This is a genomic window from Micromonospora musae, assembly GCF_003626545.1.
GTDB classification, from domain to species: domain Bacteria; phylum Actinomycetota; class Actinomycetes; order Mycobacteriales; family Micromonosporaceae; genus Micromonospora; species Micromonospora musae.
In genome coordinates this window covers 1-57,288 of record NZ_RAZS01000005.1, presented here as the reverse complement: position 1 = coordinate 57,288, position 57,288 = coordinate 1, and the positions used below count along the sequence as shown (strand labels likewise).

Genomic DNA, 57,288 nt, shown 5'->3' with positions numbered 1-57,288 from the left:
GGGTCTGTCGGATTGTCGACGTCGTCCCGGCATCGAAAGCAGCGCAGCTCAGTGCCGTGTCGCCGGGGATTCGGCCGGTCGTTACACCAATGCCAGGCGGTGGGGTAGGGGAGGTTGAGGCCGCGAGCCACCTCCGCCACCGTTCGGCCGGCCAGGTGCTGCTCGCGTGCTCGAGCGCGGATCTCGCGGGGATGCACGCGAGCATTCTCGAACAGCCGTACGACAGATGTGCCGGGAGCGGGACTTGAACCCGCACGCCCTTTCGGGCAGATGCTTTTGAGGCATCCGAGTCTGCCGATTCCTCCATCCCGGCGTCACCCCTGCGCGGGGTGTGGCCCACTGTACCCGACTAGGCTTCTGCGAGAGCATGGGTGGGTGACCGTGCAGAAGCTCGACTGGTGGGGGTAGGGGTGGCCGAGACGCAGACGGATGCCGAGCGCAGGCGGGTACTGATCGCCGAGGACGAGGCGCTCATCCGGCTGGACCTCGCCGAGATGCTGGTCGAGGAGGGCTACGAGGTGGTGGGCGAGGCCGGCGACGGCGAGACCGCCGTCCGGCTCGCCGAGGAGCTCAAGCCCGACCTGGTGATCCTCGACATCAAGATGCCGATCATGGACGGGTTGGCGGCGGCCGAGCGGATCGCCGGCGCCCGGATCGCCCCGGTGATCATCCTGACCGCCTTCAGCCAGCGGGACCTGGTCGAGCGGGCTCGCGCGGCCGGCGCGATGGCGTACCTCGTGAAGCCCTTCCAGAAGAGTGACCTGGTCCCGGCGGTGGAGATCGCGCTCTCCCGCTACTCCGAGGTCGCCGCCCTGGAGGCGGAGGTGGCCGGGCTGACCGATCGCCTGGAGGTCCGCAAGGCGGTGGAGCGCGCCAAGGGCGCCCTGATGACCACCTACGGGATGACCGAGCCGCAGGCGTTCAAGTGGATCCAGCGCACCGCGATGGACCACCGGATGACCATGAAGGAGGTCGCCGAGCGGATCCTCGTGGAGACCGCCGGCGGCGAGGCGCCGCGTCCTGCACCCTGATCGAGGTACGCCCCGGCCGTCCGGGCGGGAAGGGCCGCGCGGGGAGCGCGCCGACGACCATCGATCGATAGCATCGGATCCGTGTCGGTCCGGCAGGTGATGGTGGTGCTCGGCCTGCTCGCCGTGCTCCTCACCGGCTGCGAGCGGGTGACGCCGTCCGGCGGCGACCATCCGCGTGCGGTCCAGCCGGTGTGGCGACCGCTTACGTTGCCGGTGCCGCCGGGCGCTCCGGGCCGTCCGCTGCTGCGGGACGCGGCGGCGTGCGCCGGCCGGTGGTACGTGGTGGGCGGGGTGGCGGAGCCGGCGGGGGCGACCCGGCCGGCGGTCTGGTCGAGTGTCGACGGTGCGATCTGGTCGGTGTCGCGGCTGGTGCCGTCGAGTTTCTACGGTCGACAGCACCTGCTCTACGCCGCCGCGTGCCGCGACGGCCGGCTTGCCGCGCTCGGGACCGCGAGTGGTGGGGTGCACGGCAATCCGCGGATCGGCAGTTGGGTCGAGGGCGCCGACGGGGCGGTCCGGGAGGTGGCGGCGCCGTTCGAGCGGTTCGGCGGTCCCCGTGCGGTGAGCGCGGCCCGGTTGGTGGCCGGCCCGTCCGGCTGGTTGATCGTCGGGTCGCGGGTCGACGGGGCGGCGGTGTGGGCCTCCACCGACGGCCGGGAGTTCACGTTGCGTGCGGGGTTGCCCGAGCTGGCCGGTGACGGGCGGGGTCGGACAGCGGCGTACGACGGGTTGGCGACCGGTTCGGGTTGGCTCGTGGTGGGGGCGGTGTTGCCGGCCGGCGGGACGGGGTTGGCGCCGTTGGCGTGGACCTCCCGGGACGGGCTGGGGTGGCGGCGGGCGGAGCTGCCGGCGGCGAGCGGCCGGGGGCAGGCGCAGCGGGTGGTGTCGGTGGGCGGCGCGGTGGTGGCGGTGGGTCCGGCGGGGGACCGGTTCGCGGCGTGGCGTGGGGTCGCCGATCCGGTGGCGGACGGGGCGGCGACGCGGTGGCGGGAGGCCGGGGGGTTCCCGGCGGCCGGGCCGGGGGTGGCCACGGTGTCCGGGTTGGTGGCCGTCGGTTCGGGTCTGCTGGCGGTGGCCCGGGCCGGTGCGGGTCATGTGCTCTGGTACTCGGATGACCTTGGTGGTTCGTGGCGGTCGGTGCGGATGCCGGTGGTGGTCGCGGACACCGGCGAGACCGCGGTGGCGGTGGCCGCCCAGGGGGAGCGACTGCTGTTGATCGCCGACGACGGTCGGGGTCCGCGCGTCTGGTGGACGCCGGTCTCGGGGTTCGCCGCCGACGAGGGGGATAAATCCCTTCCCAGCACGTGGAATTGAACTTCTGGGGCGTCTGATGAGGATGTTCTTACAGCGATCGTTTCCAATCCGCCACGCCGTGTAACGGTTCGGTCAACCCAGTCGCTCGGGACTTACGTCACTGCTCTGCGGTGGGATAACGTCCGGCCCCAGACCGGAGACGACGGTCGGGTTCGTACGCTCCGCAAGGGCCAATGGCCGGCGGGTGGTTCGAACCATGGGACGGAGGAGGGTTCGGGCCTTGAGGCAGAAGCTCACGCGTGTGATCGGTGGAGTGGCCATGCTGGCGCTCGTCGCCGGCGGCGCCGCTTGCTCCAGTGGCGGTGAAGAGACCGCGTCCGGCGACAAGTGCGGTAACAAGATCGCGTTCTTCGGCGCGCTGACGGGTAGCTCGGCGGCGCTCGGCATCAACGAGAACAACGGCGTCAAGCTGGCGGTCGACAAGTACAACAAGGAGAACGCCGACTGCAAGGTCGAGCTCGTCGAGCTGGACTCGCAGGGCAGCCCCGACCAGGCCCCGGGTCTGGCGCAGAAGGCCATCGACGACACGAAGATCCTCGGCATCGTCGGCCCGGCGTACTCGGGTGAGTCGGAGGCTGCCGGTCCGCTCTTCAACGAGGCGGGCCTGCCGACCATCACCGCGTCCGCGACCAACCCGACCCTGGCCCAGCAGGGCTGGAAGACCTTCTTCCGCGCGGTCGGCAACGACCTCAGCCAGGGCCCGGCGGCCGGTAACTACATCAAGAACGTGATCAAGGCCGACCGGGTCTTCGTCATCGACGACCAGTCCGCCTACGGCGCCGGCCTCTCCCAGGAGGTCCAGAAGGTGCTCGGCTCGGCGGTCGTCGGCACGGACAAGGTCCAGGGCGAGGGCAAGCAGACCGAGTTCTCCGCGGTCGTCACCAAGGTCAAGGCCGCGAACGTGAAGGCGGTCTTCTACGGCGGCTACTACCAGGAGGCCGGCCTGATCCGTAAGCAGCTCACCGCTGCCGGGGTCACCGCTCCGCTGGTCGCCGGTGACGGCGTCAACGACGGCGCGTACATCACCTCCGCGGGCGCGGCGGCGGCCGAGGGCACCATCCTCACCTGCCCGTGCCAGCCGGCCACCGAGGCGCGTGGCACGTTCATTGAGGAGTTCAAGGCGCTCAACGGCGTCGACCCGGGCACCTACAGCGACACCGCCTACGACGCGGCCAACATCCTGCTCGCCGGCATCAAGGACGGTAAGACCACCCGTGAGGGGCTGCTGGAGTTCGTGAAGGGCTACAGCGGTGAGGGTGTCGCGGCCAGCTACAAGTTCGTCGAGGGCGGCGAGCTGGACCCGGCGCAGGTCAAGGTCTGGGCCTTCAAGGTGACGGGCGGCAAGGTCGTCCCGGACCAGGAGATCCCGAAGTCCTGACATCGGTCGCTGCTACAGCGATTGATTCGTGATCGCGGGTGCGGCCGGGAGCTCGCTCCCGGCCGCACCCCTTTGTCTCTCCAGACCTGATGGAGCGTCCCTTCATTGAACTTCGACGATCTATTCTCCAATTTCGCGCAGTACACCACGACCGGCCTGACGCAGGGCGCCATCTACGCTCTCGTCGCGCTCGGCTACACGCTGGTCTACGGTGTGCTGCGACTCATCAACTTCGCCCACTCCGAGGTCTTCATCGCGGGCGCGTTCGCCGCGATCTGGACCTGGAACGGATTCGGTCTCGACCAGAACTCGCAGGTCAGCGGCGTCGGGTCGATCCTCTTCTACCTGCTGGTGGCGATGATCGTCGCGGCGATCGCCTCCGCCGGCACGGCGACCGTGATCGAGCGGGTGGCGTACCGGCCGTTGCGTAAGCGCAACGCGCCGCCGCTGGCCTTCCTGATCACGGCGATCGGCGCGTCGATCGCCATCTCGGAGGCGTTCGGCGTCTACACCCGCCGACTGCCGGAGGGCGCTCCCATCCTGGTCAGCACGAAGCCGCTGTTCCACGTCTTCGGTGCGCCGATCGACGCGGTGCAGCTGCTCACCGTCGGCGCCGCGCTGGCGATGATGGTGGCGCTGGACATGTTCGTCAACCGCAGCCGGGTCGGCCGCGGCATCCGGGCGGTCGCCCAGGACGCCAACACCGCCGCGCTGATGGGTGTGAACAAGGACCGGATCATCCTGATCGTCTTCATCGCCGGCGGCACGATGGCCGGCGTCGCCGGGCTGCTCTACGACGTCCGGATCCAGACGCTGACCTACAGCGTCGGCTTCCTGCTCGGCCTCAAGGCCTTCACGGCCGCGGTGCTCGGTGGCATCGGTAACCTGCGCGGGGCGCTGGTGGGCGGTTTGCTGCTGGGCGTGATCGAGAACTACGCGTCGGGTCTCTTCGGCTCGCAGTGGAAGGACTTCGCCGCCTTCGCCGTGCTGGTGGTGCTGCTGATGTTCCGGCCCACCGGTCTGCTGGGCGAATCCCTGGGGAGGGCACGGGCATGACGACGACCGTTAATCCGCCGAGCCCGGAGCAACGCGAAGGGTTGCGGGATCGGCTGCGCCACGGTCGCGAGGCGGTCGCGCAGCGTTGGCACCACGCCCCGCGCTGGGTGCGCTGGGTGCTGCTGGCGGCGGTGATCGTGTTCTTCTACGCGCTGCCGAACAAGGAGTTCTACCAGTATCTGGGGCCGATCCCGACCCCGGGCGCGAACTTCACGCAGGTGCTCTTCACCGTCTCCATCTACGTGCTGATGGCGGTCGGCCTCAACATTGTGGTCGGCTTCGCCGGCCTGCTCGACCTGGGCTACTTCGGCTTCTTCGCCGTCGGCGCGTACACCGTGGCGGTGCTGACCTCGCCGAGCAGTGACATCAAGACGCTCTGGCCGTGGTTGCTGGTGGTGCCGATCGCGATCGCGCTGACCATGGTCTCCGGCGTCATGCTCGGTACGCCGACGCTGCGGTTGCGCGGTGACTACCTCGCGCTGGTGACCCTCGGCTTCGCCGAGATGATCCGGATCGCGGCGGTCAGCTCGCCCTTCCTGAAGGGCCAGCGGGGCTTCAACCAGATCCCGCACCCGCCGGGCCAGTACACCGACGGCAAGCCAATCTTCGGTGTGCTCGACGCCCGTCCGTACTACTGGCTGGTGCTCACGCTGATCATCGTGGTCGTGATCGGGGTGCGGAACCTGACGCACAGCCGGGTCGGCCGGGCCTGGATCTCGATCCGGGAGGACGAGGACGCCGCGCAGCTGATGGGCGTGCCGACCTTCAAGTTCAAGCTCTGGGCGTTCGCCGCGGGCGCCGCGATCGCCGGCCTGGCCGGTGCGCTCTTCGCCGGCAAGCAGAACTTCGTGAACTCGCAGAACTTCGAGCTGCTCAACTCGATCATCATCCTGGCCGCGGTCATCTTCGGTGGTTCGGGCAACATCGTCGGCGCGATCGTCGGCGGTGGGCTGGTCGCGTACATGATCGAGCGGTTCCGCGGCATCGAGCTGTTCGGCGTCGAACTGTACGAATACCGGTTCCTCTTCTTCGGTCTGGTCCTCGTGGTGATGATGATCTTCCGGCCGCAGGGCCTTATCCCGAACCGGCGACGGGCGGCGGAGTTCAAGGACCGCCGCAAGGAGGTGACCGTCGGTGAGTGAGACGGAGCAGAAGCCGGCAGTTCCGGCGCAGGCGACCGCCCCGGCGGTCGAGGCGGTGCCCGATCGGGAGCCGCTGCTGGAGGTGGACCGCGTCACGCTGCGCTTCGGCGGCGTGGTCGCGCTCAACGAGGTGGACTTCACCCTGTACAAGGGCGAGATCCTCGGTCTGATCGGCCCCAACGGCGCCGGCAAGACCACCTGCTTCAACGCGATGACCGGCATCTACCAGCCCACCGAGGGTGAGATCCGGTTCCGGGGCGAGAAGATCGCCGGCAAGAAGCGGCACCAGATCACCCGGTCGGGCATGGCGCGGACGTTCCAGAACATCCGCCTCTTCCCGGAGATGACCGCGCAGGAGAACGTGCTGGTGGGCGCGGACGCGCACCACAAGACCAGCGTGATCTCCGCGCTGCTGCGCCTGCCGCGGTACTGGAAGGAGGAGCGCGCGGGCCGGGAGAAGGCCGAGCGCCTGCTGGAGTTCGTCGGCATCCGGCATCGGATGCACGAGTTCGCCCGCAACCTCTCCTACGGTGAGCAGCGGCGGCTGGAGATCGCCCGGGCGCTCGCCACCGACCCGGTGCTGCTCTGCCTGGACGAGCCGGCTGCCGGCTTCAACCCGGCGGAGAAGGAGGAGCTGCTCCAGCTCATCCGGCAGATCCGGGACACCGGCGTGACCGTGCTGCTGATCGAGCACGACATGCGACTGGTCATGGGCGTCACGGACCGGATCGTGGTGCTGGAGTTCGGAAAGAAGATCGCCGAGGGGCTCCCCGCCGAGGTGCGGGACGACCCGAAGGTGATCGCGGCGTACCTGGGGGTGCCGGACGATGCTGCTTGAGATCGACGATGTGAGCCTGCTGTACGGGCGGATCCAGGCGCTGCACGGCATCAGCCTGACCGTGGAAGAGGGCGAGATCGTGGCGTTGATCGGTGCCAACGGCGCCGGCAAGTCGACCACGATGCGCGCGATCTCCGGGATCCGGCCGGTCGCCAGCGGCCGGATCCGGTTCGACGGTGAGGACATCACCAAGCTCCGGGCGGATCTTCGGGTGCGCCGGGGGCTCTGCCAGGCGCCCGAGGGCCGGGGCATCTTCCCGGGCATGACGGTGCTGGAGAATCTGGACATGGGTGCCTACACCCGGCGGGACCGGGCGGGCATCGCCCAGGACCTCGACCGGGTGCTGGGTCTCTTCCCACGCCTGGCGGAACGGCGTAAGCAGCAGGGCGGTACGCTCTCCGGCGGTGAGCAGCAGATGTTGGCCGTCGGAAGGGCGCTGATGAGCCGGCCGAAGCTGCTGCTGCTCGATGAGCCATCGATGGGGCTGGCTCCGATGCTCATCCAGCAGATCTTCACGATCATCACCGAGATCAACGAGCAGGGCACCACCATCCTGCTGGTGGAGCAGAACGCGCAGCAGGCGCTGGCCCGGGCGCACCGGGCGTACGTGCTGGAGACCGGCCGGATCGTCAAGAGCGGAACCGGTGAGGAGCTGCTGCACGACCCGTCGGTCAAGGACGCCTACCTCGGCGTCGCCTGACCGGCCGCCACCCCTCATCCCAAGGAGTGCACGTCATGTTCAACATCACTGGTGGACGCCGGGCTCTGCTCGGCGCCGCCGGGGCGGCCGCGCTGCTGCTCTCCCTCGCCGCCTGTGGGGAGGAGGAGCCCGCCGACTCGGCCGGCTCCGGCCCCTCGGTCAGCGCCTCGGCCGACGCCTCGCTGTCGGACAAGGTGCCGGCCGCGATCAAGGCGGACGGCAAGATCGTGGTGGGTACCGACTCGACGTACGCCCCCGCGGAGTACCTCGACACCGACGGCAAGACCGTGATCGGCTTCGACGTGGAGCTGTTCCGCGCGGTGGCCCAGAAGCTCGGCCTGCAGGCCGAGTTCGTCTCGGCGCCCTTCGGCGACATCATCACCGGTGTCAACACGGGCAAGTACGAGGTCGGCGTCTCCTCGTTCACGGTGAACGACGAGCGGAAGGCGCAGGCCAACATGGTCAGCTACTTCCAGGTCGGCACCCAGTGGGTGACCAAGGCCGGTAACCCGGCCGGCGTCGCGCTGGACAACGCCTGCGGCAAGAAGATCGCCGTGCAGAAGGACACCGTCCAGGTCGAGGACGTCCAGAAGCGCTCGCAGGCGTGCACCGCCGCCGGTAAGCCGGCCATCACCGTCGAGCAGTTCCCGGGCCAGGACGCCGCGACGGCCGCCGTGGTCTCGGGCAAGGACGACGCGATGCTCGCCGACTACCCGGTGGGTGTGTACGCGGTGACCCAGTCCAACGGGGCCCTCGAGCTGCTCGACAAGCAGTACGAGGCGGCGCCGTACGGCTACGTCGTGGCGAAGGACCAGGCGGCGTTCGCCGAGGCGGTCCGTGACGCCACGAAGGCGCTGATCGCCGACGGGTCGTACAAGACGGTGCTCGACAAGTGGAAGGTGGGCGACGGCGCGATCACGGACCCCGCGATCAACCCGTAACGCGACATGGCATCCGAGGAAGTGACAACCGTACGGGCGCGGCCGGAACCGATCAAGGCCGTGCCCGTACGGCACCCCGGCCGCTGGATCCTGGTGGCCGTGCTGGCCGTGCTGGCCGCGATGTTCGTCCACGTGCTGGTCACGAACAAGGCCTTCAACTGGTCCTTCATGGTGGACAAGATGTTCCGTCCACCGATCATCGAGGGGCTGCTGCGCGGCACCGTGCTGATGACGGTGCTGGCCATGCTGATCGGCGTAGTGCTGGGCGTGCTGGTCGCGATCATGCGGCTCTCCGACAACCCGATCCTGCGCGGGGTGGGCTGGCTCTACACCTGGTTCTTCCGGGCGGTCCCCCGGCTCGTCCTGCTGGCGGTCTTCGGCAACATCGGCATCCTGTGGAGCCGGATCGAGTTCGGGGTGCCCTTCGACACCCAGCTGGGGCAGCTGTTCGGCATCGACAACCTGCAGCTGCGGCTCTTCGGGTTCTCCTCGCGCGACATCATCACCGGCTTCATGGCCGGCCTGCTGGGGCTCGCGCTCTCCGAGGCCGCGTACATGGCGGAGATCGTCCGGGCGGGCATCCAGTCGGTGGACGGCGGGCAGACCGAGGCGGCCCAGGCGCTGGGCATGAGCCGCGGGCAGCTGCTGCGCCGGGTGGTGCTGCCGCAGGCGATGCGGGTGATCATCCCGCCGACGGGCAACGAGACCATCGCCATGCTCAAGGACACGTCGCTGCTGCTCTACGTGCCGGTCACCGTCGAGCTCTTCTTCCAGCTCGACGCGGTCGGCAAGCGGACCTTCCAGATCTTCCCGATGTACGTGGCCGCCTGCCTCTGGTACCTCTTCCTGACCAGCATCCTGCTGGTCGGGCAGCATTATCTGGAGCGGCACTTCGGCAAGGGTTACGGCCCGACGGCGCAGGCCCGTGACCGGCTGCGCACCATGGCGGCCCAGCAGGGTGGGGGCGGAGCGCAATGAGTGAGTTGACCGTTCCCGCGCAGGCCGGCGCGCCGGCCGCGGAGTCGGGCCTGATGGTCCAGGCCGAGCAGGTGCACAAGTCCTTCGGCCACCTCGAGGTGCTCAAGGGCATCGACCTGGAGGTGCGTAGCGGCGAGGTGTGCTGTCTGCTCGGGCCCTCCGGCTCCGGCAAGTCGACCTTCCTGCGCTGCATCAACCACCTGGAGAAGATCAACGCCGGTTCGATCCGGGTGGACGGCGAGCTGATCGGCTACCGGGAGCACGGTGGCAAGCTGCACGAGCTGCGCCAGAAGGAGGTCGCCGCGCAGCGCCGCTCGATCGGCATGGTGTTCCAGCGGTTCAACCTCTTCCCGCACATGACCGCCCTGGAGAACGTGATCGAGGCGCCGGTGCGGGTCAAGCGGGAGGCGAAGGTCGCGGCCCGGGAACGGGCCGAGTCGCTGCTGGCCCGGGTCGGTCTAGGCGACAAGATGGGCAACTACCCGGGGCAGCTCTCCGGTGGTCAGCAGCAGCGGGTGGCGATCGCCCGGGCGCTCGCCATGCAGCCGAAGCTGATGCTCTTCGACGAGCCGACCAGCGCGCTCGACCCGGAGCTGGTCGGCGAGGTGCTGGACGTCATGAAGGACCTGGCCCGCGACGGCATGACGATGATCGTGGTCACCCACGAGATCGGCTTCGCCCGCGAGGTCGGCGACAGGCTGGTCTTCATGGACGGCGGCGTGGTGGTCGAGCAGGGCAACCCGCGCGAGGTGATCGCGAACCCGGTGCACGACCGCACGAAGGCGTTCCTGGCCAAGGTGCTGTGACGGACGGGACGCCCGTCGTGGGCGTCCCGTCCGCCCGGTTCGTCCCTCCCGCGTCCGCCGCCCTCGGCGGGCGGAATGAGGCGAGGCCGCGGCGGTGACGGGTGCGCGGCCCGCTGCGCGCCGTCCCCCGCCATGTCGCTGCGGGTTTGGTCGTACGTCCGGGCTAGAGTCGCTGCCGTGACAGCTACCACGCCGCGCCTACTCCTCGTCGACGGACATTCCCTGGCATACCGGGCCTTCTTCGCCCTGCCGGTGGAAAACTTCTCCACCACGACAGGGCAGCCGACCAACGCGGTCTACGGCTTCACCTCCATGCTGATCAACGTGCTGCGCGACGAGCAGCCGACCCACATCGTCGTCGCCTTCGACGTCTCCCGCCGCTCGTTCCGCACCGAGAAGTACGCGGAGTACAAGGCCGGCCGCAGCGAGACCCCGACCGACTTCAAGGGGCAGGTCAGCCTCGTGAAGGAGGTGCTCGCGGCGCTGCGCATCCCGGTGGTGGAGATGGAGGGCTACGAGGCCGACGACGTCATCGCCACCCTCGCCTGCCAGGCCCGCGACCAGGGCATGTCGGTGCTGATCACCAGCGGTGACCGGGACGCCTTCCAGCTCGTCGGCGAGAACGTCACCGTGCTCTACCCGCGTAAGGGTGTCTCCGACCTGGCCCGGATGGATCCGGCGGCCGTCGAGGCGAAGTACGGTGTCCCGCCGGAGCGCTACCGCGACCTGGCCGCCCTGGTCGGCGAGACGAGCGACAACCTGCCCGGCGTCCCGGGTGTCGGCCCGAAGACCGCCGCCAAGTGGATCACCGCGTACGGCGGGGTGGAAGGGGTCGTCGCCCGGGCCGACGAGATCAAGGGCAAGGCCGGTGACAGCCTGCGCGAGCGGCTCGCCGACGTGATCCGCAACTACGACCTCAACTGCCTGGTCTCCGACCTGGAGCTGCCGCTGCGCCCCGAGGACGCCCGCTGGCCCGGCTGGGACCGGGAGGCCGTGCACCAGGTCTTCGACACCCTCGAGTTCCGCATCCTGCGGGATCGGCTCTACCAGTATCTGGAGTCGGTGGAGCCGGAGGCGGAGGCCGGCTTCGAGCTGGCCGGCGAGGTGCTCACCGAGCCCGGCGCGCTCGGCGCGTGGCTCGGCACGCACGCCCCGGCCGGCGCACCGGTCGGCATGGCGGTGAAGCTCGACACCGGCCCCAACCGGCGGCACACCGCCTCCGTCTCGGGCGTGGCGCTGGCCACCGAGGCCGGCGCCGCCGTCTGGTTCGACCCGAGCGGGCTCGACGCGGCCGACGAGTCGGCGCTGGCCGGCTGGCTCGCCGACGGCGAGCGGCCGAAGGTGCTGCACGACAGCAAGCCGGCGGTGCTCGCGTTCGCCGCGCACGGCTGGTCGCTGGAGGGCATCGCCCGCGACACCCAGATCGCCGCCTACCTGGCCCGCCCCGACCAGCGCTCCTACGACCTGACCGATCTGGCGCTGCGCTACCTGCACCGGGAGCTGCGCGTCGACGCCCCGGAGACCGGCCAGCTGACCCTGGAGGGCCTGGGCGACGACGGCGAGGCCGAGCAGAACCTGATGCTCCAGGCGCGGGCCACCCTCGACCTGGCCGACGCGATCGACGCCGAGCTGTCCCGCGACGGTGAGCAGTCCGCCCGGTTGATGGCCGGGGTGGAGCTGCCGCTCATGCGGGTGCTCGCCGGCATGGAGCGCACCGGCATCGCCGCCGACACCGACTACCTCTCCGAGCTGGAGGCGCACTTCGCCGCCGAGGTGAAGGCCGCCGCGCAGGGCGCTTATGAGGCGGTCGGGCGGGAGTTCAACCTCGGCTCGCCCAAGCAGTTGCAGGAGATCCTCTTCGGCGAGCTGGGGCTGCCGAAGACCAAGAAGATCAAGACCGGCTACACCACCGACGCCGACGCGTTGCAGTGGCTCTACGCGCAGAACCCGCACCCGGTCCTCGCTCACCTGCTGCGTCACCGGGACGTGGCCAAGCTGAAGTCCACCGTCGACGGACTGCTCAAGTCGGTCTCCGACGACGGCCGGATCCACACGACCTTCAACCAGACCGTCGCGGCGACCGGGCGGCTCTCCTCGACGGAACCGAACCTGCAGAACATCCCGATCCGCACCGAGGAGGGGCGGCGGATCCGCCGGGCGTTCGTGGTGGGGGCGGGGTACGAGTGCCTGCTCACCGCCGACTACAGCCAGATCGAGATGCGGATCATGGCGCACCTGTCGTCGGACGACGCCCTGATCGACGCGTTCAACTCCGGCGCCGACTTCCACGCCGCCACGGCGTCCTCGGTCTTCACGGTGCCGCTCGGCGAGGTGACGCCCGACCAGCGCCGCAAGATCAAGGCGATGAACTACGGCCTGGCGTACGGCCTGAGCGCGTTCGGCCTCTCGCAGCAGCTCGGGATCAGCACCGAGGAGGCGCGTGGCCTCATGGAGGACTACTTCGGCGGGTTCGGCGGGGTCCGCGACTACCTCCAGGAGGTGGTGGCCCGCGCCCGGCACGACGGCTACACCTCGACGATCCTCGGCCGTCGCCGTTACCTGCCCGACCTGGGCAGCGACAACCGGCAGCGGCGGGAGATCGCCGAGCGGATGGCGCTCAACGCCCCGATCCAGGGCTCCGCGGCCGACATCATCAAGGTGGCCATGTTGCGGGTCGACGGGGCGCTGCGGGAAGCCGGGCTCGGCTCCCGGATGCTGCTGCAGGTGCACGACGAGCTGGTCTTCGAGGTGGCCCCGGGTGAGCGGCCCGCGCTGGAGGAGCTGGTCCGCCGGGAGATGGGGGCGGCGCACCCGCTGGCGGTGCCGCTGGAGGTCTCCGTGGGTGAGGGGCGGGACTGGAACAGCGCCGACCACTGACGGTCCGCGCAACAGCACCACGGCGAGCCGGCACGGCGACCAACGCCGGCCGGCTCGCGCTGGTTCCGGCGCCGGCGTCTGGGCGCTCGCCACCGGAGCACCGATCACGAGCGCGGGTCGCGGTGACGGTGGCCTCCGCCGCCCTTGGGTCGGCCGCGGTGCAGGTTGCCGTCGGTGACCCGGAGCATCACGCCGGGCCAGTACGGGAACGGACGGTGTGCCCGGCGCGATCCGGGGCCGACCAGGTGCGACCGTTGGTCAGCTCGCCCGGCGGGACGAGCGCCGCTCGGCGGGTTGCCGTCCCACTCCCCGGCGAGACTTCGGTGGGGAGCCCCGGCGTTCGAGAGCCCGACGGGACGGGCCGCCGGGCGGCGGCAGCGGCCCCTTGAGCGGGTCGTGCCCCCAGTTCATGAGCGAGAAGCGCCACTTGGTGTTCCGCACGTCTCCCGACGGGCGTTGGGCCATGTGCCGGCGTACGTAGCCGACGACCTTGCGCATGTGCCGGAAGTCGGCCTCGGAGAGCTCGGCGCGCTTGCGGCGCAGCAGGTCGAGGATCCGGCGGCCGGACTCGTGGCCCACCGACTCGCCGGCCTTGGTGCCCTTCTTCCGCCAGCCGACATGCTTCGACTCGTCGGTCTCCAGCCACTTCGACAGCTCGCCGGGCTTCATGTTCACCGCGTCGGTGAACTCCCGGTAGGTGTCGCGGCCCTCGTCAGCGCGGCTCACGGCGCAGCACCTCCGGACGGTGGGCGACGTCCCGGCCCGAGTCGTCGTTGCGGATCCGGTACTGCGGCTCCTCCTCGGAGGCGTTCACGGCGTGCCCGCGTACGTGTGTCCGGTCGACCAGCTTCTCCTTGACCACGCCGTACGCCCGACCGCTGTGACTGGCCCAGGAGACGTGGTCACCCTCGCGGAACTCGCTCTTCTCGGCCATGCCGTCCGGTTACCCGGGGTCGGCGGGCGGAAACGACGCCGGTCAGGGAGTGATCTCGGCGATCGACAGTTTGACCTCGAACGGCTCGGTGAGCTCGATCAGCTCGGCGCTCTCGGCGACCAGCTCGTACTGCCGCTCGCCGCCCGGGCCGATCCGGTCACCCCGGCGGTACGCGCACAGGTGCACCGGATCCTGCTCGATGCGCCAGTAGTAGGGGATGCCGGCGGCGGCGTACTCGCCGGGTTTGGCGAACCTGTCGATCCGTCGGGTACCCGGGGAGACGATCTCCACCGCGAGCACGACGTCCTCGGCTCGCAGCAGGGACTGACCCGGAGGGAGGTCGGCACGGCGTACCACGACGTCCGGCTGACGGCTGGTGTTGGAGCTGAGGGCGATGCCGACCGCCTGGGACACGCGCAGTTCGGTGGGCGCGTGCTGGAGTAGCCAGCGGGCCAGCAGGAGCGAGATGTCCTGGTGGCCGAGGGTGGGGGAGGGGGTCACCTGGATTACTCCGTCGACGAGTTCGACGCGGGGGGCATCGTCCGGCAGGTGGAGCACGTCCTCCAGCGTGTAGTCGGCACGCTGCTGCCGGATCGGATCCGGACACCAGGGGTCAGGTGGTGTCGCGATCGGCTCGGCGCTCACCGGCACAGCGTAACCCCGTCGATGTTCCGGAGGCCGGACTCCGAGTGCGGCGGCCTGCTCACCCGGGCTTCTCGGTCACGAAGATGGCGGTGCCGGGGAAGAGCCGGCCGCGCAGTGGGCTCCACTGCCCCCAGATCCCCTCGTGCCCCGGCGGCCACTCGGGCTCCACCAGGTCGACCAGTCGGAATCCCGCGGCGACCAGCTCCCGGACCCGGTCGCCGAGGGTGCGGTGCTGCTCGACGTAGGTGGCCACGCCCGAGTCGTCCTGCTCCACGTACGGGCGGCGGTCGAAGTACGAGTGCACCGCCCGCAGGCCGCCCTCGCCGGGGTCGTCGAGGAAGATCCACCGCATCGGGTGGGTGACCGAGAAGACCCAGCGGGCGCCGGGGCGCAGCACCCGGAACACCTCCCGCATCAGCGCGGCCGAGTCGGCCACGAACGGGACGGCGCCGAACGCCGTGCACGCGGTGTCGAACGCGGCGTCGACGAAGGGCAGCGCGAGCGCGTCGGCCTGCGCCAGCGGCACACGTACGCCGGAGCGCTCGGCCGCCTGCCGGGCGTGGCGCAGCATGCCCGCGGAGAGGTCCATGGCGACCGGGTGGGCGCCCTGGGTGGCCAGCCACCGGGAGGCGGCGGCCGCGCCGCAGCCGACCTCCAGGATCCGCCGCCCGGCCAGGTCGCCGAGGAGGTGTACGTCGGCCTCGCGCACCCCCTCCGGGCACCAGACGAAGTCCACGTCACCGAGGAACGCCCCGTGTTCGGCCTGGTAGTCGTCGGCGTCGGTGTCCCACCAGCGGCGGCTCGCCACACGGGCCTCGGCGTCGCCGACCCGGCGTCGGGTCACCCGGCTGTCGTCGTCCATCCGCTCACGCTAGGGCCTCGCCCCGCCGGGATGCCGGCGGGCCCTGCGGTGGCCGCCGTCGGCGCGTCGGTGTGACGGGTGTGACCCACGAGACAACGGCGACTGTTTCGGGGCGATTTCTCGGCTTTCGCAGGTCATGACGCGATGAGCAGGGCGGGAGGCCTTGCACGCTGTGGTAATGCGCAAGGTAGGCTTGACGATGCGCTCGCGGATCGTGCACCTCGGCAGGGAGCAGGTGCGCGGTCGACGAAGCCACTGACGGCGCCACATCATCACATCTGGCAATCGTTCGGTGTGCCAAGCGACGGGTCCGCTGGCGCGACCGGGTCACCGCGCACCACGCCTGCTGTGACATCCCATCCGACCGGAGCAACCGCCCACATGACGAGCAGCATCGAGGCTCCCTCGAGCGCCACCAAGGTCACCGTCGACGACCTCGGCTCTGAGGAGGCTTTCCTCGCCGCGATCGACGAGACCATCAAGTACTTCAACGACGGCGACATTGTCGAAGGCACCGTCGTCAAGGTCGATCGGGACGAGGTCCTGCTCGACATCGGCTACAAGACCGAGGGAGTCATCCCCTCTCGGGAGCTGTCGATCAAGCACGACGTGGACCCGGCCGAGGTCGTGTCGGTCGGTGACCACATCGAGGCCCTTGTCCTTCAGAAGGAGGACAAGGAGGGTCGCCTGATCCTCTCGAAGAAGCGGGCGCAGTACGAGCGGGCCTGGGGCACGATCGAGAAGATCAAGGACGAGGACGGCGTCGTCCGCGGTTCGGTCATCGAGGTGGTCAAGGGTGGCCTCATCCTCGACATCGGCCTGCGCGGCTTCCTCCCCGCCTCCCTGGTCGAGATGCGGCGCGTGCGCGACCTGCAGCCGTACGTCGGCCGCGAGCTCGAGGCCAAGATCATCGAGCTGGACAAGAACCGCAACAACGTGGTCCTGTCCCGCCGGGCCTGGCTCGAGCAGACCCAGTCCGAGGTGCGCACCGAGTTCCTCAACAAGCTCCAGAAGGGCCAGGTCCGCAAGGGCGTCGTGTCCTCGATCGTCAACTTCGGCGCGTTCGTCGACCTCGGCGGCGTGGACGGTCTGGTGCACGTCTCCGAGCTCTCCTGGAAGCACATCGACCACCCGTCCGAGGTCGTCGAGGTGGGCCAGGAGGTCGAGGTCGAGGTCCTGGACGTCGACCTGGACCGCGAGCGGGTCTCGCTGTCGCTGAAGGCGACCCAGGAGGACCCGTGGCGTCAGTTCGCCCGCACCCACGCGATCCAGCAGATCGTGCCGGGTAAGGTCACCAAGCTGGTGCCGTTCGGTGCGTTCGTCCGCGTCGACGACGGCATCGAGGGTCTGGTCCACATCTCCGAGCTGGCCGAGCGTCACGTGGAGATCCCGGAGCAGGTCGTCCAGGTCGGCTCCGAGGTCATGGTCAAGGTCATCGACATCGACCTCGAGCGTCGCCGGATCTCCCTCTCGCTCAAGCAGGCCAACGAGGGCTTCGTCGAGGGCGAGGAGCACTTCGACCCGACCCTCTACGGCATGGCGGCGACGTACGACGCCGAGGGCAACTACATCTACCCGGAGGGCTTCGACCCGGAGACGGGCGAGTGGCTCGAGGGGTACGACAAGCAGCGCGAGACCTGGGAGAACCAGTACGCCGAGGCGCGTCAGCGCTGGGAGGCGCACCAGAAGCAGGTGCAGAACTCCCGCGCAGCCGAGGCCGAGGCCGCTGCCAACCCGGCTCCGGCGGTCACCGGTGCCACCTCCACCAGCGCGGCCCCGAGCCGTCAGGAGGAGCCGGCCGGCACCCTCGCCACCGACGAGGCGCTCGCCGCTCTGCGGGAGAAGCTCGCCGGCGGCAAGTGACGCCTGCGGCTGCTCCGACTCGGCGCGTCTGACGCCGACGAGCACAGGCCCCGTCCCCGGTGATCCACGGATCGCCGAGGGCGGGGCCTTCGTCATGTCGGCGCCCCTCGCCTGAGGGCGGGGCTGGGCCGCACCTCGCCGGTTCGGTCCACCCGACATCCCTGAGATCGGGGTGTCCGCCGCAGCCGGACACCCGGACCTCCACGACCCCGAGCGGATCCTCCGGCCCGGCTGCGACGCGCTCCGCTGCCGCCGCGGTGGCGGGGGCTCGTTTGGTACGGCGGGCGCGATCAGGTTGACTTGACCGCGTGCTGATGGTCGGGCTGACCGGGGGAATCGGATCGGGTAAGAGCGCCGTGGCGCGGCGACTCGCGGAGCGGGGCGCCGTGCTCATCGACGCGGATCGGATAGCCCGGGAGGTGGTCGCCCCGGACACCCCGGGGCTGGCCGAGATCGTCGAGAGCTTCTCGTCGCGGGTGCTCGCCGCCGACGGCACCCTCGACCGGGCCGCGCTCGGCGCGATCGTCTTCGCCGACGAGGCGGCCCGACGTCGGCTGGAGGAGATCACGCATCCTCGGGTGCGCTCCCGCACCGCCGAGCTGGCCGCCGCGGCGGCACCCGACGCGATAGTCGTCAACGACGTGCCGCTTCTGGTCGAGGTCGGACTCGTGCCCACGTACCACCTGGTGGTCGTGGTGGAGACGGCCGTGCCGATCCGGTTGGAGCGGCTGGCCCGCGATCGGGGGATGGATCGCGCGGAGGCCGAGCGGCGGATCGCCGCGCAGGCCGACGACGCCCGCCGGCGCGCGGCGGCCGACGCGCTGCTGAGCAACGACGGAAGCCTCACCGACCTGCACGCGGCGGTCGACGCGCTCTGGTCCGGCCGGCTGCTGCCCTACGAACGCAACGTGCGCGAGCGGCGAGTGGCCCCGCAGCAGGCGCAGCTGGTCGACTACGACCCGACCTGGCCGCGGCAGTACGCCCGCCTGGCCGCCCGGATCCGCCACGCGCTCGCGCCGGCCGACCTGCGGATCGACCACATAGGTTCCACGGCGGTGCCCGGGCTCGCGGCGAAGGACGTGATCGACGTCCAGCTCACCGTGGCCACCCTCGACGAGGCGGACGCGACGATCGCGCAGCGGCTGGCCGACGCCGGCTTCCCCCGCATGTCGGGCGAGTGGTGGGACGACCCCCGCCCGGCCGGCCGCGGCCGGTGGGAGAAGCGGTTGCACGGCAGCGCCGATCCGGGCCGTCCGGTCCGCCTGCACGTTCGCGTGGCCGACTCGCCCGGCTGGCGGTATGCGCTGCTGATGCGCGACCACCTGCGCGCCGACCCGGGGCAGCGCTCCGCGTACCTGCTCTTCAAGCAGGAGTTGGCGGACTCCGCCCCGGAGAGCGCCGGCTCCCCGACGGCCGGCGATCCGTGGTTCGACGAGGAGTACCTGCGCGCCGAGGAGTGGGCGGCGCAGACCGGCTGGCGGCCCTGACCGACGTCCTGGGCGGCCGCCCAGGACCCCGCCTCGGCGGCCGGCCGGTCCGGTGTCGGGCCGGAGCGATCCGGGTGTGGCGCCGCCCGGCTCTCCACGGGAGTCAGCGGGACGAGGCCGGGGCCGGCCGCCCGTTCTTCCCGGCGGCGGGCTTCGGCGCGGGCAGCGCCGGCACCCGGCCGGGCTGAAGGTCGAGCTGAGCCCAGGTGGCCGCCCCGGTACGCAGCTCGACCCGGCGGAGCAGGCCGTCGCGGTCGATCCAGTAGCGCACCGGAGCGCGCCCGCCACGCAGCTCGACGACGTCCACCACCCGGTCGGCCAGGGTGTCCTCCCGCAGCCGTACGGCCGTGCCGCGCGGTGCCGTACGACCGGCGCCGAGCGCCGCGTCCAGCAGCACGGCGACCTCGTCCGCGCCGGCCCGCTCGGACTTCCAGACGGTCTTCGCCGGCGGCGGCAGGGGTGGTCTCCCGGGCTTCTCCGGGTCGTCGGTCGCGGGGACCTGCGTCCGGGAGACGCCGGTGGGGCCGCGCCACAGCAGCGTCCGGCGCTGCGGCACCCCGAGGTCGGCCACCCCCAGGTAGCCGGTCCTCCCGGCCCAGCTGAGCCACCCCGCGCCCCGTAGGTTCGTCTCCCGCCCGACGGAGGCGGAGAGGGTCACGGTGGCCCCCTGCTGGGCGCGCAGCCGCTGCGGGAGGCGCTCCACGCGGGTGCGTTCGGCGGCGGTCAACGCCCGGGGCAGGCCGGGCCGGCCGCCCAGGGCGTCGACGGGACGCAGGGTAGGCCGGTCGATCCGCTTGAGGTCCACGTTCACCGCCCCCGCGCCGGGGAGCCGGACGGCGATCCGGTGCAGCCGGGCGTCGTCGTCCACCCAGTACCGCGGTCGGTCCTCCAGGTCGTCCGGGGCGGTCGCGGCCCCCGGCAGGCGGCCCTGCAGGACGTCGGCCGGCCCGGCGGTGAGCGTCTCGCGGGCCAGCCAGCGGGCGTCGGCGGTCGGGATCGGGTCCGTGCGGTCGGCGGCGAGGTCGAAGAGCAGCTTCAGTACTGGGGTCAGGGCGTGCCCGTCGGGCAGGTCGTGCAGTCGCCACCGGTCGGTGGGAGGCACCAGCGGGGGCGTCGCGGCGGTGGGCACGGCCCACGGGTCGGGCCGGATCACCAGGACGGTGGGGGTGGCCTGGAGGAGTCCGCGTTCGGCGCCGGCCCCGGGACCGCCGACGTCGAGGTAGAGCAGCGGCCGGGACCAGTCGACCCAGCCCACCAGCTCGGTGCGGGACTCCTCGGCGCCGAACGTCACGTGCACCCCGGCGCGCAGGTCGCGGTAGTTGGTCACCCGCACCGCGGCCAGCCGCTCGGCCTCGCCGACGGTCAGCGCCCGGGCCGGCTCGGGTGGTTCGGGCGCCCAGCTGAGCAGCCCGAGCACCAGCCCCACGGCGGAGAGGACGGCGACCAGGCCGAGCATGGCGAGCAGGTGACGACGACGGCGGGCGGTGACCTTCGGCAGCAGCCCGGTGTCGTCGGGCCCGGCGCCTGCTGGGCCGGGCGGTGGCACCGCGACGGTGGGCAGGGCCCGGCTCGGGCCGCTGCGGGCGGTCGGCGGCGTCGCCGTGGGATCCGGACGCGGGGAGGTTTCCACGCGTTGTTGAACGGCCGGAGGGGAGTGGAGTGACGTGCGGGGCGCTCGCGGCGGCCGGTGCGCCTCTGGCGCGACCACGTCGGGTGCGCACGCCGGGTGACCGGGTGCTGCGACCATCGTGCCGGGGGCGACCGCCGGCCGGATGTCGGCCGGGCCGCCGGGCCCGGTCGGCCGCCGCGAGCGGCCTACACGCAGAGCGTAGTCCGGTGGCATGTGCCACACAATGGGAATATCGAAGGTGGTCACCCGGTCTCGAGCCGCCCGGACATGTCGGACCGTCGGCGTACCGTTGAGGTCATGGCGCTCGACATTCCCCGGCTCGACGGCCGCTTTGAGGTCGTCAGTGAGTTCCAACCCGCCGGTGACCAGCCGGCGGCCATCGACGACCTGGAGCGGCGGGTTCGCCGCGGTGACCGCAACACGGTGCTGCTCGGCGCGACCGGCACCGGCAAGAGCGCGACCACCGCCTGGCTCGTCGAGCGGCTGCAGCGGCCGACGTTGGTGCTCGCGCCGAACAAGACGCTCTGCGCGCAGCTGGCCAAGGAGTTCAGCGAGCTGCTGCCGAACAACGCTGTCGAATACTTCGTCTCCTACTACGACTACTACCAGCCCGAGGCCTACATCCCGCAGACCGACACCTACATCGAGAAGGACTCCTCGATCAACGAGGAGGTCGAGCGGCTGCGGCACTCGGCGACGATGTCGCTGCTCACCCGCCGCGACGTGGTCGTGGTCGCCACCGTGTCGGCGATCTACGGCCTGGGCACGCCGGAGGAGTACCTCGACCGGGCGGTCCGGGTGGCCGTCGGCCAGGAGGTCGACCGTGACCAGCTGCTGCGCCGCCTGGTCGACATCCAGTACACCCGTAACGACATGGCCTTCAACCGGGGCACGTTCCGGGTCCGCGGCGACACGCTGGAGATCATCCCGGCCTACGAGGAGCTGGCCGTCCGGATCGAGCTCTTCGGCGACGAGGTGGAGAAGCTCTACTACCTCAACCCGCTCACCGGCGACGTGGTCCGCGAGGTCGACCACCTGCTGATCTTCCCGGCGACCCACTACGCGGCGGGCCCGGAGCGGATGGAGCGGGCGGTCCGTGACATCGAGGCCGAGCTGGCCGAGCGGCTGGCGGAGCTGGAGCGGCAGGGCAAGCTGCTGGAGGCCCAGCGCCTGCGGATGCGCACCACCTACGACCTCGAGATGATGCGCCAGGTCGGTTTCTGCTCCGGCATCGAGAACTACTCGATGCACATCGACGGCCGGCTGCCGGGCAGCCCGCCGCACTGCCTGCTCGACTACTTCCCCGACGACTTCCTCACCGTCATCGACGAGTCGCACGTGACGATCCCGCAGATCGGCGGCATGTACGAGGGCGACGCCTCCCGCAAGCGGATGCTCATCGACCACGGCTTCCGGCTGCCCAGCGCGGCCGACAACCGGCCGCTGCGCTTCGACGAGTTCCTGGAGCGGGTCGGGCAGATGGTCTTCCTCTCCGCGACTCCCGGCTCCTGGGAGCTGGAGCAGGCGCAGGGCGAGTTCGTCGAGCAGGTGATCCGCCCGACCGGCCTGATCGACCCGGAGGTCGTGGTGAAGCCCACCAAGGGCCAGATCGACGACCTGATGCACGAGATCAAGCTGCGCACCGAGCGCGACGAGCGGGTGCTGGTCACCACGCTCACCAAGAAGATGGCCGAGGACCTCTCCGACTACCTGCTGGAGAACGGCATCCGGGTGCGTTACCTGCACTCCGAGGTCGACACGCTGCGCCGGGTGGAGCTGCTGCGGGAGCTGCGTAAGGGCGACTACGACGTGCTGGTCGGCATCAACCTGCTGCGGGAGGGCCTCGACCTGCCCGAGGTGTCGCTGGTGGCGATCCTCGACGCCGACAAGGAGGGCTTCCTGCGTAGCGGCCGGTCGCTGATCCAGACCATCGGCCGGGCGGCCCGTAACGTCTCCGGCCAGGTCCACATGTACGCCGACAAGATCACTCCGTCGATGGCGGACGCGATCGAGGAGACCAACCGGCGGCGGGCCAAGCAGATCGTGCACAACGAGGCGCACGGCATCAGCCCCGAGCCGCTGCGGAAGAAGATCCACGACATCCTCGACGACATCTACCGCGAGGCGGAGGACACCGCGCACAACACCGTCGGCGGTGCGGTACGCCAGCTGTCCCGAGGCAAGGCCCCGGTCAAGGAGACCCGCAGTCGTGGCAGGGCCACCGCCGCCACCCCGTCGCGCGAGGGGATGGCCCGGGCGGACCTGGCCCAGCTCATCCAGGAGCTCAACGACCAGATGCTCGGCGCGGCCCGCGAGCTGCAGTTCGAGCTGGCCGCCCGGATCCGTGACGAGATCTCCGACCTCAAGAAGGAGCTACGCGGCATGGACGCGGCCGGCGTGAAGTGAGCGGCGGCTCCGGTCGATGACGACGGGCGGGCCGGCCGACGGGGTGGTCCTCGGGCTGCCCCAGGGCCGGCTGCGCCCGTACGTCGACAGGTACATCGGCTATCGGGAGCGGGCGGACCTGCCGTTGGTGCGCCGCGAGGCGGCCGGCGCCTTCGTGGTGCTCATCCTCGGCTGGGGCGCCCCGCTCGACGTGATCGACCCGCGCAGCGGGGAGCGCAGCGCGTACGGGGTGGACACCTTCGTGGCCGGCACGTTCGACAGGTGGTGCCGCACCGAGACGGTCGGGGTGGGGGAGGGCGTCCAGGTGCTGCTGGCGCCGTTGACCGCCCGCCGGATCCTCGGCCTGCCCATGGTCGAGCTGGCGAACCGGGCGGTGGACGTGACGCGGCTGCCCGGTGGCTGGCTGGAGCGGCTCCGGCAGCGGCTCGCGGAGACGTCGGTCTGGACGCAGCGGTTCGCGCTGCTGGACGCGGCCTTCGCCGCCCGGCTGGCCGCCTCGGTGCCGGCCGACCCGAGGATCGCCTGGGCCTGGCAGCAGCTCACCGGTAGCGACGGTCGGGTCGGGATCGGACTGCTCGCCGACGAGCTGGGGTGGAGCCGGCGGCACCTCGCCGCACGGTTCCGGCACGAGGTCGGTCTGCCCCCGAAGACCACGGCGCGGCTGCTGCGTTTCCAGCGGGCGTATGCGGCGCTGGCCGGCCCGCTGCTGTCCGTCGCGCCGGACCCCGGGCGCGGGCCGGTCGGGGGTGGTGCCGACGTCGCCGCCCGGTACGGGTACTACGACCAGTCGCACCTGATTCGTGATTTCCGGGAGTTCGCCGGTGACACACCGGCGGCGCTGCTGGCCGGGCAGTCGACCACGGCGACCGGCTGAGGTCACATTCGTCCAATCCCCGCGACTGCCCGGTCGGCAGACTCGGCGACATGCGTACCGTGTATCCCGTTCTCCGCTACCCCGACCCCCGCGCCGCCATCGACTGGCTCTGCGCCGCCTTCGGCTTCGGCGTGCACGCCGTGCACGAGGCGCCGGACGGCAGCGTGGCCCACGCGGAACTCACCCTGGACACCGGCATGATCATGATCGGTGGTCGGGCCGAGTCCCGGCCTCGGCCGGCCGAGGACGACTGGGCGGTGTACGTCGCGATCGACGACGTCGACGCGCACTGCGTACGGGCCCGGGCGGCGGGGGCCGAGATTGTCCGGGAACCGTTCGACACCGACTACGGATCACGGGACTACGCGGCCCGCGATCTCGTCGGCAACATGTGGAGCTTCGGCACCTACCGCGCCTGAGGACGACGGGCGGGCCTGCCGCCGTGGCGGGTACGCCTGCCCACGGGCCGGCGTCGCCCGCTGTCGCCGCGTGTCCGGTGGGACGTCGCACCGTCCCTCCTCCTGCTCACGTGCACAATGGTGGTTGCGTTCCGCGAGCAAGGTATTGCGCTGCGTGATCGTCCTGCGTACTCTCCCTCGGTGGGGAGGGCCGGGAATGCCGCTGCCAACGAGTCCTGTCATTCGCCGTGTGCGGCTCGGTGCCGAGCTGCGTCAACTACGTCGCCGTGAGGCGCTGACCCTGGAGCAGGTCTGTGACCGGCTGGGGTGGGCCTCGACGTCGAAGCTGTCCCGTATCGAGCTGGGCCAGAGCCGTCCGGACCTGGCCGACGTGCTCGACCTGCTCGACGTCTACGAGGTGCCGGGGCCGCTGCGGGACCAGCTCATCGTCATCGCCCGCGACGCGGCCACCGGCCGGGGCTGGTGGAAGACGCTGGCCGAGATGGGGGAGCGGCAGCGCACCTACGCCGAGCTGGAGGCGGGCGCGGCGCGCATCGTCGAGTACCAGCCGGCCGTCGTGCCGGGGCTGCTGCAGACCCCGGCGTACGCCCGGCTGCGGCTCGCCCCGGCCGTCGCGCTCGATCCGGGGCACGACGTGGAGGCCGAGGTACGCGCCCGGGCGGTCCGGCAGGAGGTGCTGCGCCGGGCGGACCCGCCCCGGTACACGGCGCTCCTGGCCGAGGCCGCCTGCGACCCGGAGGAGATCCCGGTCGAGGTCTGGCGCGAGCAGCTGCGCCATCTGGTCACGCTCGCCGATCTGCCGAACGTCACCCTGCGGCTGCTGCCCCGGGGGGCGACGGCGCTGAGCGGCCTGCATCCGCTGACGCCGTACTCCTGCTACGCGTTCCCCGACCCGGCCGACCCACGCACCGTGATGCTGGAGACGTTGACCACCGACGTCCGGCTGGCCACGGTCGCCGACGTCGACCGGTACGAGCGGATCACCGAGGCGCTGCTCGGCGTCGCGCTTCCGGCGGAGGAGACGGTGGCGGTGCTGGCGCGCGGCGTCGACGGCTGAGGTCGGGGCGACTCGCCCTCGGAGACCGGGCGGCGGAGGACGCGCGAGCACCGGGCCCGGCGCCCCCGAGCCCGTCGGGACCGGTGACCCGCGCGTGCGTCCGCACCATAGGACAGGGGTACGACAGCGCGACTCGGGCCGGTCGCGCCGTCAGACCGTGACGTCGGTGTAGTGCTCGACCACGGGCGGGCCGGCGAAGTGCGGCCCGATCAGCGCCCGCCACTGGGTGAACCGCTCGGTGCCGCGGAAGTTCTCGTCGTGCGCCTCGACCGTGTCCCACTCGACGAGCAGCACGAAGCGGGACGGGGACTCGATTCCCCGGGTCATCCGCACCGACCGGCAGCCGGGTGTGCTGGCCAGCACCGGACGCCCCTGGGCGTACGCGGCGGTGAACTCTTCCTCGTGTCCGGGCAGTACGTCGATCAGCGCGACCTCGAGCACCATGCCGACAGCCTGCCACGCCGCCGTCGGCGGCCGGAACGGGGTCTGTCCACAGGGCGGAGTCGGCCATAGGGTGGCCGACGGGAGGAACACGAATGATCGACTGGCTCACCGGCGCGGCGTTCTCCGTGGCCGGCACCGCCACCACCTGGGCCGAGCTGCTGGGCTTCGCCACCGGCGTGGTCAACGTCTGGCTGGTGGCCCGCCAGCGCATCGCGAACTGGCCGGTGGGCCTCGCGAACGTGCTGCTGCTCATGCTGCTGTTCTGGACGGCCGGCCTGTACGCGGACGCCGGGCTCCAGATCGTCTACGTAGGACTCGGCCTCTACGGCTGGTGGCACTGGCTCTTCGGCGGCGAGCAGCGCAGCCGGCTCGCGGTCAGCCGCACCGGGCGGTCGGAGTGGCTGGCCCTGGCCGCCGCGGGTCTGCTGCTCACCGGCGGACTCTGGCTCCTGCTGGACCGGGCCACCGACTCCACCGTGCCGCTGCCCGACGCGCTGACCACGGCCCTGTCGTTGCTGGCCACCTACGGGCAGACCCGCAAGCGGGTGGAGAGCTGGTGGCTCTGGATCGCCGCCGATCTGATCTACATCCCGTTGTACGCCTACAAGGGGCTCTACCTGACCTCCGCGCTCTACCTGGTCTTCCTCGCCCTCTGCGTGGTCGGGCTGCGGGCGTGGCGCGCGGACCTGCGCGGGGACGCGGCGACACCGTCGCAGGCGCCGGACGCCGCCGAGCGGGTGACCGGCGGCGCGGCCCGCCTCGGCCGGTGACCGGCACGGCGACCGCTCACGGGCCGGGGGCGGAGTTCCGCCACGGCATGGTGGTGGGCAAGTTCTATCCGCCGCACGCGGGCCATCACGCGCTGATCGGGGCGGCGGCGGCTCGCTGCGCGGCGGTCACCGTGGTGGTCGCGCCGTCCCGGCGGGAGTCGATCCCGCTCGCCGATCGGCTGGACTGGTTGCGGGAGGTGCACGCCGGTACGCCCTGGGTCCGGTTCGTCGGGCGGTACGACGACCATCCGGTGGACTACGCCGATCCGGCGGCGTGGGAGGCGCACTGCGCGGTCTTCCGCGAGGCCGTCGGCGACCGTCCGGTGGACGCGGTCTTCTCGTCCGAGGCGTACGGCGTCGAGTTGGCGCGGCGTTTCGACGCGGTGCCGGTGACCGTGGATCCGGGCCGGCGCGACCTGCCGGTGTCCGGGACCGCCGTGCGGGCGGACCCGGTGGCGAACTGGCGGTGGCTGGCCCCGCCGGTGCGGGCCTGGTTCGTGCGGCGGGTGGTGGTGGTCGGCGCGGAGTCGACCGGCACCACCACCATGGCCGCCGCTCTCGGGGCCCACTACGGCACGGCCTGGGTGCCGGAGTACGGCCGGGAGTTGACCGCCCGCAAGCTGGCGCGGCTGCGCGAACGGCGGCCGGAGGCGACCGTCTTCGACGTCACCTGGGACCGGGACGACTTCCTGGAGGTGGTGCGGGCGCAGCAGGCGGCTGAGGACGCGGCGGCCCGGTCCGGCGGCCCGCTGCTGATCTGCGACACCGACGCCCGGGCCACCGCGGTCTGGGAGGAGCGTTACCTGGGCTCGGCCTCGGCGGCGGTCCGGGCGGCCGCCCGGCGACCCGCGCTGTACCTGCTCACCGATCACCGGGACGTGCCGTTCACCGACGACGGCCTGCGCGACGGTGAGCACCTGCGGGCCTGGATGACCGACCGGTTCCGAGCCGAGCTGGCCGGCTGCGGTGTGCCGGTGGTGGAGTTGACCGGCTCGCACGAGGAGCGGTTGGCGCGAGCGGTGGCCGCCTGCGACGCGCTGCTCTCCGCCGGTTGGGGCCTGGCCGATCCGCTGGTGCCACAGGCATGACCCAGCCTCCTAGGATGCCGTAGGCGGTGTGGCGGCGCTCGCGTCGCCCGATCGTCCCGTCAGCGGGCGCTTCCCGTCTCGGCGGGCGCGAGCGGACCGCCCTCTGCCCGGATCGGCCCCGGCCATCCGGTCCGGCAGGTCTGTCCGGATCAACCACGGCTGTGCGGTTAGGTCACGCGAATGGCCGCAGGCGTGCCGGTGATCCGCTCGGTTTCCGTGATGTCGGGGTGTCCCGGCCGCGTGATGCCCCGACATCACGGAACCCGAGTCGATCACCGGTCGCATCCGGCAGGGCGGGAGCAGGTCGAAGTCCGGCACCGGGTCGGGGTGGCTGACGCCACCGCCGCCCGACGTGCGATCAGCGGACCCGGTGCGCCACAATGGTGATCGAGGAGGGGAGTATTCCCCCGCGGCGGAGTCGTCAGCACGGTCGACCACCCAGGTGGCGCGACCCGGCCCCGTCGGTCGCCGCCACCCGCGGTGACGGAAGAGACCTCCGACAGTCACCACAGCGAGCATCGCCGGCACGCCGCGCCCCCACCAGGCGTACGGTGTGCCCGTTGCCGCGTGTCTGCCGGAGGAATGAACGTTGGATGTGTCCGGGCTGGTGTGGGCGGTCACGCTCGTCGCTCTGATCGCGGTCCTCGCGGTCGACCTGCTCATCATCGGGCGGCGGCCGCACGAACCGAGCGTGCGGGAGTCGAGCCTCTGGGTCGGCTTCTACGTCGGTCTCGCCCTGCTCTTCGGGGCGGGTGTCTGGTTGACGGCCGGCGGGAGCGCGGCCGGCCAGTTCTACACGGGCTGGCTGACCGAGTACAGCCTCTCGGTCGACAACCTCTTCGTCTTCGTGATCATCATGGCCCGGTTCGCGGTGCCCCGGCAGTATCAGCAGAAGGTGCTGCTCATCGGCATCGTGCTGGCGCTGATCATGCGCGGCGGGTTCATCGCCGCCGGTGCGGCGTTGATCTCCCAGTTCTCCTGGGTCTTCTACATCTTCGGCGCGTTCCTCATCTACACGGCGATCAACCTGGCCCGGCAGGGCGAGCCGGACGAGGACGAGTTCTCCGAGAACGTGCTGATCCGGTGGAGTCGCCGGGCGCTGCCGCTGTCGCGCTCGTACGAGGGTGGCCGGCTCGTCACGCACGAGAACGGTAAGCGGCTCTTCACCCCGCTGCTGATCGTGATGATCGCCATCGGCACCACCGACCTGATCTTCGCGCTGGACTCGATCCCGGCGATCTTCGGGATCACCCAGGAGCCGTACCTGGTCTTCACCGCCAACGTCTTCGCCCTGATGGGCCTGCGTCAGCTCTACTTCCTGCTGGGCGGGCTGCTGGACCGGCTGATCTACCTCAGCTACGGCCTGGCGGTGGTGCTCGGCTTCATCGGCGTCAAGCTGGTGCTGGAGGCGCTCGCCGACAACAACCTGCCGTTCGTCAACGGTGGCGAGCACGTGGGCTGGGCGCCGCACATCCCGATCTGGCTCTCGCTGCTGGTGATCATCGGCACGTTGCTGGCGGCCACGGCGGCCAGCCTGGTCAAGTCGGCCCGGGACCGGCGCCGAGCGCTGGCCGAGGCGCGCAGCTGATCCCACGGCCCGGGCGCGCGGCGGCACGTCGAGGCCGCCGCGCCCGGGCCGGCGGCGTGACACGTACGCGAAGGAGGGGTGGCTCGTCGACGAGCCACCCCTCCTTCGCGTACCTGGGCGGTCAGACCCGGTGGGCGCCGACCAGGGTGGCGACCCGCTCGGCCGGCAGCGCCTCCTCCAGCACCCGCCGCCGCCGGTAACAGGCGTGCAGCATGCGCCGGTCGCCGGCCGAGCCCGGCTCGGCGGTGACGATGCCGATGTGGTGGATCTTGCGTCCGGGGCGGGCGAAGAAGTAGAGGTCACCGGGGCGTTCGTCGCCGAGCGTCAGGGGGACGGTGGCGGCCGCCTGGTCGTCGGCGTCGCGGGGCAGCTGCACCCCGAACCGGCGCCAGGCCAGGTGTACCAGGCCCGAGCAGTCGATGCCGTACGCGGTGACGCCGCCCCAGACGTAGACGACGTCGAGCAGGCGTTGTGCGACGGCGAGCACCTCGGCGGCGGTCGGTGGGGTGGCCGAGGGCTCCGCGAGGTGTGACTCGGGCAGCCAGAGCGGCTCGGCGTGGCCGGGGGCGTGCACCGGCCGCCAGCCGTCGCGTGCCGTCCCGGCCGCGGCGAGCCGGGTGCCGAGGATCAGCCCGGGCAGCACGACCGGGCCGTCGGGGGCCGCTCGCAGCGCGCTGACGCTCGCGTCCAGCACCAGCGGCGCGACGTCGGCGGGGACGGTCTCCTCGGCGGGGACGAGCTGGTCGGTGGGGAGCCAGCCGGGGTAGCCGCGCGGGTCGAGCTTGGCGGCGGGTTGTTCGACGGCGACGACGTGCGCCCAGCCGTCCGGTCGGAGTTCGGTGACGAGGACCCGTTCGCCGAGCAGCAGTTGGCTCAGTACGCAGTCGCCGACCTGCTGGTCGCTGTCCATCCCGCTGATCCAGGCGGGGATGTCGGTGCGGGTGGCGAGGGCGGGCCGGTCGATGGGGCGTACCGCTTCGGGGTCGGTCCAGAGCGTCGCGACCGCCGCCCCGACGACGGCCTCGCGGCCCGGTTGCAGCTCCACGTCCACCCCCAGTTGTGCGTGCTGTTCCTCGCGACCTTATGAAAGAAACCGCCGGTGCTCAACCGGCGTCCTGCACCTTTGCTTCAGTCACCGAGGTGATGCCGAGGCCGGGCGCGTCCGGCAGCACGACCGACGCCCCCTCGTAACGGAGTCCGCCGCGGACCGGCGATCGGGCCAGCCACCAGGCGGCGTCGAGGTCGGGCACGGCGGTGGTGCCGTACGCGGCGACGAGGCTGGCGGCCGCGCCGATGCCCACCTCGCTCTCCATCATGGACCCGACGACGGTGCCGAGGCCGTGCGCGGTGGCCAGTTCGAGCAGGGTGCGCGCGGGGTGCAGGCCGCCGCACTTGGCCAGTTTGACGTTGACCAGGTCGGCGGCCCGGCGACGGATCACCTCGACCAGGTCACGCACCCCGAACACCGACTCGTCGGCGAGGATCGGCACGTCCACCCGGTCGCTCACCCAGGCCAGCCCGTCGAGGTCCCAGCGGACCACCGGCTGCTCGACCAGCTCCACGTCGAGCCCGGCGTCCTCGATGCCACAGATCACCCGGACCGCCTCGCGGGGAGTCCAGCCCTGGTTCGCGTCGAGCCGGATCCGCACGTCCGGGCCGACCGCGGCGCGTACCGCCCGGACGCGGTCCAGGTCACCGGCGGCGTCCGTGCCGACCTTGAGCTTGAGCACGTCGAAGCCCTCGGCGTGCCGCTTGCCGGCGGTCTCGGCCAGGTCGGCGGCCTCGCCGGCGGCGAGCGTGACGTCGGTGGGCACGACCAGCGCGGTGCCGCCGAGCATTCGCACCAGGGGTACGCCGAGCCGCCGCGCGGCCAGGTCGTGCAGCGCGACGTCGACGGCCATCTTGGCGGCCTCGTTGCCGACCACCGCGCGCTGCACCTCGGTGCAGCGGGCCACCAGCTGGTCCGGGTCGCGGCCGGTGAGCAGCGGCCCGAGCAGTTGCCGGACGCACGCCTCGGAGCCGTCGATCGACGCGCCGGTCACCTGCCACACCTGCGGCGCCTCGCCGAACCCCGTGCGGCCGTCGGTGTCGACCACCTCGACGACCAGGGTGTCCACCGTGGTCGTCCGGCGCAGTGCGGTGACGAACGGGGTGTGTAAGGGGGCGGTGAGCCGGTGGGTGCGTACCGCGGCGATCGTCATGTGCGGCACCCTATACGCAGACCAGGCTCGACGACGTGGTGCGCGACGGCGTCGGGCAGCGGGGCATCGACGCGACGCCGCCTCTGCATGGCGGGTGCTCGGCGTCGAGCGGGGAACGTGCGGGCAGGTTTTCGGGTGGGTGCGGAGGCGTCGGGATGAGCGGGCGGGACTGGGAGCTGGTGGGCGCGCCGAACGCGCGTGACCTGGGCGGCCTGATCGGGGCGGGGGGTCGGCGGGTGCGCGCCGGCCGGCTGGTCCGTACCCCGGCGCTCGGTCGGTTGACCGACGACGACCTGGGGGTGCTCGGCAAGCTCGCGCCGGCCTGCGTGGTGGACCTGCGGGACCGCTCGGAGGTCGTGGTCGCCCCGGCGGACCGGTTGGTGGGTGAGCCGCGGCTGGTGACCCTTCCGGTGTACGACCCGGAGCATCCGGTGTTCACGTACGTGTCGGCGGTGCTGCTCGGCCACGACCTGTCGGCCTACGCGGAGCTGGCGCGGCAGGGGACTCCGGCGGCGATGGCGGCGATCTACCGGTGGTTCGTCGCGGGGGTGTCGGCGCGGGCGGGCTTCGCCGAGGCGGTGCGGCTGGCGGCGCGGGTGGAGAACCTGCCGCTGGTCTACCACTGCTCGGCGGGGAAGGACCGCACCGGTTGGCTGACGGTGATCCTGTTGACCGCGCTGGGGGTGGAGGAGGAGGCGATCCGCGCCGAGTACCTGCGGAACAACCCGCTCACCGAGAGCCTGCGGGCGGTGATCGTCGAGGCGATGCGGCGTCGCCAGCCGGAGCTGGACGTCGAGGCGGTGCTGCCGGTGCTGGAGGTGCGCTCGGAGTACCTCGACGCGGGTTACGACGAGGTGCGCCGGGTGCACGGCTCGTTCGAGGCGTACCTGCGTGACGGTCTCGGGCTGACCGACGAGGTGGTCGAGGCGCTGCGTACGCACCTGCTGGAGTGAGCCGGCCACGTCCTGCTGGTCGCCGGTGCGTCGAGGGCCGTCGGCGGGCCGGAGGTGGTCACGGCTGCTCGGCGAGCTTGGCGGTCTGTGCCTTGAGGACCCGGATGGTGTTCTCCAGGTAGTCGACGATCGCGGCCATCTCGTGCTCGTCGTAGCCGGCCATGAAGGTGTTCATCTCCCGTCCGAGGTCGGCGAAGATGCCGTTCAGGTCGGGTGCCCGGGACTGGTCGGCGACGAGGAGCACCCGGCGCCGGTCGGTCGGGTCGGGCTCGCGCCGGACGTAGCCGGCGCGTACCAGCCGGTCGACGATGGCGGTGACGGCGGTGGCTCCCACGCCGAGTTCGGGGGCGAGCGTGCCGGTCGGGAGGGGGCCGGAGCGCACGATGAGGCCGAGTGCCTTGTGTTCGGCCGCGTTGAGGCCGAGGCGGCGGGCGATCGCCTCGTGGAAGAGCACGATCGCCGTGCTCAGCTCCCAGCCGTAGTCCCGCATCCGACTCCCTATTGCTTCATCTGGATGGATAGTTCATTCTCGTGAAGTATGAGGCAGGCACTCGCTCTGAGCAAAGCGGCGCTCGGCTGGGCGGCGCGCTTCTACGGGCACCACCCGCTGCTCGTCATCGGGCTGTCGCTGGTGCCGACCGTGCAGCGGTTCCTCGTCGTACGCTTCGACGTGGCGACGCCGGTGGCCGTCACCACCGAGGTGCTGGTCGTGCTCGTCCGGCTGCTCCTGCTGCTCCTGATCGCCGGGCTGATGCTGCGGGAGTTGGCGGCGACCGGAATCGACCGCCGAGCGGCCTGGTCCCGGCTCACGGCCGGGATCGACGCCCGGCCGGTGGCGTTCTGGCTGCAGTGGGTGGTCCTGGCGGCCGCGTTCGTCGTCTTCGACGTCATTCCCAACGCCGTGATCGCCGCCGCCGTGCCGGAGGCGAGCCGGGAGACGGTGACCGCGGTCGTGGTGGCGGTCAAGAACCCGACCGTCATCGCGTTCACCTTCCTGTGGCTGGTCGGGATCGCCCGGACGCTGATCGTGGCGCCCGTCGACGACCACCCGCCCGTCGACACACCCGCGGATGCCCGGCCCGCCTGACGGCGCGCCGGCCCGTCAGAGGTCGTGGCGAGCCGACCAGACCCGGGCGGAGACGTCGGCGATGAGCGCGCAGGCGTCGGCGTCGTCCTCGTCGTCGCCTTCGGCGTCGCGGGTGGTGCAGACGACCACGGCGTACGGGGCGGCGTCGTCGGGGAAGACCACGCCGGCGCCGTGCCGGACGCCGCGGACCCAGCCGTTCTTGTGCGCGATCCGGGTGCCCGGTGGCAGGCCGGCGGCGAGGTCCTCGCGGTGCTCCTGGGCGACGAGCACGTCCAGCATCTCGGCGCAGGCGGCCGGCGAGGCGATGGGGCCGGGACGGGTGGCGCCGGTGGCGAGCGCGCCGAGCAGGGCGGCCAGGTCCGCGGCGGTGACGAGGTTGGTGATGCCGTTGTCGCGGGCGGCGAAGTCCTCGATGCCCCGGCCGGTGACGCTGTGCCGGGCGCCGGCGAGCGACCAGACCTCGGCGACCGCGGGCAGGCCGACGTGGCCGATCACCAGGTTGGTGGCGAGGTTGCTGGAGCGGACGATCATGCGGTGCGCGAGCCAGCGCAGCGGCGCGGTGCCGCCCACCCGCGCCCACACCGCGTCGTCGTTGTCGTAGTGCTGGGCGCAGGTGAAGCGGGGGGCGCCGGGCTGCGCCGAGTCGAACGAGTTGACCACCGGAACCGGGGCGTCCAGGTCGAGGGCGCCCGCCTCGGCGGCGCGGTGCAGGGCGGCGAGCACCGCGGCCTTCATGGTGCTGGCCGCGTAGTGGGTGGCGTCCGCCCGGCGGGTCCAGGCGGGTTCGGCGTCCGGCCGCCCCACGTACGCGGAGACGGTGCCGGGCACCGTGTCGAGGTGCGCGTCGAGGTGCTCCCAGGTCATGTCGGTGACCGTAGCGGATCATGGCGCTCTACGGGGCGACGGCCGGACGGCCCGGGGGCTAGCGTGCGGGAATGCCGACCGCCGCGTACGACGACATCGCCGACTGGTACGAACGGTTCGCCTCCGACACCTCGGCCGACTACATGGACCGGGTGCGCGTCCAGCTCACCGACCTGCTCGGCTCCGCCGCGGGTCACCGGTGCCTCGATCTGTGCTGCGGCACCGGGGTGCACGCCGCGCACCTGCGGGCGCTGGGCTGGCAGCCGATGGGCGTGGACCTGTCGGCCGGGCAGCTGCGGTACGCCCACGGGCGGCTGCCCGTGGCACGGGCCGACGTGACCCGGCTGCCGGTCGCCGACGGCTGCGTGCCGGCGGTGACCTGCGTACTCGGGCACACCGATCTGCCCGACTACTCGGCGGTGATCGCGGAGGCCGCCCGGGTGCTGGCTCCCGGCGGACGCTTCGTGCACGTGGGCGTGCACCCGTGCTTCGTCGGCGCGTTCGCCGATCGGTCCGACCCGGCGCGGGCGGTGGTCGACGGCGGCTACGCCGACCGTGCGCGCACCCGTCGCGGCTGGAACCCGAACGGGGTGCGTGCCCGGGTCGGCGCCTGGCACGTGCCGCTCGCCGACCTGCTGAACGCGGTGACCGAGGCGGGGCTGGTGCCGACCCGGTTCCAGGAGTCCGGCGCCACAGCGATCCCCGATCTGCTCGCCCTTCAGGCCACCAAACCCTGACCGACCCATCCGGCCGACCCACCCGGCCGACCCGCCCGGCCCCGCCCGAGCCGCGTTGATCATGAAGTTATCGCCTCGACACGCCGTGTGGGAGAGCAACAACTCCATGATCAACGCGGCCGAGGAGGGAGGGAGGGGGAGAGGGGTGGGGATGTGGGGGAGCCCGGCCTGCCGGGTGGGGCGGGCCGGGCTCCGAGGTGCGTGGGGTGGATCAGCCGGCGTGCTTGCGGCGGGCCGCCGCCCGACCACGCTGCTGCTGGTCCAGCACCACCTTGCGGATACGCACCGCGGCGGGGGTCACCTCGACGCACTCGTCCTCGCGGCAGAACTCCAGGGCCTGCTCCAGCGAGAGCTTGCGCGGCGGGATCAGCTTCTCGGTCTCGTCAGAGGTCGAGGCCCGCATGTTGGTGAGCTTCTTCTCCTTGGTGATGTTGACGTCCATGTCGTCGGAGCGCGAGTTCTCTCCGACGATCATGCCCTCGTACACCTCGGTGGTCGGCTCGACGAAGAGCTGGCCGCGCTCCTGCAGGTTGATCATCGCGAAGGAGGTGACCGCGCCGGACCGGTCGGCGACCAGCGAGCCGTTCTGCCGGGTCCGCAGCTCGCCGAACCACGGCTCGTAGGACTCGAAGACGTGGTGCAGGATGCCGGTGCCCCGGGTGTCGGTGAGGAATTCGGTACGGAAGCCGATCAGGCCACGGGCCGGGACCAGCCACTCCATCCGGATCCAGCCGGTGCCGTGGTTGACCAGCTGCTCCATCCGGCCCTTGCGGGTCGCGAGGAGCTGGGTGATCGCACCCAGGTACTCCTCCGGGGCGTCGATGGTCAGCCGCTCCACCGGCTCGCAGGTCTTCCCGTCGATCTCCCGGGTGACCACCTGCGGCTTGCCGACGGTCAGCTCGTAGGACTCCCGGCGCATCTGCTCGACGAGGATGGCCAGCGCCAGCTCGCCGCGGCCCTGCACCTCCCACGCGTCCGGGCGCTCGGTCGGCAGCACCCGCAGCGAGACGTTGCCGATGAGCTCCTTGTCGAGCCGGTCCTTGACCATCCGGGCGGTGACCTTGGCGCCCTTGACCCGGCCGACCAGCGGCGAGGTGTTGGTGCCGATGGTCATCGAGATGGCCGGCTCGTCGACCGTGATCAGCGGCAGCGGGATCGGGTCCTCCGCGTCCGCCAGGGTCTCACCGATCATGATCTCGGGGATGCCGGCGACGGCGATGATGTCGCCCGGGCCCGCCGACTCGGCCGGCTTGCGCTCCAGCCCCTCGGTCATCAGCAGCTCGGAGATGCGTACCCGCTGGGTGCTGCCGTCGGTGCGGCACCAGGCCACCGTCTGGCCCTTGGTGATGGTGCCCTGGCGGACCCGGCACAGCGCCAGCCGGCCCAGGAACGGCGAGGCGTCCAGGTTGGTGACGTGCGCCTGAAGCGGCGCGTCCTGCTCGTACGCGGGCGCCGGGATCGTGTCCAGCAGGGTGCGGAAGAGCGGTTCGAGGGAGGTGCTGTCGTCCGGCACCGCACCGTCGGCGGGCTGGGTCAGCGAGGCGATGCCGTCGCGGGCGCAGGCGTAGACGATCGGGAAGTCGATCTGCTCCTCGTCGGCGTCCAGGTCGAGGAAGAGCTCGTAGGTGTCGTCCACGACCTCCTTGATCCGGGCGTCCGGCCGGTCCACCTTGTTGATCACCAGGATGATCGGCATGCGGGCCTTGAGTGCCTTGCGGAGCACGAAGCGGGTCTGCGGCAGCGGACCCTCACTGGCGTCGACCAGCAGGACGACCCCGTCGACCATGGTGAGGCCGCGCTCGACCTCACCACCGAAGTCGGCGTGGCCGGGGGTGTCGATGATGTTGATGGTCACCGGGTCCGAGCCGTCGGCCGGCATGTAACGCACGCCGGTGTTCTTGGCCAGGATCGTGATGCCCTTCTCCCGTTCCAGGTCCATGGAGTCCATCACCCGGTCGGTCACCTCGGCCCGGGCGCCGAACGCGCCGGCCTGCCGCAACATGGCGTCGACCAGGGTCGTCTTGCCGTGGTCGACGTGGGCGATGATGGCGACGTTGCGGAGGTCGGTGCGTAGCTGCATACCCTCCATACTCTCCTGTCCGAGGTTGCCGGTTCCGCCTCGGGGTCATCCCCCGAAATGGCCCGGATCTGTGGTGGAAGTCCTGTCCCAGCCGTGGGCACGGCTGGCATGCTGACCCTCGTGTTCATGGGGGCCGAGTGCACGACCTGCTGACCTTCGTGCAGGGTCTACCGCCCCTGCTGATCTACCTGGTCGCCGCGCTGATCGTCGCGGGTGAGACCGCCGTGATCTTCGGGCTGCTGGTGCCGGGAGAGGCGACCCTGCTGCTGGTCGGCTTCCTAGCGTACGCGGGGACGTTACGGCTCGCCCCGGCGCTGCTCGTGATGATCGGCGCAGCCGTGATCGGAGACACACTCGCGTTCCGGGCGGGTCGCCGGTACGGGCCGAAACTGCGCGCCAGCGGGCTCGGCACCCGGGTCGGGCCGGAGCGCTGGCAGCGGGCCGACGCGCTGCTCGGCCGGCTCGGTGGCCGGGGCGTCTTCACCGCCCGCTGGATCGCCTTCGCCCGCACCCTGGTGCCCCGCCTGGCCGGCGCCGCCGGAATGCCGTACCGGCGCTTCGCGCCCTGGAACCTGGCCGGGATCGTCGGCTGGGTGGGGGGCTCGGTCCTGGTCGGCTACGTGGCCGGTGAGTCGTACGAGACGGTCTCCCGGCTGCTGGGCCGGGCCACCGGCGCGGTGCTGGTGCTGCTCGCCGCCCTGGTCGCGGTGGTGCTGACCGGGCGTTGGCTGGGGCGAAACCCGGACCCGGTCCGGGCGCTGCTGACCCGGGCGACCGCCCTGCCGCCGGTGCGCTGGCTCGCCGGCCGGTACGGGGTGCTCTTCTTCCTGCTCGCCATGCGCATCGGGCCCGGCTGGACCCTCTTGCTCAACCTGACGGCCGGGCTGTTGTTGCTCTTCGCCGCCGGTCTCGCCTTCGCGGGGCTGCTGAGGTTCGTGGTGCGCAACAGCGGATTGGCGCTGGTGGACGACGCCATCGCCGGCTGGTTCGCGGACCGGCGTACCTCGGGGGCGGTCGAGGTCGGTCTCGCGACCGTGTCGGCGCTGCGCGTCCCGGTGGTGATCACGCTGGTCGCGGTGGTGGCGGCGGTGCTGGCGTGGCGGCAGCGCTCCTGGCGGGCCGACCTGCTCGGCCTGGTCGGCACGGTGGGCGCGTTCGTCCCGCTGCTGGTGCTGGCCCTCGCCGCCCACCTGGCGGGCTCCGCCGGGTCCGGCCCGGACGATGTGCTCTTCCCCACTCAGAACGCGGTGGTGACGGCGAGCCTCTGCACGCTCGCCTGGTTGCTCTCCCGCAACACCCGCTGGCCGGTGGCCGTGGCCGCCTGGACGGGCGCCGCCGCCGGTGTGGTCTACCTCGGCGGGGCGCGTCTCTACCTGGGGCTGAGCACGGCCAGTGGGACGATCGCCGCCGTCCTGCTCGGGGTGCTCTGGACGGCGGTCTTCATGGTGGCGTGGGCGACCCGGAACCGGGCGCTCGGCGGGACGGGGCAGCCTGCGGCGGTGGCGCCACGGGCATCGGAGAACCCGCCGGCGGACGAGGCCGAAGGCCCGGCGGCGACGCCGGAAGGGGCCGGGGAGCGGCCGCACCCGGTGGAGCCCGGCTAGCGCGGGCGAGGTCACCCGGGTCGCGCGGGCCGGCGGCGCGCCGAGCGCGTGGGCGGGTCAGCCGGGCGTGCCCGCCCGATCCCGGTCCCCGGTCGTCGGCGTCGCCGCCGCGTGCGCCGGATCTTTGCGCCGGGAGAGCGCGCCGGGCCACCAGAAGCGCCGGCCGAGCAGCAGCACGATCGCGGGCACCAGCAGCGTACGCACCAGCAACGTGTCCAGCAGGACGCCCAGCCCGACGATGACGCCGATCTCGGTGAGCAGGACCAGCGGCAGCACCCCGAGCACCGCGAAGACGGCGGCCAGCAGGACGCCGGCGCTGGTGATCACGCCGCCGGTGACGGCGAGGGAGGTGCGGATGCCCTGCCGGGTGCCCTCGGTGACGGCCTCCTCTCGGGCCCGGGTGGCGAGGAAGATGTTGTAGTCCACTCCGAGCGCCACCAGGAACAGGAACGACAGCAGCGGCACGCTGGTGTCCAGGGCCGCGTAGCCGAGCACCTGGGTGAAGAGGAAGGTGCTCGCGCCGAGCGCGGCGAAGAAGGTGCCGACCACCGTGGCGACGAGCAGCAGCGGCGCCACCAGTGAGCGCAGCAGTACGAGGAGCACGAGCAGCACCACCGCGAGGACCAGCGGTACGACCACCTTGAGGTCGCGTACGGCGGCGTCCCGGGTGTCCAGGTTGGTGGCGACGGTGCCGCCGACCCGGGCGTCGGCGTCGGGTACCCGGTGCACCCGGTCCCGTAGTTCGCGGATGGTGTCGTAGCTGGCGCTGCTGTCCGGTTCGGCCGTCAGCACCACGTCCACGCCGACCAGCTCGGCGGTACGCCCCGTGGGCCGGGCGGTGGCGACGCCCGGGGTGCCGGTGATCGCCGCGAGCAGCGCCGCCTCGGCGTCGACCCGTCCGACGACGACGGTCGGGTCGGCGGTGCCGGCGGGGAAGTGCCGGCTGACCGTACGCAGACCGTCGATGGACTCGGCCTGTACCCGGAACTGTTCGGTCTTGCTCAGCCCCAGCCGGGCACCGGAGAGCCCGGTGCTGAGCACGATCAGCAGGACCAGCGCGCCGGCGAGCACGGCCCGGGGTCGGCGGGCGACCAGGTCGCCGACGCGCGCCCAGCCGCCGCTGCGGGTCGGTTCGGCCTGCCCGGGGCGGGGCACGAAGGGCCAGAAGAGGCCGCGTCCGCAGACCGCCAGCGCGGCCGGCAGCACGACCAGACCGAAGAGCGCTGCGGTGCCGATGCCGACGGCGCCGGCGACGCCGATCGCCCGGTCGTTGCGCAGCACGGCGACGGTCAGCGTGAGCAGGCTCAGCACGACGGTGGTGGCGCTGGCGGCGATCGCCGGGCCGGCCGAGGTCAGCGCGTGCCGCAGCGCGTCGCGCCGGTCGGGGCGGCGGCGTAGCTCCTCCCGGTAGCGGGCGATGAGCAGGAGCGCGTAGTTCGTGCCGGCGCCGAAGACCAGCACGTCGACGATGCCGGTGGTGGAGGGGTCGATGGGTAGGTCGACGGCGCGACTCACGACGGCGATCAGCGCGTTGGCCACGACGTCGGCGGTACCCACCACGGCCAGTGGCACGAGCCAGAGCCACGGGCTGCGGTAGGTGACGATCAGCAGCGCCGCCACCACGGCGACGGTGACCAGCAGCAGCGTGAGGTTCGCGCCGTCGAACGAGGAGGCGACGTCGGCGCGGAAGCCGGCGCCGCCGCTGACCTGGGCGGTCAGTCCGGGCGGCAGCCCGTCGCGGGCGGTGGCCCGCAGCCGCTCCACGGCCTCGCTGATCGCGTCCGAGCCGACGTCGGCGGGCAGCGGTACGGCGAGCAGGGCCGCGCGCCGGTCGGGGGAGTAGACCGGTGGGGAGATCGGGCCGGTGCCGAGCGGGGCGAGGGCGGCGGCGTCGGCGGTGATCGCCGCCTCGTCCTGGGCGCTGAGCGGGTCGCCGGCCCGGGAGTAGACGACGAGGGCCGGGTTCAGCTGCCCGTCGGGGAGCTGCCGGGCGAGGGCGGCGGCCTGGACCGACTCGGTGCTCGCCGGTAGGGCGCCGGTCGGGTCGTTGCTGGTGCGCGCCGCGCCGCCGAACGAGAGCAGGGCGCCGGAGAGGGCCACGGCGATCAGCAGGACGGCCCACGCGCTCCACCTGCCGCTGACCGCCCCGGCCACCCGCCGTCCAGCCGTACGCAGAGCCATCCTGATTCTCCTGCCCGTCAAGTATCTTGATAACCGAGATTATTGGTGGGTGGACTAGGCTGCAACTCGAGAGATCGCAGCGGGGGGACGACGGCGGGTGACGGCGCACGGCATGTACCGGCGGCGCGACACCGAGCGCGCGCGGCTGGTCGCGGAGATCGCCGGTGACCTGCGGCGCTACTCGTCCGACGCGCAGCACATCGGGCACGCCTTCGCCGCCCTGCACGGGCTCAACGCCACCGACCTGCAGGCGCTGATCGCGGTCATGGACGCCGAACTCGCCGGCGACCCGATCACCGCCGGCCGGCTCGGTACGCAGCTCGGCCTCTCCTCCGGCTCCGTCACCGCTCTGGTCGATCGGCTGGAGCGCGCCGGCCACCTCCGCCGGGACCGCGCCACCGCCGACCGGCGCAAGGTCCTGCTGCGCTACGCCGACCGTGGGGCCGCGCTCGCCACCGCGTTCTTCGGGCCGTTGGGGACGCGTACCGACGCCGTGGTGGCGGGGTTCACCGACGACGAGTTGCAGGTGGTGCACCGCTTCCTGCGGACGATGGCCGAGTCGACGCGGGAGTACCGGGACGAGGTGCGGGCGGCTCGCACCGAGCCGTCCCGGGATCCGTCCTGACGCCGACGAACGCGTCCACACCGGACGCTCGTACGTCACCCTGAGTGAAGACAGTGCGGGTCCGCGTGGGTTGCGTTCGTCGCCCGTCCGAAGTGGTGATCGCCACCGTCTAATGTGAATGCGAAGGCTCTGACCTGGGCGTTTGCTCGAACGCCGAGCTATGGTGGGGTCAACGCCCGGCGCCGTGCATCAGTAGGCCGGGCTCGAGCGTCGACTCCACCCAATCACGTGATGTAACGCCGCGCCCGGCCCCCATCCATCGGAAAGGGGGGAGATCATGACCCGGGCTCCGGCGAACCTCATGGCCGTACGAAGCCTGCTCCTCGCTCACCTCAACGTCGACAAGACCCGAGTTCGCGACGTGGACCTCGAACCCGCGGAGGTGGGCATCGTCGGCGACCCCGCGCACCGGGGCGGATACCACTGCGGCTCGGACCGGGTGGTGAGCAACGACTACTCCGTCGTCGAGTCGTCCCGGGACCGCAACGGGCTGACCCTGGACGCGGCCGCGCTCGACGTGGGCCAGTTCCGGGTGACGTCCGGGGGCCGTACCCATGACCTGCGCAGCTTCTCCACCTGGTGTGTCGGCCAGTGCACCGCGGGTGCCGCGGACACGCGCGACCTTCGGGAGATCATCTACAGCCCGGACGGCCGGGTCGTCCGCCGGTGGGACCGGCTGGGCCGGCGTACCAGCGGCGACAACTCGCACCTCTGGCACACGCACTTCAGCTTCTTCCGTGACTCGATCAAGGCGGGCCGGGACCAGACCCCGCTGTTCCGCCGCTACCTCACCAGCATCGGCCTTCTGGAGGACGAGATGAGCGAACAGGCAGAACGAGAGATCCACTCCGTGTACACCGGGATGTTCTTCGGTGGCAGCTCGATGGGGCGTTCGGTCGACCCGGACGGCAGCGGCAGTCAGAAGGCGAGCAACAGCCTGGTGGCGAAGCTCGACTACGCCATGCTGCGAATCGATGCGTTGACCAGCCAGTTGACGGCCCTCGCCGGTCGGGACTTCACCGACGAGCCGGCGATCGTCCAGGGCGTGCTGGCCTCACTCACGCCCGAGAAGATCGCTGCCGCGATCCCGCCGACCATGGCCCGGCAGGTCGCCGACGAGCTCGCCCGCCGGCTGGCCGCCTGAGTCGTGGGTGGGCCGCCCAGGCCCGAGGGCGGCCCACCCACCCTGTTCACAACGATTGTTGCGCAATCATCATTGCGCAAGGACTCTTGCGGATGTCATGCTGCTGGTCATGGGCAACCACGACGTACGCCAGGTCACCGACTCCCGGGTGCTGGCCGCCATGTCCCACCCGCTGCGCCGCCGGCTGATGGACGTGCTCAAGGTGCACGGCCCCACCACCGTCGGCCTGCTCGCCGAGCGCACCGGTCAGGCGCCCGCGAACGTCAGCCACCACCTCAAGGTGCTCGCCGGCGCCGAGCTGGTCACCGAGGCGCCGGAGCTGGCCCGGGACCGGCGCGAGCGGTGGTGGCGGCTGGTCAGCCGGGGCCTGCGCTGGTCGAACGCGGACTTCGACGCGGACCCGGCGACCCGGGCGGTGGCGGACGCCGCCACCTCGCTCAACCTGGACCGGCACGTCGGGCTCGCCCGCGCCTGGCACGCCGCCGACGAGAGCGCGCACGCGGCCTGGGGCGACGGCCCCTTCTCCACCGACCGCTGGCTGCACCTCAGCCCCGAGGAGCTGGCCGAGCTGAGCCGCGAGGTGATCGATCTGCTCGCCCGCTGGGCCGACCGGGAGATCCCCGACGACGGACGGGAGCGGCAACCGGTCTTCGTCTTCGCCTACGGCATCCCGGCACAGCCGTGACCGCGCTCGCCCCGGCGCCGCCCCGCCGCGCCGGGCTGCTGCGGCACCGCGACTTCCGGCTGCTCTGGGCGGCCCAGACGGTCAGCGGCATCGGCAGCAACGTGACGGCGGTGGCCCTGCCCCTGGTGGCGGTGGCCGTGCTCGACGCGAGCACGTTCCAGGTGGCCGTGCTCACCGCCGCGGCCTGGTTGCCGTGGCTGCTGGTCGGTCTGCCGGCCGGCGCCTGGGTGGACCGGCTGCCCCGCCGACCCGTCATGATCACCTGCGATCTGGCGTCGGCGCTGCTCTTCCTCAGCGTCCCAGCCGCCGCCGCGGCCGACCTGCTCAGCATCGGCCAGCTGCTGGTCGTGGCGCTCGGTGCCGGGCTGAGCCGGGTCTTCTTCGAGACCGCCGACCAGGTCTACCTGCCCTTCCTGCTCCGCCCGGCCCAGGTGCCGGAGGGCAACGCGAAGCTGCAGAGCACCCAGACCGCGAGCTACGTGGTCGGGCCGAGCCTCGCCGGCCTGATCGCACAGGCCGTCGGTGCGGTCGCCGCGCTGCTGCTCGACGCGCTGACCTTCCTGGTCTCGGCGGTGTGTCTGGCCCGGATCCACAGGACGGAACCCCGACCGTCGCGCTCCGGTCCCGCCCGGTCGCTGCGGCGCGAGATCGTCGACGGCGTCCGGTTCGTCGCCCGTGACCCGTACCTGCGGGTGATGACGCTCTTCGGCGCGGCGAGCAACATCGGGCTGGTCGGCTACCAGGCGGTGCTGGTGCTCTTCCTGGTCCGCGAGGTGCGACTCGCCCCCGGGGCGGTCGGCCTGCTGGTCGCGGCGATGAGCCTCGGCGGCATCGCGGGGGCGCTACTGGCCACCGCCGCCGGTCGCCGGTTCGGCTCCGCCCGGGCGATGCTGCTCGCGGCGGTGTTCACCGGGCCGCCGGCGCTGCTCATCCCGCTGGCCGGCCCCGGCCCGGCAGTGCTCTGGCCGGCCCTCGGCGGGGTGCTGGTCAGCCTCGGGGTCGCCGTCGGCAACGTGCTGAAGGGCAGCTTCCGGCAGACGTACCCGCCGCGCGAACTGCTCGGCCGGGTCACGGTGAGCATGCAACTGCTCAACTACGGGACCATTCCGCTCGCCGCGCTGCTCGCCGGCGCGCTCGGCACCGTCTTCGGGGTACGCGTAGCGGTGCTGGCGATGACCGGCTGGCTGGCGCTGACCCCGCTGATCCTGCTCGTCGGGCCCGTACGACACCGGCGGGACCTGCCCGCCGCCCCCGAGCCGCCGGAACGAACACGACCCGGCCCGGCGGCGCGGACGGCCGTGGACGCCTCCGCGGCCGGCGGAACCGTGTCGTGACACGCCGCAGCGGCGGTCGGGCTCGCCGACCGCCGCCGTGGCACGCCTATCTACATCGGGCGGACGTTGTCCGCCTGCGGGCCCTTCTGGCCCTGGGTCACCTCGAACTCGACCTTCTGCCCCTCGCTCAGCTCCCGGTAGCCACCGCTCTGAATGGCCGAGTAGTGGACGAACACGTCCGGGCCTCCGCCGTCCTGCTCGATGAAGCCGAAGCCCTTTTCCGAGTTGAACCACTTAACCGTGCCGGTTGCCATGCGTCTCTCCCTGTTCAAAACGGCTGACCACCGGCCGCCGACCGATGATCGCCCTGTATCACCCCCGACAGTAACGGGCCAAAGGCCCATCCGCTGGGCGAAGTGCCGCAGGTAATCGGGTGAACTCTTCTGGCGACCCGGAGAAATCCGCGCGGTCGCACCCGGGCTGGGGCATGCTTGCGCCGGTGAGGGATGCCGCGGTCGCCGCCCTGTCCGAGCTGGAGCGCGAAATCGGCGCGCCGGGGGGCGGGATGGACCGACTGCGGCTGGTGCCCACCCCGTTCGTGCCCGAGGTGCGGCTGCACGTGGCCGAGGACCCGATCCTGTGGTGGGCGCGGATGGAGGCGTCCGCCGGGCGGCGCCTGCCACCGCCGTACTGGGCCTCGGTCTGGGCCGGCGGTCAGGCCCTCGCCCGCCACCTGCTCGACCACCCCGACCTGGCCGCCGGCCGGCGGGTGCTGGACCTGGCCGCCGGGTCCGGGCTGGTGGCGATCGCCGCCGCCCTCGCCGGGGCCGAACAGGTGACGGCGAACGACATCGACCCGTACGCGATCGCCGCCGTGACCGTCAACGCCCGCGCGAACCGGGTACGCGTCGCGGCCACCGGTGACGACCTGCTCGACACGGCCGGGGACGACGCCGACCTACTGCTCGCCGGCGACGTGCTCTACGACCGCGCGCTCGCCGACCGGGTGCTGCCGTTCCTCGCCCGCGCCGCCGCGAACGGCACGGAGGTGCTGGTGGGAGATCCGGACCGGGGCCACCTGCCGGCGGACCGACTGGCGCTGGTCACCAGCTATCCGGTGCCGACCACCGAACCCGCGGTCGACTCCCCGGTGCGCCGGGTGCAGGTGCTCCGGCCGACCTGAGCACCACATGTCACCGGCTCGTACCGGATCAGGGACCACCCCTAGCCGAAGTCAGGGGTGGGCTCCGGGCTCCGGCCGGATGTGGCCGGTGGCGGCACGGCAATACCGTACGGGTCATGGCGGACTGGTTCGCGCAGGTCGGAGAGTTGCCCACCGTGCTTCTGGTGGGCGTCCTCGGAGTGGTCATGCTCTTCGACGCCGTGCCGCTGCTCGGGGTGCTCGTCCCGGGCGACGTGGCCATTCTCGCCGCGGTGGGGGTGGGTCGGCCCACCACCGGGCTGGCCACCTTCGCCGCCGTGGTCGGTGGCTGCCTGGCCGGCTGGTCGCTGAGCTTCTACGCCGGCCGGCACTACGGTGACCGGTTGCGGAGCAGCCGGGTCGGCGGCTGGATCGGTGAGTCGCGGTGGGCGGCGGCCGAACGGGTGCTGCGCCGGGGCGGCGGCCGGATGGTCCTGATCGCACCGTTCCTGCCCGTGCTCAACGCGTTGCTGCCGCTCGCCGCCGGCGGGCTGCGGATGTCGTACCGGCGGTTCATCGGCTGCGCGGCGCTCGGCGCCGCCAGCTGGGCCGGCCTCTACCTGGTGCTCGGCACCGCCTCCCGCTCCCTGGCCGGACTGCTGCCCGGCGAGTCCAGCCCGATGCTGGTGACCATGGGGGTCGGGCTGGCGCTCGCCGGAGTGGTGCTGCTCGGCACGCGGCGCCGGCTGCGGGCGCTCACCGGCGCCGACGGGGCCGCCTGAGCACGCTCACCAGCCGCGGGCACGCCACTGGGGCAGGGCCGGCCGCTCCGCGCCGAGCGTGCTGTCCTTGCCGTGGCCCGGATAGAACCAGGTCTCGTCCGGCAACCGGTCGAAGAGCTTCCGCTCGACGTCGTCGATCAACGCGGCGAACCGCTCCGGGTCCTTGTCGGTGTTACCCACCCCACCCGGGAAGAGGCTGTCGCCGGTGAAGAGGTGCGGGACGCCGGCCGGGTCGCGGTAGAGCAGCGCGACGGAGCCGGGCGTGTGCCCGCGCAGGTGGATGACCTCCAGCGCGCAGTCACCGAGCCGAACAATGTCCCCGTCGGTCAGCGTCTCCGCCTCGATCGGCAGGCCGGCCGCGTCGTCGGCGTGCACCAGGGCCCGGGCGCCGGTCTTGGCCGCCACCTCCTCCAGCGCCACCCAGTGGTCCATGTGCTGGTGGGTGGTGACCACGGCGGTGAGACCCCGGTCGCCGATCAGCTCCAGCAGCCGGGGGGCCTCGTTCGCCGCGTCGATCAACAGCTGCTCGCCGGTCGAGCGGCAGGTCAGCAGGTAGGCGTTGTTGTCCATGGGGCCGACCGACAACTTGCTGACGGTGAGCCGGTCGAGTTCGCGTACCGCCGGCGCGCCGCCGGGGGTCACCTCTCCGCTGTAGGTCATCTGGTCTCTACATCCATTCCGGTGGGTTCGGCAGGGGGCCTTCGGGGGTGACGGTGAGGAGGTCCCCTCTGCCCCGGCCGATCAACCAGGCGGCGAGGTCGGGGGCGGGGCCGGCGACGACCGGGGCGCCGTCGCGCTCGCCGACCACCAGCTCGTGCCGGGTCCCGTCGAAGCGCAGCACCATCGCCGGCGCGTCCGGTCGGGCGGCCAGGTCGGTGACGACCTCGTGCAGCAGCCGGTGCGCGAAGCCGGCGGGCCAGTCCGCGGCACGGTGCCCCGCGGCCAGGTCCAGGTGGTGGACCTCCACCTCGCGCAGCCGGCACCAGATCAGCTCGGCGGCGACCCTCGGCCCGCCCGGAGTGGTGACGGTGGCCGTCCACGCCTCGGCCGGCATCGCGGCGACCGCCTCGCCGAACCGGTCCGCCGAGCGGCGCAGGTCCTCCAGGTGGGCGTCGGCCGGCCGGGCCGCGCCGGCCTCGATGTCCGCGGCCCGGCCGGCGGGCGAGGCGTACATCGGGCGGGGCTCGCCGGTGCGGGCGGCGGTGAGCAGGTTCACGAAGCCGTCGGCGTTGCGGGCCAGGTGCGCCAGGACGTGGCCGCGGCTCCAGCCCGGCAGCAGTGACGCGGCGGCCAGGCCGGCCTCGTCGAAGACGGCGGCGGTGCCCAGCAGCCGCGCGGTCGAGGCCTGCACCTCGCCGGTCAGCAGCAGCGGGTCCGTGGTCACGTTCCGACCCTAGCGGTAGCGCGGCACGGCGTCGCCGGGGAAATGGCTTTCGGCGCGTCGCCGCGCCACCTACCGTCGGCGACGACGCGGCACCGGATCGATCGGGAGGAGGTGAGGGCCGATGCCGATCCTCGCCACGCGTGATCCACCATCACCTTCGACACCGATGAGGATGCCATGAGAATCGAACTGACCGCCCTCGGCTGGGACGCCGGGTGGGCGGCGAGCGCCCGTCGACGCAGCGGTCACCAGCCGGGCCGGGTCGCCCGCGTCGACCGGGGCGTGTGCACCGTGCTCTGCCCGGACGGACCGGTCCGGGCCAGCGTGGGCGGCACCCTGCTGGCGGCCGCCGCCCGCGACCTGACCAACCTGCCCTGCGCCGGTGACTGGGTGCTGGTCGGCACCTGGCCGGACGGGCGCCGCACCGTCGAGACCGTACTGCCCCGGCGGACCGCGCTGGTGCGTCGCACTGCGGGCAAGGACGCCAGCGGGCAGGTCCTCGCCGCCAACCTCGACGCCGCGGCGGTGGTCGAGCCGGTGCACCCCGAGCCGGACACCGGCCGCATCGAGCGGCTGCTCTCCCTGGTCCACGAGTCCGGCGCCCGGCCGCTCGTGGTGCTCACCAAGGTCGACCTGGCCGCCGACCCGGACGCCATCGCCCGCCAGTTGGCCGCGATCGCGCCGGGCGTGCCGGTGCTGGCGGTCAGCGCCGAGCACGGCACGGGCCTCGACCCGCTACGGGCGCAGGTCGCCCCCGGGCGCACGCTGGGCCTGCTCGGTCCGTCCGGGGCGGGCAAGTCGAGCCTGGTCAACGCGCTCGCCGGGGCGGCGGTGATGCCCACGCAGGCGATCCGTCGGGTCGACGGCAAGGGCCGGCACACCACCACGTGGCGCTCGCTGGTGCCGGTGCCGGGCGGGGGTGCGGTGATCGACACCCCGGGCGTACGGGCGGTCGGCCTGCTGGACGGCTCGACGGGCCTGGACCAGGCCTTCGCGGACATCGCCGAGCTCGCGCTCGACTGCCGGTACGCCGACTGCGCGCACGACGGCGAGCCGGCCTGCGCGGTGCGGGACGCGCTGGAGAACGGCGAGTTGACGGCCCGGCGCTGGGAGAGCTGGCGTCGGCTGCAGCGGGAGGTGGCCTTCGAGACGCGGCGGCGGGAGACGCGGCTCGCCGCCGAACGGCGCGGCGGCTGGCGGGGCGCGCGTCGGCGGCCGAGCCGACCGAGCCGGCCGCCCGCACCTGGCGGTTTCTGAACCCCGGCCGGCGGCTGATCTCCCGGTCCCCCGGCCGGGACAGGGGGAGTGATCCGCGCGGTCGGTCGCCGGCCGCCCGGCCGGGGCGGGGTGGTCCGCGGGGTCGGTCGCCGGGTGGCCCGGCCGGCCTCCGCACGGGTGGCTGCCGGGGGCGCCCTCGGGTGGTCGGCGGACCGGGCTGAGCTGGGGGAATGTGCGGGCGCGGAGAATTGTCGTACCTCGGGGCTAGAGTTGCCGAGGCGTATTTCTGCGCCCACACAACCGCTCAGAATCGCCTCCGAGCGGACAGATCCGCCTCATCTTCTTCACCCGGGAGTACACGGACCGTGGCCGACCGACTGATCATCCGTGGCGCGCGCGAGCACAACCTGCGTGACGTCAGTCTCGACCTGCCCCGGGACGCCCTCATCGTCTTCACCGGGCTCTCCGGGTCGGGCAAGTCGAGCCTGGCGTTCGACACGATCTTCGCCGAGGGGCAGCGCCGCTACGTCGAGTCGCTCTCGTCGTATGCCCGGCAGTTCCTCGGGCAGATGGACAAGCCCGACGTCGACTTCATCGAGGGGCTGAGCCCCGCCGTCTCGATCGACCAGAAATCGACCTCGCGCAACCCGCGCTCGACGGTCGGCACGATCACAGAGGTCTACGACTACCTTCGGCTCCTCTTCGCCCGCGTCGGTGAGCCGCACTGCCCGGTCTGCGGCGAGCGCATCTCGAAGCAGAGCCCGCAGCAGATCGTCGACCGGGTGCTGGCCATGGCCGAGGGCACCCGGTTCATGGTGCTCGCCCCGGTGGTGCGAGGCCGCAAGGGCGAGTACGTCGACCTCTTCACCGAGCTCCAGGCCAAGGGTTACGCCCGGGCCCGGGTCGACGGTGTGGTGCACCCGCTCACCGAGCCGCCGAAGCTCAAGAAGCAGGAGAAGCACACCATCGAGGTGGTGATCGACCGGCTCACCGTCAAGGCGAGCGCCAAGCAGCGGCTGACCGACTCGGTCGAGGCGGCGCTCGGCCTCTCCGGCGGGCTGGTCCTGCTCGACTTCGTCGACCTGGCCGAGGACGATCCCGACCGGGAGCGGCGTTACTCCGAGCACCTCGCCTGCCCCAACGACCACCCGCTCGCCATCGAGGACCTGGAGCCCCGGGTCTTCTCCTTCAACGCGCCCTACGGCGCCTGCCCGGAGTGCACGGGTCTCGGCACCAAGAAGGAGGTCGACCCGGAGCTGGTCGTCCCCGACCCGGAGCGGACGCTGCGGGAGGGCGCGATCCAGCCCTGGTCGACCGGGCACAACCTGGAATACTTCCTGCGCCTGCTGGAGGCGCTCGGCCAGGCCGAGCACTTCGACGTGGACACGCCGTGGCGGAAGCTGCCGTCGCGGGCGCAGAAGACGATCCTGCACGGCTCCGACGACCAGGTGCACGTCCGCTACCGCAACAAGTACGGCCGCGAGCGCTCTTACTACACCGGCTTCGAGGGCGTGGTGCAGTGGATCGAGCGGCGGCACAACGACACCGAGTCGGAGTGGTCGCGGGACAAGTACGAGGGCTACATGCGGGACGTGCCCTGCGCGGCCTGCGGCGGCACCCGGCTCAAGCCCGAGGTGCTCGCGGTCACCATCGCCGGCAAGAGCATCGCCGAGGTCTGCAACCTCTCGGTGGGGGAGTGCGCCGAGCTGCTCGCCGGCATCGAGCTCACCGACCGGCAGAAGATGATCGCCGAGCGGGTGCTCAAGGAGATCAACGCCCGGCTGCGGTTCCTGCTCGACGTCGGCTTGGACTACCTCTCCCTGGACCGGCCGGCCGGCACCCTCTCCGGTGGCGAGGCGCAGCGCATCCGGCTGGCCACGCAGATCGGGTCGGGCCTGGTCGGCGTCCTCTACGTGCTCGACGAGCCGTCGATCGGGCTGCACCAGCGCGACAACCACCGGCTGATCGAGACCCTGGTCCGGCTGCGTGGGCTGGGCAACACGCTGATCGTGGTCGAGCACGACGAGGACACCATCCGCACCGCCGACTGGATCGTCGACATCGGGCCGGGCGCCGGTGAGCACGGCGGTCGGATCGTGCACAGCGGCTCCGTCCCCGCACTGCTGGAGAACCCGGAGTCGGTGACCGGGGCGTACCTGTCGGGTCGCAGGTCGATCCCGACGCCGCAGCTGCGCCGGCCGCAGACCGCCGGCCGGGAGTTGGTGGTGCACGGCGCGCGGGAGCACAACCTGCGCAACCTCACGGTGAGCTTCCCGCTCGGCCAGCTCATCGCGGTCACCGGGGTCAGCGGCTCCGGCAAGTCGACCCTGGTCAACGACATCCTGTACGCCGTACTGGCCAACCAGATCAACGGCGCCCGGCTGGTGCCGGGCCGGCACACCCGGGTCACCGGGCTGGAGCACGTCGACAAGGTGGTCGGCGTCGACCAGTCACCGATCGGCCGTACGCCTCGGTCGAACCCGGCGACCTACACCGGCGTCTGGGACCACGTCCGCAAGCTCTTCGCCGAGACGACCGAGGCGAAGGTGCGCGGCTACGGGCCGGGCCGGTTCTCGTTCAACGTCAAGGGCGGGCGCTGCGAGGCGTGCTCCGGTGACGGCACCATCAAGATCGAGATGAACTTCCTGCCCGACGTGTACGTCCCCTGCGAGGTCTGCAAGGGCGCCCGCTACAACCGGGAGACCCTGGAGGTGCACTACAAGGGCAAGACCGTCGCCGAGGTGCTGGACATGCCGATCGAGGAGGCGGCCGAGTTCTTCTCCGCCATCCCGGCCATCCACCGGCACCTCAAGACCCTGGTCGACGTCGGTCTGGGCTACGTGCGTCTCGGTCAGCCCGCGCCGACCCTCTCCGGTGGTGAGGCGCAGCGCGTCAAGCTCGCCTCCGAGCTGCAGAAGCGCTCGACCGGCCGGACGGTCTACGTGCTCGACGAGCCGACCACCGGCCTGCACTTCGAGGACATCCGCAAGCTGCTGATGGTGCTCGAGGGGCTGGTCGACAAGGGCAACACGGTGATCACGATCGAGCACAACCTCGACGTGATCAAGACGGCGGACTGGCTGATCGACATGGGCCCGGAGGGCGGCCACCGGGGCGGGACGGTGCTGGCCACCGGCACGCCGGAGGAGGTCGCCGAGGTGCCCGAGAGCCACACCGGGCAGTTCCTGCGCCAGGTGCTGAAGCTCGACGGCGAGGCGAAGGGCGCCGCGGCGGCGACCTCGCGGGCGGCCAAGGCCAACGGGTCGAAGGCCCGCAGCGGCCGGAAGGTGCCCGCCAGGGCCCGCTGACGAGCCGCCTACCGGACAGCCGGGCGTGTCCCGCCCGGCTGTCGACGTTTCTCGCGCGCCGGCCGGCGCGCCCGCGACGGCTCCGAGCCGGTCCCCCGGGTGGGGGCGGATGATCAGCCGGCGGGCGGTTCCGGCACGCTGAGAGTGAACCGTCGGGCACAGTTGGACGTGTGAAAAAGGTGTGGCCGCGGGGGTCGGGACGAGCCGCAGCAGCCGAGAGAAGGGCAAGGCATGAGTGACCATCAGGAGTTGACCGGTCCGGGCACGCAGACGCGGCGGGCGCTGCTCGCCGGCGCCGGCGCGGTCGGGGCGGCCGTGGTCCTGACGGCCTGTGGCGGGAACGACGCGGGCGACGGCGCGACCGGGCAGCAGCCCACCAGCGGCGGGCCGGCCGTGCCGAGCACCGGGGACGCGGGCGGCGGCGACCGGCAGGGCTCGCAGTCGCTGGCCACCACCGCCGACGTGCCGGTCGGCGGCGGTAAGGTGCTCGCCGCCCAGGGCGTGGTCATCACCCAGCCCGCCGCCGGGCAGTTCAAGGGCTTCGACCCGATCTGCACCCACCAGGGCTGCCCGGTGTCGAACGTCGACGGCGGCACGATCAACTGCACCTGCCACGGCAGCAAGTTCTCGATCGAGGACGGCTCGGTCAAGGCCGGCCCGGCCACCAGGCCGCTGCCCGCCAAGCCGGTGAAGGTCGTCGGCGACCAGATCTCGTTCGCCTGATCCGAGTTGTCGAGGGCCGGGAGGTCGGGGAGTCGCGGCGACGCTGATTTCCGGCCTCCCGGGCCATCGTGGGATTCGCGGCCGCCCGCGCCGCGCCGAGGCCCTGTCGGTACCCCGGACTAGGCTTGCAGCCGTGGCTGACCCCTCGACCTACCGCCCCGCACCTGGCACCATCCCGGAGTCGCCGGGGGTCTACCGGTTCCGCGACGGAACCGGCCGGGTGATCTACGTCGGCAAGGCGAAGAACCTCCGCAGCCGCCTCAACTCCTACTTCGGTGATCTCTGGAACCTGCACGAGCGCACGCGCCAGATGGTGACCACCGCCGAGTCGGTGGACTGGATCACGGTCGGCACCGAGGTGGAGGCGCTCCAGCAGGAGTTCACCTGGATCAAGCAGTACGACCCGAGGTTCAACGTCCGGTACCGGGACGACAAGTCGTACCCCTACCTCGCCGTCACCCTCGACGAGGAGTATCCGCGGCTGCAGGTGATGCGCGGCGCCAAGCGCAAGGGGGTGCGCTACTTCGGGCCGTACTCGCACGCCTGGGCGATCCGCGAGACGCTCGACCTGCTGCTGCGGGTGTTCCCGGCGCGTACCTGCTCCGCCGGGGTGTTCAAGCGCGCCGGTCAGGTCGGCCGCCCCTGCCTGCTCGGCTACATCGGCAAGTGCTCGGCGCCCTGCGTGGGCGAGGTCTCCGCCGAGCAGCACCGGGAGATCGTCGACGGCTTCTGCGACTTCATGGCCGGCCGCACCGACACCATGGTGCGCCGGATCGAACGCGAGATGGTCGAGGCCAGCGAGCAGTTGGAGTTCGAGCGGGCCGCCCGGCTGCGGGACGACGTCGCCGCCCTGCGCCGGGCGATGGAGAAGCAGACGGTCGTGCTCGGCGACGGTACGGACGCCGACGTGGTGGCCTTCGCCGACGACCCGCTCGAGGCGGCCGTGCAGGTCTTCCACGTCCGTGACGGTCGGGTCCGGGGCCAGCGGGGCTGGGTGGTCGAGAAGACCGAGGAGCTGACCACCGGCGACCTGGTGCACCACTTCTGCACCCAGGTCTACGGCGGCGAGCACGGCGAGGCCGACGTGCCCCGGGAACTGCTCGTTCCCGAACTCCCCGGTGACGCCGAGGCGCTGGCCGACTGGCTCTCCGACCACCGGGGCAGCCGGGTCTCGCTGCGGGTGCCGCAGCGCGGCGACAAGCGCGTCCTCATGGAGACGGTCGAGCGCAACGCCAAGGACGCCCTGGCCCGGCACAAGCTGCGTCGCGCCGGTGACCTGACCACCCGGAGCAAGGCGCTCGACGAGATCAGCGAGGCGCTCGACATGCGCACGTCGCCGTTGCGCATCGAGTGTTTCGACATCTCGCAGATCCAGGGCACCGACGTGGTGGCGAGCATGGTCGTCTTCGAGGACGGGCTGCCGCGCAAGAGCGAGTACCGCCGGTTCATCATCCGCGGCGCCACCGACGACCTCTCCGCGATGTCCGAGGTGCTGCGCCGCCGCTTCGCCCGCTACCTGGATTCCCGCGCGGAGACCGGCGAGGCGGGCGTCGAGTCGGCCGACGACCTGGCCGCCCCGGACGGGCCGGCGGCCGACGGCGAGCCGCGGGTCGGCGCGCTGGTCGACCCGACGACCGGGCGGCCCCGCCGGTTCGCCTACCCGCCGCAGCTCGTGGTGGTCGACGGCGGCGCGCCGCAGGTCGCCGCCGCCGCGCAGGCCCTCGCCGAGCTGGGCATCGACGACGTCGCGCTCTGCGGGTTGGCCAAGCGCCTGGAGGAGGTGTGGCTGCCCGACGACGAGTTCCCGGTCGTCCTGCCGCGCAGCTCCGAGGGGCTCTACCTGCTGCAACGGGTGCGTGACGAGGCGCACCGGTTCGCCATCACCTTCCACCGGCAGCGCCGCTCCAAGCGGATGACCCAGTCGGCGCTGGACTCGGTGCCCGGGCTGGGGGAGGTGCGGCGCAAGGCGCTGCTGCGGCACTTCGGGTCGCTGAAGCGGCTCTCGGCGGCCACCGTCGAGGAGATCACCGAGGTGCCGGGGGTGGGCCGGCGTACCGCCGAGGCGATCCTCGCCGCGCTCGGCGGCGCGACCGAGAAGGCGCCGACGACCGAGTGAACTCGCCGGTCAGGTAGGCAGCCGCCGCCGAGATCCTGGTAGGAGACGGCACGGTGACGGCTGAGCCGAGCCCGCTGGTCAGGCCGGGGCGTCGGCGAGCACGGTCAGGATCTGCTCGCCGTACTTCGCGAGCTTGTTCTCACCGACCCCGCTGACCGTGGAGAGCTCGGTGAGCGAGGTGGGTGCGTCGGTCGCGATCTGCCGCAGCGTGGCGTCGTGGAAGATGACGTACGCCGGGACACCCTGCTCCTTGGCGGCGGCCGCCCGCCAGGCGCGGAGCCGCTCGAAGACCGGCGCGGCGGCCGGCGGCAGCTCGGCGGTGGCGGTGGCGGTGCCACGGGACCGGCCGGCGCGGCCCGACGTCGGGCGCTCCGGCTCGCGGCGCAGCAGCACCGACCGCCGACGGCCCAGCACCTCGGCGCTCGTCTCGGTGAGCACGAGCGTGCCGTAGTCGCCCTCGACCGCGAGCAGGCCCTCGGCGAGCAGGTGCCGCACCACCCCGCGCCACTCGGCCTCCCGCAGCTCGCCGCCGATGCCGAAGACGGTCAGCGAGTCGTGCCCGAACTGGGCCACCTTCTCGGAGCGACGCCCGAGCAGGATGTCGATGCAGTGCCCGGCCCCGAACCGCTGGTTGCGTTCCCGGTCGAGGCGGAACACGGTGGAGAGCAGCTTCTGCGCGGCGATCGTGCCGTCCCACGACTCCGGCGGCTCCAGGCAGGTGTCGCAGTTGCCGCAGCCGGGTGTGCCCGGCTCGCCGAAGTACTCCAGCAGCTGCGAGCGGCGGCAGCGGACGGTCTCGCAGAGCGCCAGCATCGCGTCCAGGTGCCGGGCGAGGCCGCGCCGGTGCGCCAGGTCGCCCTCCGAGGTCTCGATCAGCTTCCGCTGCTGGACGACGTCCTGCAGCCCGTACGCCAGCCAGGCGGTCGACGGGAGACCGTCCCGCCCGGCGCGCCCGGTCTCCTGGTAGTAGCCCTCGACCGACTTCGGCAGGTCGAGGTGGGCGACGAACCGGACGTCCGGCTTGTCGATGCCCATGCCGAAGGCGATGGTGGCGACCATCACCAGCCCCTCCTCGCGGAGGAAGCGCTGCTGGTTCCTGGCGCGGACGGACGCGTCCAGACCGGCGTGGTAGGGCAGTGCCGCGATCCCGTTGGCGGTCAGGAACTCGGCCGTCTTCTCCACCGAGGCGCGGGAGAGGCAGTAGACGATGCCGGCGTCGCCCGGGTGCTCGTCGCGCAGCAGACCCAGCAGCTGCTTGCGGGGTTCCCGCTTCGGCACGATCCGGTACTGGATGTTGGGCCGGTCGAAGCTCGCCACGAAGTGCCGGGCCCCGGTCAGGTCGAGGCGGGTGGCGATCTCGGTGCGGGTGGCGCTGGTCGCGGTGGCGGTCAGGGCGATCCGCGGCACCTCCGGCCACCGCTCGTGCAGCATCGACAGAGCGAGGTAGTCGGGTCGGAAGTCGTGCCCCCACTGGGAGACGCAGTGCGCCTCGTCGATCGCGAAGAGCGCGATCTTGCCGCGGTCGAGCAGCTGGACGGTCGCGCGGGAGCCGAGCGCCTCCGGCGCCAGGTAGAGCAGGTCCAGGTCGCCGGCGAGGAAGGCCGCCTCGACCCGGCGGCGGGCGTCGAGGTCGAGCGTCGAGTTGAGGAAACCGGCCCGCACGCCGAGCGCGGTCAGCGCGTCGACCTGGTCCTGCATCAGCGCGATCAGCGGGGAGACGACCACCCCGACGCCGGGGCGCACCAGGGCGGGGATCTGGTAGCAGAGCGACTTGCCGCCCCCGGTGGGCATGAGCACCAGCGCGTCACCGCCGGCCACCACGTGGTCGATGACGTCCTGCTGGAAGCCGCGGAAGGTGTCGTAGCCGAACACCCGGCGCAGCACCTGGAGCGCCTCAGAGGTGCGCAGGTCGGTGGGGGAGGCCATCCGCGAAGTGTACGAGCCCACCCCGACGCCACCCCTCCGCCGCGCGCCCCATCCCCCCCCCCCACCCCCCCCCCGCCCCCCCCGCCCCCACCCCCCCCACCAGCCCCCCACTCCACCCCACCGCTCC

General features: G+C 72.2%; 51 protein-coding genes and 1 tRNA gene (1 of these 52 only partly in view). 34 read left to right on the top strand and 18 right to left on the bottom strand.

The genetic code is table 11. From position 1 onward, the window contains the following. Both D7147_RS15015 and D7147_RS15010 read right to left on the bottom strand, forming a co-directional pair. Positions 1-197 carry the beginning of a transcriptional regulator gene (locus D7147_RS15015; RefSeq protein WP_120677973.1) on the bottom strand. The gene continues 553 nt to the left of window position 1, outside the view, so the window shows 197 of its 750 coding nt (coding positions 1-197); the start codon lies at positions 195-197; its stop codon lies off the left edge, out of view. A 32-nt stretch (positions 198-229) separates the two neighbouring features. Further along, positions 230-313: transfer RNA gene (locus D7147_RS15010), tRNA-Leu, on the bottom strand. A gap of 97 nt (positions 314-410) precedes the next feature. Here D7147_RS15010 and D7147_RS15005 point away from each other — a divergent pair. From D7147_RS15005 to polA, 11 genes are all read left to right on the top strand, one after another. Continuing rightward, complete coding sequence (locus tag D7147_RS15005; protein WP_120677972.1) at positions 411-1,031, top strand: ANTAR domain-containing response regulator; 621 nt, start codon at positions 411-413, stop codon at positions 1,029-1,031. An 81-nt stretch (positions 1,032-1,112) separates the two neighbouring features. Further along, positions 1,113-2,345, top strand: coding sequence for a hypothetical protein (locus D7147_RS15000; protein ID WP_199716518.1), 1,233 nt, complete (start codon positions 1,113-1,115; stop codon positions 2,343-2,345). A 220-nt stretch (positions 2,346-2,565) separates the two neighbouring features. After that, positions 2,566-3,723, top strand: coding sequence for a branched-chain amino acid ABC transporter substrate-binding protein (locus tag D7147_RS14995; protein ID WP_120677970.1), 1,158 nt, complete (start codon positions 2,566-2,568; stop codon positions 3,721-3,723). 105 nt (positions 3,724-3,828) lie between these two features. Next, complete coding sequence (locus D7147_RS14990) at positions 3,829-4,779, top strand: branched-chain amino acid ABC transporter permease (protein ID WP_120677968.1); 951 nt, start codon at positions 3,829-3,831, stop codon at positions 4,777-4,779. Then, positions 4,776-5,921: a branched-chain amino acid ABC transporter permease gene (locus D7147_RS14985; RefSeq protein ID WP_120677966.1), complete on the top strand. Its 1,146-nt coding sequence runs from the start codon at positions 4,776-4,778 to the stop codon at positions 5,919-5,921. Before D7147_RS14990 ends, D7147_RS14985 begins: the two co-directional genes overlap by 4 nt. Then, the gene (locus tag D7147_RS14980) at positions 5,914-6,759 is read left to right on the top strand and encodes an ABC transporter ATP-binding protein (protein WP_120677964.1); all 846 of its coding nucleotides are present in this window, start codon (positions 5,914-5,916) and stop codon (positions 6,757-6,759) included. The genes D7147_RS14985 and D7147_RS14980 overlap by 8 nt, the downstream gene beginning before the upstream one ends. Further along, positions 6,749-7,459, top strand: a complete 711-nt coding sequence (locus tag D7147_RS14975) for an ABC transporter ATP-binding protein (RefSeq protein WP_120677962.1) — start codon at positions 6,749-6,751, stop codon at positions 7,457-7,459. The genes D7147_RS14980 and D7147_RS14975 overlap by 11 nt, the downstream gene beginning before the upstream one ends. Positions 7,460-7,494: 35 nt before the next feature. After that, on the top strand, positions 7,495-8,400 hold the full coding sequence (locus D7147_RS14970) for an ABC transporter substrate-binding protein (protein WP_120677960.1): 906 nt from the start codon (positions 7,495-7,497) through the stop codon (positions 8,398-8,400). Between the two features lie 6 nt (positions 8,401-8,406). Further along, positions 8,407-9,378, top strand: coding sequence for an amino acid ABC transporter permease (locus D7147_RS14965; protein WP_120677958.1), 972 nt, complete (start codon positions 8,407-8,409; stop codon positions 9,376-9,378). Continuing rightward, positions 9,375-10,184 (top strand): amino acid ABC transporter ATP-binding protein, encoded by an 810-nt coding sequence (locus tag D7147_RS14960; RefSeq protein WP_120677956.1) that lies wholly within the window; start codon positions 9,375-9,377, stop codon positions 10,182-10,184. Before D7147_RS14965 ends, D7147_RS14960 begins: the two co-directional genes overlap by 4 nt. Positions 10,185-10,361: 177 nt before the next feature. Then, positions 10,362-13,061 carry a DNA polymerase I gene (gene polA, locus D7147_RS14955; protein ID WP_120677955.1) on the top strand — a complete coding sequence of 900 codons (2,700 nt, stop codon included), beginning with the start codon at positions 10,362-10,364 and terminating at the stop codon, positions 13,059-13,061. 258 nt (positions 13,062-13,319) lie between these two features. Here the strand turns inward: polA and D7147_RS14950 are convergent, their stop codons facing one another. From D7147_RS14950 to D7147_RS14935, 4 genes are read right to left on the bottom strand one after another with little or no spacing between them, the layout of a single operon-like run. Beyond that, complete coding sequence (locus D7147_RS14950; protein ID WP_120677953.1) at positions 13,320-13,787, bottom strand: DUF3140 domain-containing protein; 468 nt, start codon at positions 13,785-13,787, stop codon at positions 13,320-13,322. Next, positions 13,774-13,995 carry a hypervirulence associated TUDOR domain-containing protein gene (locus tag D7147_RS14945; protein WP_120677951.1) on the bottom strand — a complete coding sequence of 74 codons (222 nt, stop codon included), beginning with the start codon at positions 13,993-13,995 and terminating at the stop codon, positions 13,774-13,776. Before D7147_RS14945 ends, D7147_RS14950 begins: the two co-directional genes overlap by 14 nt. A gap of 42 nt (positions 13,996-14,037) precedes the next feature. Continuing rightward, positions 14,038-14,640: a Uma2 family endonuclease gene (locus tag D7147_RS14940; RefSeq protein ID WP_233563158.1), complete on the bottom strand. Its 603-nt coding sequence runs from the start codon at positions 14,638-14,640 to the stop codon at positions 14,038-14,040. Between the two features lie 58 nt (positions 14,641-14,698). Then, positions 14,699-15,502 carry a class I SAM-dependent methyltransferase gene (locus D7147_RS14935; protein WP_120677949.1) on the bottom strand — a complete coding sequence of 268 codons (804 nt, stop codon included), beginning with the start codon at positions 15,500-15,502 and terminating at the stop codon, positions 14,699-14,701. Between the two features lie 381 nt (positions 15,503-15,883). Here D7147_RS14935 and rpsA point away from each other — a divergent pair, with 381 nt between their 5' ends. Together rpsA and coaE are read left to right on the top strand one after the other, a co-directional pair. After that, on the top strand, positions 15,884-17,365 hold the full coding sequence (gene rpsA, locus D7147_RS14930; RefSeq protein WP_120677947.1) for a 30S ribosomal protein S1: 1,482 nt from the start codon (positions 15,884-15,886) through the stop codon (positions 17,363-17,365). Between the two features lie 308 nt (positions 17,366-17,673). Beyond that, complete coding sequence (gene coaE / locus D7147_RS14925) at positions 17,674-18,852, top strand: dephospho-CoA kinase (protein ID WP_120677945.1); 1,179 nt, start codon at positions 17,674-17,676, stop codon at positions 18,850-18,852. Between the two features lie 103 nt (positions 18,853-18,955). Here the strand turns inward: coaE and D7147_RS14920 are convergent, their stop codons facing one another. Next, the gene (locus D7147_RS14920; protein ID WP_199716517.1) at positions 18,956-20,482 is read right to left on the bottom strand and encodes a hypothetical protein; all 1,527 of its coding nucleotides are present in this window, start codon (positions 20,480-20,482) and stop codon (positions 18,956-18,958) included. Positions 20,483-20,779: 297 nt separating this feature from the next. On the opposite strand from D7147_RS14920, the gene uvrB reads away from it, so the two are divergent. The 4 genes from uvrB to D7147_RS14900 all read left to right on the top strand — a co-directional run bounded on the left by uvrB (position 20,780) and on the right by D7147_RS14900 (position 25,238). Beyond that, on the top strand, positions 20,780-22,888 hold the full coding sequence (gene uvrB / locus D7147_RS14915) for an excinuclease ABC subunit UvrB (RefSeq protein WP_120678871.1): 2,109 nt from the start codon (positions 20,780-20,782) through the stop codon (positions 22,886-22,888). A 16-nt stretch (positions 22,889-22,904) separates the two neighbouring features. After that, positions 22,905-23,762: a helix-turn-helix domain-containing protein gene (locus tag D7147_RS14910; protein WP_120677942.1), complete on the top strand. Its 858-nt coding sequence runs from the start codon at positions 22,905-22,907 to the stop codon at positions 23,760-23,762. 50 nt (positions 23,763-23,812) lie between these two features. Next, positions 23,813-24,181, top strand: a complete 369-nt coding sequence (locus tag D7147_RS14905) for a VOC family protein (RefSeq protein WP_120677940.1) — start codon at positions 23,813-23,815, stop codon at positions 24,179-24,181. Positions 24,182-24,377: 196 nt separating this feature from the next. Next, positions 24,378-25,238: a helix-turn-helix domain-containing protein gene (locus D7147_RS14900; protein WP_120677938.1), complete on the top strand. Its 861-nt coding sequence runs from the start codon at positions 24,378-24,380 to the stop codon at positions 25,236-25,238. A gap of 150 nt (positions 25,239-25,388) precedes the next feature. Here the strand turns inward: D7147_RS14900 and D7147_RS14895 are convergent, their stop codons facing one another. Next, complete coding sequence (locus D7147_RS14895; RefSeq protein WP_120677936.1) at positions 25,389-25,682, bottom strand: antibiotic biosynthesis monooxygenase family protein; 294 nt, start codon at positions 25,680-25,682, stop codon at positions 25,389-25,391. 92 nt (positions 25,683-25,774) lie between these two features. Between D7147_RS14895 and pnuC the strand changes: the two genes are divergently transcribed. The 3 genes from pnuC (at position 25,775) to D7147_RS14880 (ending at position 29,128) form a co-directional block, all read left to right on the top strand. Next, positions 25,775-26,452 carry a nicotinamide riboside transporter PnuC gene (gene pnuC / locus D7147_RS14890; protein ID WP_120677934.1) on the top strand — a complete coding sequence of 226 codons (678 nt, stop codon included), beginning with the start codon at positions 25,775-25,777 and terminating at the stop codon, positions 26,450-26,452. Beyond that, the gene (locus tag D7147_RS14885; protein ID WP_233563157.1) at positions 26,449-27,540 is read left to right on the top strand and encodes an AAA family ATPase; all 1,092 of its coding nucleotides are present in this window, start codon (positions 26,449-26,451) and stop codon (positions 27,538-27,540) included. The genes pnuC and D7147_RS14885 overlap by 4 nt, the downstream gene beginning before the upstream one ends. Positions 27,541-28,129: 589 nt before the next feature. Continuing rightward, positions 28,130-29,128 (top strand): TerC family protein, encoded by a 999-nt coding sequence (locus D7147_RS14880; protein WP_120677932.1) that lies wholly within the window; start codon positions 28,130-28,132, stop codon positions 29,126-29,128. Positions 29,129-29,249: 121 nt separating this feature from the next. Here the strand turns inward: D7147_RS14880 and D7147_RS14875 are convergent, their stop codons facing one another. Further along, complete coding sequence (locus D7147_RS14875) at positions 29,250-30,173, bottom strand: C40 family peptidase (protein ID WP_120678867.1); 924 nt, start codon at positions 30,171-30,173, stop codon at positions 29,250-29,252. A gap of 58 nt (positions 30,174-30,231) precedes the next feature. After that, the gene (locus tag D7147_RS14870) at positions 30,232-31,329 is read right to left on the bottom strand and encodes a mandelate racemase/muconate lactonizing enzyme family protein (protein WP_120677930.1); all 1,098 of its coding nucleotides are present in this window, start codon (positions 31,327-31,329) and stop codon (positions 30,232-30,234) included. Between the two features lie 155 nt (positions 31,330-31,484). Here D7147_RS14870 and D7147_RS14865 point away from each other — a divergent pair, with 155 nt between their 5' ends. Beyond that, positions 31,485-32,282, top strand: coding sequence for a tyrosine-protein phosphatase (locus tag D7147_RS14865; protein WP_120677928.1), 798 nt, complete (start codon positions 31,485-31,487; stop codon positions 32,280-32,282). A gap of 58 nt (positions 32,283-32,340) precedes the next feature. Here the strand turns inward: D7147_RS14865 and D7147_RS14860 are convergent, their stop codons facing one another. Beyond that, positions 32,341-32,772, bottom strand: coding sequence for a MarR family transcriptional regulator (locus D7147_RS14860; RefSeq protein WP_120677926.1), 432 nt, complete (start codon positions 32,770-32,772; stop codon positions 32,341-32,343). A 48-nt stretch (positions 32,773-32,820) separates the two neighbouring features. Between D7147_RS14860 and D7147_RS14855 the strand changes: the two genes are divergently transcribed. Further along, positions 32,821-33,369, top strand: a complete 549-nt coding sequence (locus D7147_RS14855; RefSeq protein WP_120677924.1) for a hypothetical protein — start codon at positions 32,821-32,823, stop codon at positions 33,367-33,369. 15 nt (positions 33,370-33,384) lie between these two features. On the opposite strand, the gene D7147_RS14850 is transcribed toward D7147_RS14855, so the two are convergent. Beyond that, positions 33,385-34,233, bottom strand: coding sequence for a serine hydrolase (locus tag D7147_RS14850; protein WP_120677922.1), 849 nt, complete (start codon positions 34,231-34,233; stop codon positions 33,385-33,387). 71 nt (positions 34,234-34,304) lie between these two features. Between D7147_RS14850 and D7147_RS14845 the strand changes: the two genes are divergently transcribed. Then, positions 34,305-34,970: a class I SAM-dependent methyltransferase gene (locus D7147_RS14845; protein WP_120677920.1), complete on the top strand. Its 666-nt coding sequence runs from the start codon at positions 34,305-34,307 to the stop codon at positions 34,968-34,970. A 211-nt stretch (positions 34,971-35,181) separates the two neighbouring features. On the opposite strand, the gene typA is transcribed toward D7147_RS14845, so the two are convergent. Beyond that, the gene (typA, locus tag D7147_RS14840) at positions 35,182-37,050 is read right to left on the bottom strand and encodes a translational GTPase TypA (RefSeq protein WP_120677918.1); all 1,869 of its coding nucleotides are present in this window, start codon (positions 37,048-37,050) and stop codon (positions 35,182-35,184) included. Between the two features lie 137 nt (positions 37,051-37,187). Here typA and D7147_RS14835 point away from each other — a divergent pair, with 137 nt between their 5' ends. Continuing rightward, positions 37,188-38,654 (top strand): DedA family protein, encoded by a 1,467-nt coding sequence (locus D7147_RS14835; RefSeq protein ID WP_120677916.1) that lies wholly within the window; start codon positions 37,188-37,190, stop codon positions 38,652-38,654. A 57-nt stretch (positions 38,655-38,711) separates the two neighbouring features. Here D7147_RS14835 and D7147_RS14830 read toward each other — a convergent pair whose 3' ends face one another. Then, complete coding sequence (locus D7147_RS14830; protein ID WP_120677914.1) at positions 38,712-40,835, bottom strand: MMPL family transporter; 2,124 nt, start codon at positions 40,833-40,835, stop codon at positions 38,712-38,714. Between the two features lie 112 nt (positions 40,836-40,947). Between D7147_RS14830 and D7147_RS14825 the strand changes: the two genes are divergently transcribed. From D7147_RS14825 to D7147_RS14810, 4 genes are all read left to right on the top strand, one after another. Beyond that, the gene (locus D7147_RS14825) at positions 40,948-41,460 is read left to right on the top strand and encodes a MarR family winged helix-turn-helix transcriptional regulator (RefSeq protein WP_120678865.1); all 513 of its coding nucleotides are present in this window, start codon (positions 40,948-40,950) and stop codon (positions 41,458-41,460) included. A gap of 277 nt (positions 41,461-41,737) precedes the next feature. Continuing rightward, on the top strand, positions 41,738-42,604 hold the full coding sequence (locus D7147_RS14820; RefSeq protein WP_120677912.1) for a hypothetical protein: 867 nt from the start codon (positions 41,738-41,740) through the stop codon (positions 42,602-42,604). A 109-nt stretch (positions 42,605-42,713) separates the two neighbouring features. Next, a complete protein-coding gene (locus tag D7147_RS14815; protein ID WP_120678863.1) occupies positions 42,714-43,289 on the top strand; it encodes an ArsR/SmtB family transcription factor in 576 nt (191 codons plus the stop codon). Further along, positions 43,286-44,623, top strand: a complete 1,338-nt coding sequence (locus D7147_RS14810) for an MFS transporter (protein WP_120677911.1) — start codon at positions 43,286-43,288, stop codon at positions 44,621-44,623. Before D7147_RS14815 ends, D7147_RS14810 begins: the two co-directional genes overlap by 4 nt. A gap of 50 nt (positions 44,624-44,673) precedes the next feature. Here D7147_RS14810 and D7147_RS14805 read toward each other — a convergent pair whose 3' ends face one another. Continuing rightward, on the bottom strand, positions 44,674-44,877 hold the full coding sequence (locus D7147_RS14805) for a cold-shock protein (protein ID WP_120677909.1): 204 nt from the start codon (positions 44,875-44,877) through the stop codon (positions 44,674-44,676). A 251-nt stretch (positions 44,878-45,128) separates the two neighbouring features. On the opposite strand from D7147_RS14805, the gene D7147_RS14800 reads away from it, so the two are divergent. Together D7147_RS14800 and D7147_RS14795 are read left to right on the top strand one after the other, a co-directional pair. After that, a complete protein-coding gene (locus D7147_RS14800; protein ID WP_233563175.1) occupies positions 45,129-45,746 on the top strand; it encodes a class I SAM-dependent methyltransferase in 618 nt (205 codons plus the stop codon). 116 nt (positions 45,747-45,862) lie between these two features. Next, a complete protein-coding gene (locus D7147_RS14795; protein WP_120677905.1) occupies positions 45,863-46,486 on the top strand; it encodes a DedA family protein in 624 nt (207 codons plus the stop codon). A gap of 6 nt (positions 46,487-46,492) precedes the next feature. Here D7147_RS14795 and D7147_RS14790 read toward each other — a convergent pair whose 3' ends face one another. Then, positions 46,493-47,146, bottom strand: coding sequence for an MBL fold metallo-hydrolase (locus D7147_RS14790; protein ID WP_120677903.1), 654 nt, complete (start codon positions 47,144-47,146; stop codon positions 46,493-46,495). A 7-nt stretch (positions 47,147-47,153) separates the two neighbouring features. Beyond that, on the bottom strand, positions 47,154-47,870 hold the full coding sequence (locus tag D7147_RS14785; RefSeq protein ID WP_120677901.1) for a maleylpyruvate isomerase family mycothiol-dependent enzyme: 717 nt from the start codon (positions 47,868-47,870) through the stop codon (positions 47,154-47,156). Between the two features lie 177 nt (positions 47,871-48,047). On the opposite strand from D7147_RS14785, the gene rsgA reads away from it, so the two are divergent. From rsgA to uvrC, 4 genes are all read left to right on the top strand, one after another. Beyond that, positions 48,048-49,127 carry a ribosome small subunit-dependent GTPase A gene (rsgA, locus tag D7147_RS14780; RefSeq protein WP_120677899.1) on the top strand — a complete coding sequence of 360 codons (1,080 nt, stop codon included), beginning with the start codon at positions 48,048-48,050 and terminating at the stop codon, positions 49,125-49,127. Positions 49,128-49,453: 326 nt separating this feature from the next. Next, positions 49,454-52,396: an excinuclease ABC subunit UvrA gene (gene uvrA, locus D7147_RS14775; RefSeq protein WP_120677897.1), complete on the top strand. Its 2,943-nt coding sequence runs from the start codon at positions 49,454-49,456 to the stop codon at positions 52,394-52,396. A gap of 231 nt (positions 52,397-52,627) precedes the next feature. Continuing rightward, complete coding sequence (locus tag D7147_RS14770) at positions 52,628-53,119, top strand: Rieske (2Fe-2S) protein (RefSeq protein ID WP_120677895.1); 492 nt, start codon at positions 52,628-52,630, stop codon at positions 53,117-53,119. 133 nt (positions 53,120-53,252) lie between these two features. Next, the gene (gene uvrC / locus D7147_RS14765) at positions 53,253-55,235 is read left to right on the top strand and encodes an excinuclease ABC subunit UvrC (RefSeq protein ID WP_120677893.1); all 1,983 of its coding nucleotides are present in this window, start codon (positions 53,253-53,255) and stop codon (positions 55,233-55,235) included. Positions 55,236-55,313: 78 nt separating this feature from the next. Here the strand turns inward: uvrC and recQ are convergent, their stop codons facing one another. Further along, positions 55,314-57,161, bottom strand: a complete 1,848-nt coding sequence (gene recQ / locus D7147_RS14760; protein ID WP_120677891.1) for a DNA helicase RecQ — start codon at positions 57,159-57,161, stop codon at positions 55,314-55,316. Between the last annotated feature and the right edge of the window lie 127 nt (positions 57,162-57,288).

Coding starts and splice junctions, on each gene's coding strand:
- D7147_RS14905 (WP_120677940.1), top strand. CDS start 23,813: ATGCGTACCGTGTATCCCGTTCTCCGCTACCCCGACCCCCGCGCCGCC.
- recQ (WP_120677891.1), bottom strand. CDS start 57,161: ATGGCCTCCCCCACCGACCTGCGCACCTCTGAGGCGCTCCAGGTGCTG.
- D7147_RS14900 (WP_120677938.1), top strand. CDS start 24,378: ATGCCGCTGCCAACGAGTCCTGTCATTCGCCGTGTGCGGCTCGGTGCC.
- D7147_RS14850 (WP_120677922.1), bottom strand. CDS start 34,233: ATGACCTGGGAGCACCTCGACGCGCACCTCGACACGGTGCCCGGCACC.
- D7147_RS14845 (WP_120677920.1), top strand. CDS start 34,305: ATGCCGACCGCCGCGTACGACGACATCGCCGACTGGTACGAACGGTTC.
- D7147_RS14970 (WP_120677960.1), top strand. CDS start 7,495: ATGTTCAACATCACTGGTGGACGCCGGGCTCTGCTCGGCGCCGCCGGG.
- D7147_RS14960 (WP_120677956.1), top strand. CDS start 9,375: ATGAGTGAGTTGACCGTTCCCGCGCAGGCCGGCGCGCCGGCCGCGGAG.
- uvrB (WP_120678871.1), top strand. CDS start 20,780: ATGGCGCTCGACATTCCCCGGCTCGACGGCCGCTTTGAGGTCGTCAGT.
- D7147_RS14870 (WP_120677930.1), bottom strand. CDS start 31,329: ATGACGATCGCCGCGGTACGCACCCACCGGCTCACCGCCCCCTTACAC.
- D7147_RS14790 (WP_120677903.1), bottom strand. CDS start 47,146: ATGACCTACAGCGGAGAGGTGACCCCCGGCGGCGCGCCGGCGGTACGC.
- D7147_RS14800 (WP_233563175.1), top strand. CDS start 45,129: ATGGACCGACTGCGGCTGGTGCCCACCCCGTTCGTGCCCGAGGTGCGG.
- D7147_RS14815 (WP_120678863.1), top strand. CDS start 42,714: ATGGGCAACCACGACGTACGCCAGGTCACCGACTCCCGGGTGCTGGCC.
- D7147_RS14825 (WP_120678865.1), top strand. CDS start 40,948: ATGTACCGGCGGCGCGACACCGAGCGCGCGCGGCTGGTCGCGGAGATC.
- D7147_RS14820 (WP_120677912.1), top strand. CDS start 41,738: ATGACCCGGGCTCCGGCGAACCTCATGGCCGTACGAAGCCTGCTCCTC.
- rsgA (WP_120677899.1), top strand. CDS start 48,048: ATGAGAATCGAACTGACCGCCCTCGGCTGGGACGCCGGGTGGGCGGCG.
- D7147_RS14795 (WP_120677905.1), top strand. CDS start 45,863: ATGGCGGACTGGTTCGCGCAGGTCGGAGAGTTGCCCACCGTGCTTCTG.
- D7147_RS14965 (WP_120677958.1), top strand. CDS start 8,407: ATGGCATCCGAGGAAGTGACAACCGTACGGGCGCGGCCGGAACCGATC.
- D7147_RS14855 (WP_120677924.1), top strand. CDS start 32,821: ATGAGGCAGGCACTCGCTCTGAGCAAAGCGGCGCTCGGCTGGGCGGCG.
- D7147_RS14830 (WP_120677914.1), bottom strand. CDS start 40,835: ATGGCTCTGCGTACGGCTGGACGGCGGGTGGCCGGGGCGGTCAGCGGC.
- pnuC (WP_120677934.1), top strand. CDS start 25,775: ATGATCGACTGGCTCACCGGCGCGGCGTTCTCCGTGGCCGGCACCGCC.
- D7147_RS14985 (WP_120677966.1), top strand. CDS start 4,776: ATGACGACGACCGTTAATCCGCCGAGCCCGGAGCAACGCGAAGGGTTG.
- D7147_RS14935 (WP_120677949.1), bottom strand. CDS start 15,502: ATGGACGACGACAGCCGGGTGACCCGACGCCGGGTCGGCGACGCCGAG.
- D7147_RS14805 (WP_120677909.1), bottom strand. CDS start 44,877: ATGGCAACCGGCACGGTTAAGTGGTTCAACTCGGAAAAGGGCTTCGGC.
- typA (WP_120677918.1), bottom strand. CDS start 37,050: ATGCAGCTACGCACCGACCTCCGCAACGTCGCCATCATCGCCCACGTC.
- D7147_RS14910 (WP_120677942.1), top strand. CDS start 22,905: ATGACGACGGGCGGGCCGGCCGACGGGGTGGTCCTCGGGCTGCCCCAG.
- D7147_RS14945 (WP_120677951.1), bottom strand. CDS start 13,995: ATGGCCGAGAAGAGCGAGTTCCGCGAGGGTGACCACGTCTCCTGGGCC.
- D7147_RS14770 (WP_120677895.1), top strand. CDS start 52,628: ATGAGTGACCATCAGGAGTTGACCGGTCCGGGCACGCAGACGCGGCGG.
- D7147_RS14865 (WP_120677928.1), top strand. CDS start 31,485: ATGAGCGGGCGGGACTGGGAGCTGGTGGGCGCGCCGAACGCGCGTGAC.
- D7147_RS14860 (WP_120677926.1), bottom strand. CDS start 32,772: ATGCGGGACTACGGCTGGGAGCTGAGCACGGCGATCGTGCTCTTCCAC.
- D7147_RS14975 (WP_120677962.1), top strand. CDS start 6,749: ATGCTGCTTGAGATCGACGATGTGAGCCTGCTGTACGGGCGGATCCAG.
- rpsA (WP_120677947.1), top strand. CDS start 15,884: ATGACGAGCAGCATCGAGGCTCCCTCGAGCGCCACCAAGGTCACCGTC.
- D7147_RS14895 (WP_120677936.1), bottom strand. CDS start 25,682: ATGGTGCTCGAGGTCGCGCTGATCGACGTACTGCCCGGACACGAGGAA.